Below are 41,873 nucleotides of genomic sequence, written 5' to 3' on the forward strand. Positions count from 1 at the left end.
GGATCGCCGAGCTGGTCGGTTTCCCGCACCCGGCCGGCGGCGGGCTGCTCACCTCCGGCACCTCGATGGCGACCATCGTCTGTCTGGCCGCCGCCCGCGACCGCGCCGCCCGGCAGGCCGGGTGGAACGTCCGGGAGGACGGCCTGGCGGGCCTGCCGTCGCTGGTCGGCTACGTCACCGGGGAGACCCACTCCTGTGTGCGCAAGGCCGCCGAGCTGCTGGGCCTGGGCAGCAGGCAGTTGCGCACCGTCGCCACCGACCCGGACGGGCGGCTCGACCTCGCCGATCTGCGGGCGGCGATCGAGCGGGACCGGGCCGCCGGGCTGCTGCCGTTCCTGGTGGTCGCCTCGGCCGGCACGGTCGGCACCGGCGCCGTGGACGCCTTCGGCCCGATCGCCGACCTCTGCGCCGAACAGCGCCTCTGGCTGCACGTGGACGGCGCGTACGGGGCGTTCGGCGTGCTGGACCCGGTGATCGCCCACCGCTACGCCGGGCTGGAGCGCGCCGACTCGCTCGCCCTCGACCCGCACAAGTGGCTGGGCGTGCCGGTGGACTGCGGTTGCGCGCTGGTCCGCGACACCGAGGAACTGCGTGGCACCTTCAGCCTGGTGCCGTCCTATCTGCGCGACGAGGCGGCCGGCGCGCTCGGCTGGTTCTCCGAGTACGGCACCGAGCAGACCCGCCCGTTCCGCGCGCTCAAGGTGTGGGCCACCATCGCGCACCGGGGCCGGGCAGGGCTCGCCCAGGACATCGCCCGGTGCACCGAACTGGCCCGCCACCTCGGTGAACTCATCGAGGCCGACGAGGAGTTGGAGCTGCTGGCACCGGTGCAGACCTCGATCACGGCGTTCCGCCACCGGGCCGCCGGACTGGACGAGGCCGCCCTGGACGCGCTCAACCGGGAGCTCCCGGTGGCGGTGCAGCGGCGCGGGCGGGTCTTTGTCACCGGCGCCCGGCTGGCCGACCGGGAGATGCTGCGCGCCTGCCTGCTCAACGCCGCGACCACCGAGGCGGATCTGGAGCTGCTGCTGGCCGAGGTGAAGGCGGCGGCGGCCGAACTCCTCGGGCGAACGGCCCGGTGACCGAGGCCCGGCCACCGAGGCCCGGAGACATTTACCGACAGGTCACGGGGGATTCGTGATCGCGAAACACCGAGGCGGCAGATTGATGCCATGGAGCACCCGGAGAAGCTGACGACGACCGAACAGACCGGACAGACCGGACAGGCAGGACAGGCCGGGCAGACCGGGCGGACCGGGCGGACCGGGACCCCGCCGCCGGCCCCCTCCCGTGCCCGGCGGCGCGGCGCCAGAGGCCACCGCTGGCGCCGCGACTCCGTGGAACTCGCCGCGGTCTTCCTCTCGGTGACCACCGCCGACCTGGTCGCCAAGATCGTCGTGGACGGTCCGGACGGCCCGGTGGTGCTCGCCGCCTCGGCCGCCGCCCTGCTCGCCACGGCGCTCTTCCACACCTGGTGGTCACAGCGCCACCAGCTGCACGGGCCACCGGGCCCGGACGATCCGGCGCCCTCCGCCACGCCCGGACCGCAGGGCCCCCTGGACGAGTTCGAGCCGACCGCGCTCTGGCGGGTGCGCACCACCGTGCCGGACTCCCCCGGCAGCCTGGCCCGGGTCTGCACGGCCTTCGCCGAGCGGCAGGTGAACATCGTCTCGATGCAGTCGCACCCGCTGCCCAGCGGCGCCGTGGACGAGTTCTTCGTCCGCGCGCCGCGCTCGCTCACCCGGGCCGGCCTGGCCGCACTGGTGGCGACCGCGGGCGGCCACGACATCTGGACCGACCCGGCCGACGCACACGATCTGGTGGACGTTCCCACGCATGTCCTGGCACTCGCCACCCGCACCGCGCTGGACGCCGCCGAGCTGCCGGTCGCGCTGCGGCAGCTGTTCGGGCAGTGCGCCATCCGGCAGTACCCGGGCGCGGGCGGGCGGTCCGGCGCCGGGGTGGACGGGCATGTGATGCGGCTGCCCGTGCCGTCCGGGGACCTGATCGAGCTCACCCGCCCGCACCTGCCGTTCACCCCGACCGAGTTCGCCCGCGCCCAGGCCCTGGTGGAGCTGGACACCCTGCTCGGCCCCCGGGTGCCGGACGTCCGGGCCCGGCTGACACTGCCGGCCGGGGCGGACCTGACCGTGCGGCGGGCGGACACCGGCGACAAGGAGGCGGCGCTGGCCATGCACCACCGCTGCTCCCCCGACACCCTGCGCAAGCGCTACCACGGCCCGGTCCGGGACGCCGACCGCTACCTGGACCACCTGCTGGACGCCCGGCACGGCCAGACGCTCGCGGTGGAGACCTCCGACGGGCGGATCGTCGCCCTCGGGCACCTGATGTGGGACGACGACGGCGCCGAGGTCGCGGTACTGGTCGAGGACGCCTGGCAGCGGCGCGGGCTCGGGCTCGACCTGATGCGGCGGATGGCGGCGCTGGCCCTGGAGGCCGGGGTGGAGACGGTGTACGCGGTCACCCAGTCCTCCAACACCGGTCTGATCACCACCATGCGCAAGCTCGCCGCGCCGCTGGACTACCAGGTCGAGGAGGGCACCCTGGTGATCACCGCGCACCTGGCGGAGGCCACCGAGGAGCTCCCCGTCCCCTGGCCCACCCGGCCGGGCGGGTAGCACCCGCCCCCGGATCTTCACCACACCCTCACCCGGGCCGGACGGCGACCTCGCCGCCCGGCCCGCGGCACTCCCCCGCCGGGAACCGGCCCGGCTCCGGGAGCGTCCCCACGGACGAACGGCCCGTTTGCCCACCACCCGTCCTGACGTGGCGTCAGGTGGCCCGCCGCCCGGCCGTCGCGGCCGTCGCAGCTGGCCGCACGGGGTCCGGAGGGCCGAGCCGGGCGGCGGAGTCGGTAGGCTGGCCCCGTCCCCGCCGTCCGACGGCCTGTTATCCGGTCCCGGGCGGTGCCGCAGCAAGGAGGAACCACTGAGCATGGCAGGCACCGAATCGGAGCCCACAGGCGCACGCGACGCCTCGCTGCCGGCCCGCGCCAAGATCGCGGTCACGGCCGGCCGGGTGGCCGCCGTCCTCTCGCAGAAGGCGGGCCGCGGCAGCGGCTCGGTGATCGGCGGCAAGATCGCCCTGAGGCTCGACCCCGATCTGCTCGCCACCCTCGCCGACCACCTGGACGTGGTGCTGGTCAGCGCCACCAACGGGAAGACGACGACGACCCGACTGATCGCCGAGGCGCTGCGCGCCGCCGGCCCGGTGGTCTCCAACGCCCTGGGCGCCAACATGCCGGCCGGCATCACCTCCGCCCTGGCCGGCGGCTCGGACGCCCGCTTCGGCGTCATCGAGGTGGACGAGAAGTACCTGGCCGGGGTCGCCCGCGACACCCGTCCCAAGGCGATCGCCCTGCTCAACCTCTCCCGCGACCAGCTCGACCGCGCCGCCGAGACCCGGATGATGGCCGAGAAGTGGCGCGAGGGCCTCCAGGACACCGAGGCCGTGGTGATCGCCAACGCGGACGACCCGCTGGTGACCTGGGCCGCCTCCTCCTGCAAGAAGGTGGTCTGGGTGGCCGCCGGGCAGGCGTGGAAGGAGGACGCCTGGTCCTGCCCCGCCTGCGGCGGTGTGATGCAGCGCCCCGGCGACGACTGGTTCTGCCAGGAGTGCGGCTTCCGGCGCCCCAACCCGCACTGGGCGCTCCAGGGCACCCACGTCATCGACCCCCAGCGCGGCGCCTGGCCGATCCAGCTCCAGCTGCCCGGCCGGGCCAACCTGGCCAACGCCACCAGCTCCGCCGCCGTCGCGGCCGTCTTCGGCGTCTCCCCGCAGGTGGCGCTGGAGCGCATGCGGTCGGTGACGGCCGTGGCCGGCCGCTACGACGTGGTCCAGTACCAGGGCCGCGACATCCGTCTGCTGCTGGCGAAGAACCCGGCCGGCTGGCTGGAGACCTTCTCGCTGATCGACGGCCCGCCGGCGCCGGTCATCCTCTCCGTCAACGCGCTCGACGCCGACGGCACCGACACCTCCTGGCTCTGGGACGTCGACTACGAGCGCCTCGCCGGGCACCCGGTGTTCGTGATGGGCCAGCGCAAGCTGGACCTCGCGGTCCGCCTGGAGGTCGCCGGGCTGCAGTTCCACGTGGTGGACTCGCTGGAGCAGGCCGTCCGGATGGCCCCGCCCGGCCGGATCGAGGCGATCGCCAACTACACCGCCTTCCAGCAGCTGCGGAAGGCCGTGGCCGGCTGATGCCGGCCCAGCAGCCCCATCGAGTGATCGTGACGGAAGGCCTTCGAGGATGAGTGAGAGCAGCCTGCGCGTGGTCTGGGTCTACCCGGACCTGCTCAGCACCTACGGCGACCGGGGCAACGCCCTGGTCGTGGAGCGCCGGGCCCGCCAGCGCCATCTCAATGTGACCAGGATCGACGTCCGCTCCGACCAGGCGGTGCCCACCAGCGGGGACATCTACCTGATCGGCGGCGGCGAGGACCGCCCGCAGCGACTGGCCGCCGAGCGGCTGCGCAACGACAGCGGGCTGGTCCGGGCGGCCGAGAACGGCGCGATCATCTTCGGCGTCTGCGCCGGCTTCCAGATCCTCGGCCACGAGTTCATCAACGACCTCGGCGCGCGCGAGCCGGGTCTCGGCCTGCTCGATGTCTGGACCACCCGCGGCGAGGGCGCCCGCTGCGTCGGCGACGTGCTCGCCGACGTCGACCCGCGCCTCGGTCTGCCGCAGCTGACCGGCTTCGAGAACCACCAGGGCATCACCCACCTCGGCCAGGGCGCCAAGCCGCTGGCCACCGTCACCGTCGGCCAGGGCAACGGCACCGGTGACGGCACCGAGGGCGCCTGGCGGGACACCGTGCTCGGCACCTACCTGCACGGCCCGGTGCTGGCCCGCAACCCCGCCCTGGCGGACCTGCTGCTCAAGCTGGCGCTGGACGTGAACGCCCTGCCGCCGGCCGACACCACCTGGTACGACGCGTTGCGCGCCGAGCGCATCGCGGCCACGTCGCGCCCCGCCTAGTCACTCCGTCCGCCCCGTCCCGGGTGCCCGCGATGCGGTCACCCGGTTCGCGGGCGGGTCCGGACGTACGACAATGGGGCTGCCAGCTGCACACCCTCCTCGGCAGCAGGCTGCACTTCCCCGCGGGGGCGCCGACGGCGCCGCTCCCGCGTCGGCTCCTGCCCGGCCGGACGCAGGGGCCGTATGCTCGACTTCACGGCCGTTTTCGGACGTTCTGTCCGGATCGACCGGTCCTTCACCCCTCGGTCATCTCCCCGCCATCTCGGCGTGGGGTCCGACCACTACGGTGACGGTCGTCGTCCCAGCCTGGTAGTCCGGCCGTTCCTCGGTTCTGCTCGGGAGTTGCAAAGCAATGCGTATTGGAGTGCTGACCAGCGGCGGTGACTGCCCCGGCCTGAACGCGGTGATCCGCTCCGTGGTTCACCGGGGGGTGGTCGACCACGGCGACGAGATCATCGGGTTCGAGGACGGCTGGCGCGGTTTCCTGGAGGGCGTCCACCGACCCCTGACCCTGGACTCGGTAAGCGGCATCCTGGCCCAGGGCGGCACCATCCTCGGCTCCTCCCGGGTGCAGCCGAGCCACCTGCGCGACGGCGTCGAACGGGCCAAGCGGTACTGCGCGGACCTCGGCCTCGACGCGGTGATCCCGATCGGCGGCGAGGGGACGCTCAAGGCCGCCAAGCTGATGAGCGACGCCGGCCTGCCGATCGTCGGCGTGCCGAAGACCATCGACAACGACATCGCCTGCACCGATGTCACCTTCGGCTTCGACACCGCCGTCTCGGTCGCCACCGAGGCCCTGGACCGGCTGAAGACCACCGCCGAGTCGCACCAGCGTGTGATGGTCGTCGAGGTCATGGGCCGGCACACCGGCTGGATCGCGCTCAACGCGGGCATGGCGGCCGGCGCCCACGCGATCGTCGTCCCGGAGCGCCCGTTCCACATCGACAAGCTCACCGCCGTCGTCCGCGAGCGCTTCGACCGGCAGAAGAAGTTCGCGATCGTGGTCTGCGCCGAGGGCGCCAAGCCCGAGCCCGGCACCATGCACTGGGAGGAGGGCACCAAGGACATCTACGGCCACGAGCGGTTCACCGGCATCGCCACCCAGCTCTCCCGCGAGCTGGAGCACCGGCTCGGCAAGGAGGCCCGCCCGGTGATCCTCGGCCACACCCAGCGCGGCGGCACCCCGACCGCGTACGACCGGGTGCTGGCCACCCGCTTCGGCTGGCACGCCATCGAGGCCGTCCACAAGGGCGCCTTCGGCCACATCACCGCTCTGCAGGGCACCAACATCAACCTGGTGCCGCTGGGCGAGGCCGTCGCCGAGCTGAAGACCGTCCCGCAGGAGCGTTACCTGGAGGCGGAGACGGTCATCTGACCGGCCCCCGACCTTCTTGCACCCGGCCCCCTGGCACCGCGCACCGTGCACCGCGCCAGGGGGCCGACGCGTACCGCCCGGGGCAGCGCGCCGCGCTGCCGGCCGACCTGCACGCCCGGTCAGCGTGACCGGGGTGCCCGCCGGCACCCCACTCACGACCGGAAGGGACCAACCGATGGAGATCCTCGCCTACGGTGTACAGGCCGACGAGCGGCCGCTGCTGGAGAAGGCCTTCTCCGGCCGCCACGGCCTCCGCTGCCTGGACGTCTTCCTCAACCGCGACACCGCCCCACTGGCCGCCGGCTACCCGGCCGTCAGCAGCAGCGTCAACGCCGTCCTGGACGCCGAGACGCTCACCGTCCTCGCCGCCGGCGGCACCCGGCTGATCGCCCAGCGCTCCACCGGCTTCAACAACATCGACCTGGACGCCGCCGCCGAACTGGGCCTCACCGTCGCCCGGGTCTCCTACTACAGCCCGTACGCGGTCGCCGAACACGCTTGGGCCCTCGCCCTGGCCGTCAACCGCCGACTCACCCGCGCCGCCAACCGCACCCGCGAGTTCGACTTCCGCCTCGACGGCCTGCTCGGCCGGGACATCCACGGCATGACCGTCGGTGTGATCGGCACCGGCAAGATCGGCGAATGCTTCACCCGGATCGCCGCCGGCTTCGGCACCGAACTCCTCGGCTGGGACATCGCCCCCAACCCCGCCTGCCTGGAACTCGGCATGACCTACACCGAACTGGACGACCTGCTCACCCGCGCCGACCTGATCAGCCTGCACGTCCCCCTGCTGCCCGCCACCCGCCACCTGATCGACGCCGCCGCCCTCACCCGGATGAAGGACGACGCCATCCTCGTCAACTCCAGCCGCGGCGGCCTCGTCGACAGCGCCGCCCTGGTCGAAACCCTCCGGGCCGGCCGCCTCTCCGGCGTCGGCCTCGACGTCTACGAGGAGGAGACCGGCGTCTTCTTCACCGACCGCTCCATCCACGGCATCACCGACGACGTCCTCGCCCGCCTCGTCACCTTCCCCCAAGTCCTCGTCACCAGCCACCAGGCCTACTTCACCCACACCGCCGTCGGCCAGATCATCGACGCCACCGCCCGCAACATCGACGACTACGAAGCCGGCCGCCGCAACGAGAACACCCTCGTCCCCACCGCGAACGCCTGACCCGCCAACAGTCAGACGCCGAGAACCCGGCACAGACAGCGCGCGTCGCCCCCGGAGTCCCGGCCCTGCCCTGCCCTGCCCTGCCCTGCCCTGCCCTGCCCTGCCCTGCCCACGACAAGATCATCAGGCTTCACCCCGCCGGACCGGAAGGTCCAGCGTGAACTGCGCGACCAGAAAGGTGCCGCCGATGCGCGTGGAGATGCTGCTCGTCCCGGACTGCCCGAACGGGCCGGTGCTCAAGGAACGGCTGGCGCTCGCCCTGGCCGGCCGCAGCGACGTGGAGGTTGCCGAGCGCGTCGTCGAGGACCAGGCGGAGGCCGAACGCCGGGGCATGCACGGCTCGCCGACGCTGCTGGTCGACGGCCGCGACCCGTTCGCCGCTCCCGGCACCGCGGCCAGTGTGTCCTGCCGGCTCTACCGCGGCGCGGACGGCCGGATCGGCGGAGCGCCGTCCGTCGAGGAACTGCGGCAGGTCCTCGGCACCACCGCCACCGCGGGCGCGGACCGGCCGCCAGGCCGGACCGGCGGGGATCCGCGACTTGTCGATTATCGATATGCCCCCTAGTCTGGGCATATCGATAATCGATGGGGAGGCATGCGGTGAACACGCGACTCACGAGGACCCTGGCCTCGGTGACTTTTGTGCTGGCGGTGTTCTGCGGACTCGCCTTCATCGGCAAGGGGGTCACGCACACGCTCGACAACGGGGCGGTCTGCGTACAGACGGACTTCTGGCGCAATGCCTCACTGGCACCGGACAGCCTGCCGACCGGCAAGGGCCTGGAGGCGTCCAGCAGTGCCACGCGCCTCTGCCAGGACAGTCCCTCCGTGGGTCAGCGCGCCGCCGACCTCGGGGGCGAACTGCCCTGGCTGCTGTTCGGCTCCCTCGCGCTGCTGCTCTTCTCCCGGCTGCTGAAGGCCGTCCTGCTGCAGGGACCGTTCACCGACGCGGTGTCGCAACGGCTCTCCGTTCTCGGCTGGTTCGTCGCCGTTGGTACGCCGCTGGCCGGCCTCGTCGTCGGCTGGTCGCAGTCCTGGCTCGTCGGGAGCATGGCGCCGGTCGTGGGTTCCGGGCCGACGGTCTCCGGGCCGCAGGTGCTCGTCGTCGCCGGCCTCGCCGCAGTGATCATGGGGAAGATCATGCGCGACGGCGTGCGCATGCGAGAGGACCTCGAAGGGACCATCTGATGCCCGAAGAGGAACTCCACACGATCCGGATCCACCTCGACCGGCTCCTCGCCGAGCGCGGCATGACGCTCACCGAACTGTCCGCGCAGGTGGGCATCACCGTCGTCAACCTGTCCGTGCTCAAGAACGGGCGGGCCAAGGCCATCCGTTTCTCGACCCTGTCGAGGATCTGCGACGTCCTCCGGTGTCAGCCAGGAGACCTGATCACCCATGATCCCGCCGAGTCGGCCTAGCCGGTCATCCCCGGCAGGGTCCACCGGGGAGTGGCCAGGCCGTTCCTCCGCGGCAACTCGTCGGCCTCGTCGGCCGAGGGAGTTGAAGCACACCCGCTCGAACTCCTCCGCATCGGCGAAACCCACTGCCGCCGGCTGGAAGCCTGAAACCCCACCGGCGAGGTCACCGGTCAGAAGTCGACCGGATCGCGGCTGATCGGGCAGGTCATGCAGTGGCCGCCGCCGCGGCCCCGGCCCAGTTCGGCGCCGACGATGGTGATGACCTCGACTCCCGCTCTGCGCAGGAGGGTGTTGGTCTGAGTGTTGCGGTCGTAGGTGACGACCACGCCCGGTTCCAGTGCGACGGCGTTGTTTCCGCTGTCCCACTGCTGACGCTCGGATGCGTAGACGTCGCCGCCGGTCTCGATCACCCGCAGCCCGGACAGCCCGAGTGCCCCGGCGACGACGTCGACGAAGGGGCGGGAGCCCTCGTCGGTGATCTCGACACCGGGGGCGGTGTCGCTGGGCCGCAGGGAGAACGTGTGGACGCCGTCCATGATGTTCGGGTAGAGCGTGACGATGTCGCGGTCGGCGAAGGTGAACACCGTGTCGAGGTGCATGGCGGCGCGGAGCTTGGGCATGCCGGCCACTACCACCTGCTCGGCCGCACCGTTGTTGAACAGTGCGGCCGCGACCTGGGTGATCGCCTGCCGCGAGGTGCGCTCGCTCATGCCCATCAGGACGACGCCGTTGCCGACCGGCATGATGTCGCCGCCTTCGAACGTCGCCTGCCGCCAGTCCTGTTCGGGGTCTCCCCACCACACCGTGGAGCCGGCGTAGTGCGGGTGGAACGTGTAGATGGCCTTCATCAGAAGGGTCTCGTCGTGTCTGGCCGGCCAGTACAGCGGGTTGAGGGTGACACCGCCGTAGATCCAGCAGGTTGTGTCGCGGGTGTAGAGGGTGTTCGGCAGGGGCGGCATGAGGTACTCGCGGATGCCCGTCGACTCACGGGCCAAGGCGATGTAACCGGGGCGGAAATCGCCGGGGAGGTCGGATACGGCCAGGCCGCCGATCAGGTACCGCGCGAGTTGGCGCGCTTCCAGGGACTCCAGGAAGGCCCGCGTGCCGTCGATGAGTCCGATGCCGACCTCGTTCGCGATGATCTTGCGGTCGAGCAGCCACGACTTCGCTTCGGGGATCGCCATCGTCTGGGCGAGCAGGTCGTGCAGTTCGACGACGTCGATGCCGCGCTCGCGGAGCTTGTTGACGAAGTCGGCGTGGTCGCGCTGGGCGTTCTCCACCCACAGCACGTCGTCGAAGAGCAGTTCGTCGGCGTTGCTCGGAGTGAGCCTGCGGTGCGCGAGTCCTGGCGCGCAGACCAGGACCTTGCGCAGCTTGCCGACCTCGGAGTGGACGCCGTGCGCCGACGTGGCCGTGCTGGTCGGGTGTTCCATGGAGAGGCCTTTCCGTCTGGGGTGTGTCTTGGCGTTCACAGGCTGATCCAGCCGACTGCCAGGGCGATCACGCCGATGACCGCACCGGCGATCGAGACCGCGAGGATGACGAGTTCCGCGGGCGAGAACAGGCTTCTGCCCTGCTCGCGCCGGGCCATCACGAACAGGATCGTGGCGGGTGCGTAGATGATGAAGGACACCAGGAGGAACTTCGGACCGGCCGCGTAGAGCAGGAACGCCGTGTAAATGGTGGCGAGCGCGCTGACCACCAGGTCGCGGGAGAACCCTTCGCGGCGTTCCGTGCGGGAGTCCGGCTTCAGCACGATCTTGAGCGCGTAGGCCGCCGCGAGCAGGAACGGGATCAGGGACAGCGCGCTGGTCAGATCGAGAGCGAGGTTGAACGCGTCGTCGGAGAACAGGGTGACGATCAGGAAGACCTGGGACAGGGCCGTCGTCATCACCAGCGCCGGAACCGGAACGTCGCCGGCGCTGGAGCCGCGCAGGAACCGTGGCATGTCGTCGTCCTTCGCGGCGACGAACAGGACCTCGGCGGCCATCAGTGTCCAGGCGAGGTAGGCCCCGAGCACGGAGACGATCAGGCCGACGCTGATGAACACCATGCCCCAGGTACCGACCGCCAGCTCCAGCACGCCCGCCATCGAGGGCTGGCGAAGCTGAGCGATCTCGCCCATCGGCGCGATGCCGTAGGACACGATGGTCACCGAGGCGAAGACGGCGAAGACGCTCAGGAAGCCCAGGACCGTGGCGCGCCCGACGTCCTCGCGCCGTTCCGCGTGCCGCGAATAGACGCTGGCACCCTCGACGCCCAGGAACACGAACACCGTGGCCAGCATGGTTCCCCGGACTTGGTGGAACAGGGAGCCCGCGTAGTCGGCGCCCGCGAAGTTCTCGGCGAACACGTGCGGTTTGAGATAGAACAGCGCCAGGACGATGAAGACCACGATCGGGACGACTTTGGCGACGGTCACGATCTTGTTGACCGCCGCCGCCTCCTTGACCCCGCGGCAGATGAGCAGGAAAAAAGCCCACAGGCCGACCGAGGACAGGGCCACGGCAAGCAGTGTGTCTCCGTCGCCGAGCGCCGGCGCGATCGCCCCGATGGTCGACATGATCAAAACCCAGTACGTCACGTTGCCGACGCACGCGCTGGCCCAGTACCCGAATGCTGCGAAGAAGCCGAGGTACTCGCCGAACCCGGCTTTGGCGTAGGCATAGACACCCGCGTCGAGATCGGGTTTGCGAACAGCGAGGGTCTGGAAGACGAAGGCGAGCATCAGCATGCCGGTACCGGCGACCGCCCAGGCGATCAGAGCACCTCCCATCCCGGTCTCCTGGGCGAAACGGCTCGGGAGCGAGAACACGCCGGCGCCCACCATCGAGCCGACGACCATCGCGGTCATGGTCGGCAACGAGAGTTTGGCAGCCGCCGGCGTCTCGGCAGGGGTGTCGGCGTTGGTCATCTCTTCTCTTCCCTACTCTGTGCGGCGTGGCGCAGGCACGGGCCGCCCTGCCGCTGAAGGTCGATCGGGGGCTCTGCCAGGGCCGGTTCGATCCTTCGCGGTCCTGAAACCGGTGATCGCGTCGGACACGCTCAGCACCGGGCCGGCGCGGCGGAAGACGCGGCACGGCGGCAACGACAGCACCGGCACGCCCGCAACGGCACCCGCGAAGGCGCCGCAGGAGCTCCACGGGACGGGCGGGGAGGTCGCCATGACCACGGGGATGACGGCATCCGCCAGGGCCGGCTCACGCTCAGGATGCCGCATCTCGGTCCCCGCATCTCCTGCCACGCCACCCGGCCCAGGCCCGTCCCGCGTGTCCCGGTCCCGGTCCCGGTCCCGGTCCCGCACGCTACCGACCGGCTGACCTGAATGCCCGCAATGACTGACGATGAGTCAATTGTGTCGGGTGAAAGGCATGCGCCCTCCAGGCGTGGCGAAGGGCGGACACGGCAGTCTCCTGCGGCAGCGGCCGGACCCCGGGCGGCCGCCCGTGCTCCCGGCTGCCGCCGCAGGCCTCCGCGGTCGGTGTGCCGGAGACCTGCCGGCCGAGGGCTCGGACGAACCCGCGCCGGGGGTGGGCACTATCGGCCACTCCTGGGGGCCCGCGTCCGGTTCCGGCCTAATGGGTCCGACCGGGGTTGACGGCCAAATTGGTCTATGCCACTTTCTGATCGCGCGGCCCGCCGCCTCACCCCCACTGCTCCGCCTGAGGTCGACCGGGCTCCCCTCCGTCGGTGCCGCGCACCGTCCCCCACCACAGGAGAGGAACCCCCATGAGCATCAGAACGACCGTCCGGCGCCCCCGGATCCGGGCGGCACTCGCCGCCGCCGTCACGACCGGGCTCGGCATCGGCGCGCTGACCGCCCTGCCGGCCGCCGCGGCGGGCGAAGCGGTCTCGGTGCAGTACCGCAACGGCGGCAGCGGCAGCTCACAGGCCTCGCCCTGGCTGAAGGTCGTCAACACCGGTGCCACGAACGTGGCGTTGAGCCAGGTGAAGGTGCGCTACTACTTCAAGGCCGACAGCGCCTCGGCCACCTACAGCTACTCCTGCGACTGGGCCGTGAAGGGCTGTGCCAACGTCACCGGTACGTTCGGCAGCATCGTCGAACCGGGCGCGGCCGCCGACCGCTACCTGGAGATCGGCTTCACCGCGGCCGCCGGCTCGCTGGCCCCCGGCACCGACACGGGAGACCTCCAGCTGCGCTTCAACCGCACCGGCTGGCTCCCCCTCGACCAGGGCGACGACTACTCCTTCGGGCCGGCCCAGAACACGTACACGGCCTGGTCCAAGGTCACGGCGAGTGTCGGCGGGGTCCCGGTCTGGGGCACGGCACCCAGCGGCAACACCCCGAACCCGACTCCCACGCCCTCCGGCCCGACCACGCCGCCTCCGGGCGCCGTGCTGTTCGACGACTTCGACTACACCGACCACACCGACCCGGCAATCGGCGCGCACGGCTGGAACGTTCGCTCCGGCGGCGGCGGCCCGGGCGTGTCCGGTGCCACCTGGGCGCCCGAGAACGTCTCCTTCACCAAGGAGGGCGCGAACTCGGTGATGACCCTGCGGAGCACCACCGCCGGAACGGGCGACTCCACCCGGCAGGCCGAACTCAACACCCGGGCCATGAAGTTCAAGAACGGGACCTACGCCGCCCGGGTCCGGTTCTCCGACGCCCCGGTGAGCGGCCCGGACGGCGACCACCTCGTGCAGAGCTTCTTCGCGATCAACGATCTCAAGGCCCCGATGGCCGACGACTACTCCGAGTACGACTTCGAGTACCTTCCCAACGGAGGCTGGGGCGAGCCCGCCAGCATCCTCTACAGCACCTCCTGGGAGACCTACGGCCCCGACGGCTCCGTCAACCAGCACACCGAGGCCCGGGCCGGGTACGCGGGCTGGCACGACCTCGTCATGACCATTGACGACACCGCCATCGTCTACTACGTCGACGGGGCCGAGTTCGCCCGCCACGACGCGCGCTTCCTGCCGGAGCGGCCCATGGAGATCCACTTCAACCAGTGGCTGATCGACTTCACCGGCCAGGCCTCCACGGCGCCGCGTACGTACGAGGAGAAGGTCGACTACGTCCTCCACGTCAAGGACCAGGTCCTGACCCCCGCCCAGGTCAACAGCGCCGTGGCTGCCTACCGCTCGGCGGGGACCACCTTCACCGACTCGGTCCCCGCCACCCCGTGACCGCGGCTCACGGCTGATCCGGCCGCCGACCGGAGGCGGGGCACCGCCGGGTGCCCCGCCCTCCGCCCCGGCCGCCGGTGCCCTCGGTGAGGTCGCCGGCCCGACTCCCAAGTGGAGCTCCGACGTCGCCGAGGGCCAGGTCATCGGATATGCGTTCTATGCTGCTGCCCAACCTGGAGCCCGAGGAGTCACGATGACGGGCAAGTACTTCTTGCTGATCTGCGACGACGTGCCCAATGCAGTGGTTCTGACCGACCCCGGGCCCCATCCCGTCGAGGTCGTGAAGCTGCTTCGCCGGAGGACCGGGCTGAGCCTGTGGCACAGCAAGTCCCTCATCAGCCGCCTGCCGGCCACCGGCCTCGAAGACGTACCGCAAGAGGTGGCTGAAGCCACGGTGCGCGAACTCCTCCTTCAGGGCGTCCTGCTGGTCGTTGAGGAGCCAGGTGGCGTCGGCGACCCCGGCGCGTGCGACGAACTTGCCGTACGGCGCGAAACCGTCGTGGTAGCCCGGGACGAACATCTCGTTCGACAGCCACTCTTCTTCTTCACACCGGCTGCCCGGCCGGCGGCCCCGTCGGGACGTGACCGAACGTCGAAGCCGGCAGCCGAAGCGACAAGGGAGCGGAGCGTTGTCAGACCGTTGCGCGATGCTGGGCGTGCAGGTGGTTCGAGGGGTCGCCCGCACCGGCGCTGAAGGGGGCATGGTGGCAGATCAGGATGACGGCTGGGCGGGCGTGGGCTGGGAGGGCTGGCAGGACTACGAGGGCATCCGGCGGCGTCTCGATCGGGGTGCCGATCCGGAGGTGTGGGGCGGGGGACGGCCTCTGCACCGGGCCTCGGTGTTCGGCTCGCCGGAGGTCGTCGCGGAACTGGCTCGGCGCGTGACGGATGTGGACGCGTTGGCGGGCGGGACGACCGCGTTGTGGGAGGCCGTCCTGTGCCGCAGGCCGGACAATGCGCGAGCCCTCGCCGCTGCGGGGGCCGATCCCTGGCGGCCCTTGGTCGGTGGCTGGTCGCCGGGGCGGCTCAGCCTGGCCGGACCGACGCCGGACCTGTTCGTCATGCCTGAGGAAGAACGCGGGCTGACCGAGGCGGAACGCACGGCGGCGCGGGAGGGCAGGCGGCTCGTCTCGGCGCTGGGAAAGCTGTACTACGACGGCACGGGGCTGGCGTGCGTAGCCGGGATCGACGCGGGGGACGCGATACGTCGCTTGGAGGCGACGCCGGCCGAAGGCGACGGCCTGGACGAACTACTGGAGGATCCCTATGCGTACGACATGGACGACAGCTTGAGAATTATCGGCGTGACGACTGTCCCGGGCGGCTGCGTCGTCACCCAGCCGTGGGGGTACGCACCGAAGGTGCCAGGCGTGCTGGCCCGGCTGTCCGTCGACACCGTCTGCTACGGCATGTACGCCAACCCCAAGAGCGGCAATCAGGGCAGCATCGCCCGCAACGGGACCATCGAAGCCTGGGACCTCCACCCGGGCGGCCCACCGCGCCCACAGGCCGGGTCCCAGGAAGTTCTGGCCTCCTACCTCTACCAATCCAGCGCGGTGGCCTACTCGTGCGCCTTCGCAGGACTGCGCCTGGCCGACGCGCGCGCCATCGTCGGGCCACCCGACATGTGGGTCGAACTGCCGCAGCGCGACTATTGGGAGCGCTGACACGAGGAGGCTGCCACGACCAGTGGAGTGGCCTCGCCGTGCGAAGGGCCGACGGGCGAGAGGAGCCCCCTCCCGGGCGGCCAGGGGCTGCTGCTCAGTGCCCGCGCCTACCAGACCTGTCACCTGGTGCAGGACGCCCCCGACCGATCGCACAGAGGAACGCCGCGAGGACGCACCCATCGCGGGTGACCCGCGCTTCGTGATGCCGGTCGCCACCGGCACGGATCGGCAGATGTGCTCGGCGGTCGAGGAACCTGTCCGACCTGGCCAAGCCCTCCTACCCCGCACATGCGGCCGGTCGCGATATCCGACTCCGGCGAAGATCTTGTGACGCCGCCTGTCGGCACCCGGTGGCGACCCGGCTGAAGAAAGGACTGGCCCGGTGGCCATGCCGGCCCGCGCACCAGTAACGTAGCGATCTTCGCTGGGCGCCGGCCCGTGGAGCCCTTGAAGGCGAACGCCCATGACCGACCTGCACGCACGACGCGCGGAGCTCCGCCTCAACGCTGCCCTGGAGGGCCTGGCTGTCGTCTTCCGCGGGGCGACCGCGCACCCCGAGGAGCGCAACTGCGAGTGCCACTGGGGCAGCGCCGAAGAGCTCACTCTTCTGAAGGTGCCGGGCGTGGAGCTCGACCCCGACCTCCTACGGCGGACCTGGCAGGCCCCCGACTGGAACGACCACGCCTCGGTGCTGCGCCGCGTCCTCCCCCAGCTCGCGGCCGCCGTAGCCGACAGCTCATCGGAGTCCTTCCGCTACCAGGACGAGATCGGTCTCTCGCTCGCCCGCGGCCGCTGGCAGGAATGGCCCCGGGAACAGGCCGCAGCGGTGCGGGAGTTCCTGCGCGCCTTCTGGGCACACAGCCTCGTCATCCCCGACCGCCTCGCGTACACCTGCCAGACCCTCGTCCTCTGCGCCGAGGCATCCGGTGAACTGAGCCCCTGGCTCGACGTGTGGGAGGCGTTGGAGCACCCTGTGGCCGACCAGAACCTCGCGGAAGCCGTTGACCTGTGGGACTACGACCTGCTCATGGATGAGCTTCCCTGGGACACCTGCCACAACAAGGACGACATGCTGGCCGTGCTCACTGGCTGGCTCACCCGCCACGCCCCCGCGCGGCTCAAAGCCCGCAACGCCCCGGACATGCTGCTCCAACGGCTGCGGCTGATCGGCCTCACCGGTCCCGCCCGCTGGGACGATCCGCACTGGCCTCGCTTCACCTCCTGACCAGGGGGCAGAAAATGTCCGGCCGAAGCGTTCCGCGCACAGAGCCGTCACACGGTCTGTGACAGAGCCCGTAATTCCCCAGGTCCTGGCCTCGGCGTCCGGCAAGGTTGGCCAGCATGAGCATGTGGGAGTGGAGCTATCGCTATGTCGGGCCCGCCGACCTGAAGGCTCTTGTGCGGCCAGGGCGCGAGGGGCGGAGCATGTGCTCGCCAGAGGACTTCCATGAATGGGTTTCGGCTCGGACGCCGGAGGAGCTGTCCGAGCCGTTCACCTTCGTTGTCGATACTGCCGGGGTCCTCCGGCTCGCGCCGCGCCGCAGTGAGCACGTGGTGTGTGCCGGAGGGGGGAAAGTACTGGGCGCCGGTGAGATCGGCTTCCGCGTGGAGTCCGGGCGGTGGGCGGTCGATGAGGTCAGCAACCAGTCGACCGGCTACTGCCCGGGCGTCAGCTCGTGGCCGGCTGTCGCGGCCGCCCCGGCGACCGCAGAGAGCGCCGGAGCCGCCGCGTTCAGCCGGCTGCGGCCAGGTGGCGGACGAGGTGGGCCGATACCTGCGGGATCTCGCCGTATTCGTGGTCGCCGTCGTCGGCCGGGAGCTGGTGGATCACGGCGGCCAGGCGCGGGGGAAGCCGTACGTCGAGGCCGAACCGGCAGCGGCTGATGATCTCGTCGCGCACCTGGGCGGGCAGCAGTTCGTACGGTGAGTCCAGGATCCGCTGGGAAGGGCGGGGCGCGGCGCCCAGCGATTCGGCCTCGCGGCGCCAGACCTCCGCGTCCAGGACCTCCCCGAGGCTGCGGTGCAGCATGCTGAGGCAGGAGGCGGAGGTGTAGTTGCCGCCGCCGGCCGCGAACTTCCACCAGAACTCGGCGCCGTCGCGGTGTCCGACGGTGTAGAGGAGCGCGCCGAGGACCAGCGCGCCTTCGGGGTGGATACGCCGGTCGTTGATGAGCAGGTCCAGCGAGGGCGCCGCCGTCGGCACGGCGAGGATCATGGCGGTGACCAGGTCGAGTTCGTGGCCGGCCTGCTCGTGGTCGGCGGACATCGGCGCGGGGGCGGCCGCCAGCCGCTCCCAGGCCGAGCCCGCATTCGCCGCGTACTCGCCGTACGGCGGGCCGGCCGCCGCGGGCTGCGCGGGGTCGCCCCGCAGCAGGCGGTCCTGTCCGGTGGTCACCGCTGCCCTCCCCGCCGGCCACCGAGTGCGACGGCGAGCCGGTCCAGGGCCTGTGTGGCGGTGGAGCGGACGTTCGCCTCCGTCATCCCGAGGTAGTCCGCGATCACGCTGTCCGGCAGGTCGACCAGGTACCGCAGCACCACCACGTCGTGCCGGCGCTCGGACAGTCGCCGGATCGCCGCGTACAGCTCCTCGTGACTCCCCTGGGCCTCCACGAGGTCCAGGGTGCGCGCCGCCGAGCGCCGCACCGCCACCACCCACCCTGGGACGGTGGCGGGTCGGGGCCGGTACTCGGCTCTGATCATCGCCTCCGCCAGGGCCGCGCCGATCTCCTCCTTCAGCAGCGTCCAGGCGTGGAAAGCCGGTACCTGCTGGCGCAGGATCCAGGCCCACCGCTGCCACATCCGGTCCTTGGCGCGCTCGACAACGCGCCGGGCCTCGTCTTCGTCACCCAGGCGGGCCCGGGCGATCCCGCTCCAGGCCCGCTCGTGCGTGTCGCAGAACGCGTCGAACGTCAGGAGGCGGCTGCTCCGCCGCACCGCCCAGTCGCTCTCGTTCACGTTCCATTCCTCCCTGACGGCCACCCCGTTGGGTACCCGACCGACTGTAGGCCACCCTCGACCGACCGGCCGGCCCGGGCGTCTGGCGCGCCTGCTCACGTCGAGAACTTCCGCCCCCGACAGGAACATTGGAGCGCACGGCGCGCCCCCATGTTCAGCGGGGCGAGAGAATTCACTATCAGACATAAGAAGTGATGAACAATCAAATGACCTGTCCCATAGAGAAACACGGCCAGTCGGAATATGATCCTTTGCGGTCACTCCCCGGTGCGCTCGATTCACCCACCGTTCCGACCCGCGATTGCCGGGACGCGGGCCCGGGCATAGTGGGAGGGGCCGCGCCAGGGCCCCGCGCCGTGGGTGGTGCGGGTCGTCGCTCCGCCCTGTCGTAGGAGCTGGACGCCTATGAACCAGGGGGAACAGATGGCCGACGAAAGCACAGACGCCCGATCCGGCACCGAACCCGACGTGGCGGTCGAACTCGACATCCACGTGGCGCACTCCGCCCGGATGTACGACTACTACCTGGGCGGCACCACCAACTTCCCCGCCGACCGGGAGGCCGCGGGCCGGGCCCTGGCCGTCTTCCCACAGGCACCGGCCGCCGCACGCGCCAACCGCGGCTTCATGCACCGCACCACCCGCCACCTCGCCCGGGCCGGCATCCGCCAGTTCCTCGACATCGGCACCGGCATCCCCACCTCGCCGAACCTGCACGAGGTCGCCCAGCAGATCACCCCCGAGGCACGGGTCGTCTTCGCCGACAACGATCCCATCGTCCTCATCCACGCCGTCGCACTGCTGCGCGGCACCTCCCAGGGACTGACGACCTACGTCCAGGCCGACGTGCACGAGCCCGACACCGTGATCAGCGCCGCCCGGAAGGTCCTCGACTTCACCCAGCCGATCGCGCTGAGCATGAACGCCCTGCTGCACTTCGTCCCGGACGAAGCACACCGGATCACCGAACAGCTCAAATCTCAACTTCCCTCCGGCAGCGCCCTGGTGATCAGCCACCTCACGGCCGACTTCGCGCCGCAGGAGACCGCGCGCCTCATTCAGGTCTACCGAACCGCCGGCACCCCGGTAGCGGCGCTGCGCCGCGAGGAGTTCGGGGAGTTGTTCACCGGCTGGACCGTGCTCGACCCCGGCATCGTCTCCACACCCCGCTGGCGCCCCGACCACACCCACGACTCCGCCACCGCCCACAACTCCGCCCCCGTCACCGATGCCGAGGCGTCCTGCTACGGTGCCGTCGCCATCCGGCCGTGAACCGGACCCTCACCGCCGCTCTGACAGCCCACCGCCCCCTGCGTTGAAGGCGCGTCCGACGACGCCGATGCCGATCGAGGCTTCAGACCAGAGCCCTGAAGCCTCGACCAGCGGCACCCGCCCCCTCCGGTCAGCGGGGGTCCAGGCCCTCCAGCATCTCCGGCAGCTCCCGGCTGTGGATGACCCCGAGGCTCTTCGTCGCGCGCGTGAGTGCGACATAGAGGTCGTTCACGCCGCGGGCGTGCGCCGCGAGTATCTCCGCGGGCTCCACCACGAGGACCGCGTCGAACTCGAGCCCCTTGGCCTGGGCCGCCGTCATCAGCACGACGGGCGAGTCCAGCGCCGAAGGACCGTCGATGACGGTGACGCCGTCCAACCCGGCCAGCCCGTTGATCAGTTCGGCCGGCCATGCCGGGGCGTGGATGATCGCCATCCGGCCGCCGTCCAGCGCCGCGATCTCCTTCTCGACGGCGGTGCGCAGCGCCCGTCCCCGGTCGGCTTCGGGGATCCGGAGGCTCCACGGACGGGTCCCGCCGCTGCGCACCGCGCTGGGGGCGGTGCGTGCCGGGTCGGCCGCCCGCAGGACGCCCTCGGTGACCCGCATGATCTCGGCCGGGGTCCGGTAGTTGATGGTGAGCTCCACCGTGCGCCAGCGTCCCGCCGTGTACTCGTCGAGCGCCTCACTCCAGGAGCTCAGCCCGGCCGGCGCGCCGGTCTGCGCCAGGTCGCCCACAATCGTCATGGAGCGGCCGGGGCAGCGGCGGGTCAGCAGCCGCCAGGCCATCGGGGAGAGTTCCTGCGCCTCGTCCACGATCACGTGCCCGAAGCCCCAGGTCCGGTCCTCGGCCGCGCGCTCGGCCAGGGGACGGAACTCCCCCTCGCCGCGGTACTGGCGCGTCAGCATCTCCGCGTCGATCTCGGCCAGCCCGGCGCCGAAGTCCTCGAGGACGACCTTGGCGAATTCCAGCTCCTCGGCCCCGGCGGCGGCATCGGCCCGGCGGGAGACGGCGCTGCCGGGCAGCGGGCCGAGCAGTTCGGCGGCCTCGTCGAGCAGCGGCACGTCGTCGGTGGTCCAGGGGGCGGCCTCCTGGTCCGGGCCCGGGTGTTCACGCAGCAGTGCGGCGCGTTCGGCCTCGGAGAAGTCCGGCATGGCCCTCGCCAGCAGCTCCGGGGAGCCGAACAGCGCGGTGAGCAACCGCTCCGGGGAGAGCAGCGGCCACAGCTTCTCGGCCAGGTCCTGGAAGTCACGCTCGACGACGAGCGCGTCGGCGAGGTCCACCACGTCGTCCAGGTCCATGGACCCGCCCCGGTCCCTGGCGATCCGCAGGGCCAGCTCCGAGGAGAGCCGCTCGACCAGGGCCGCTCGGGCCGCGTTGTGGGGTTCGCCGGTCCTGTGCGCGGCGGCGTGGGCCCGCTCGCAGAGGGCCCGACCGATCACGAGCTCCTCCTGGTGGGGCGAGCTTCGGCCCACGGTGATGGTCCATGACTCCTCGGGCAGCTGCCGGAAGCCGTCCAGCGCGGCGGCGAGTACCCCGGCCATCCGTGCGTCGCCCTTGACGGCGGCCGCCTCGGGCGTCTCCGTGTCGGTCCCGGTCACGCCCGGGTAGAGCGCGCCGATGCTGCTCAGTACGACCTCGCTCTCGCCGAGCGCGGGGAGTACCTGGTCGATGTAGCGCAGGAACGTCGTGTTCGGCCCGATGACCAGCACACCGCGCCTGGCCAGCCGGTCGCGGTGGGTGTAGAGCAGGTACGCGGCGCGGTGCAGGGCGACCACGGTCTTGCCGGTCCCCGGACCGCCCTGCACCACCAGGACGCCGCCGAGCTCGGAGCGGATGACCCGGTCCTGTTCGGCCTGGATGGTGGAGACGATGTCGCCCATCCGCCCGGTCCTGGCCGCCGTCAGTGAGGCGAGCAGGGCGGTCTCCCCGCTGAGCTCGGCGCTGTCCCGGTCCTCCAGGGCACTCACGCCGAAGGCGTCGTCGTCGAAGCCGACGACCGTCCGGCCCTTGCTCCGCAGGTGCCGTCGCCCCACCACACCGCCGGGCACGGCTGGCGTCGCCCGGTAGAACGGCTCCGCGGCCGACGCCCGCCAGTCGGTCAGGAGCGGCTCGTGGTCGTCGTCCGCCAGGGCGATCCGGCCGATGTACCGCCGCTCGCCGTCGGCGCTTTCGATCCGGCCGAAGCAGAGCCCGCACTCGGCGGCGTACAGTTCCGACAGCCGGCGGGTGTGGTGGATCTCCAGCGTGTCCCGCTCCATCCGGGACTGGAAGGTTCCGCCCTTGTCCTGGAGATGGATCTCGCGCAGCCGAGCCGTCGCGAGTTCGCGCTGGGCTTCGAGGCGGTCGTACAGCTCACCGACGTATTCGTTCTCCGCTCGCAGCTCTCCGGTCCGCCGGTCGTCGGAGGGCTGAGCGCCGTCACCGCCCGGATTCGTCCCGTTTCCGGCTCCGGCGCTGACCACTGAATTGAGTTCGGACGAGGACGAGGACGATGCCGATGACGCGGGGACCAAGGCTTGCTCCATTGACTCAGGACCCTCAATTGATCGAGCAATTGAGAGTGGCGGCGGAATCTCCGCTATTCACAGCACAAAAAACTGGGTCCAGGACCTGCGCGCACGCGACAGACCGGACCGGGCCCGCTCAGAACTCCTCACAGAATGGCCCTGGAAGCCAGGGCCGTTGCTCGCCAGTGAGTACGGCGCCGGAAACCTTCCGTAGCTCGACGATTCTGCAGCACGACCCGGGCCTTGCCGCAAGCCCCCCGGTGCGCTATAAGTTGGGAGTGGAAAGGAGTGGGTACTCCCCTTTCCCATTCATCGTCCGATATGAACGGACAAGCCCTCCGCCGACCAGATCCTTCCATGCCGGGGCCTCCGCTGCGAGCCCGTTCGACGGCCGCCGATTCGGCGGCCCCGACGGCCTGTCCCACTTCCCGGCCGTCCGGGCGGGGGGCGGGGCGCGGGCCGGGGTAAGGCCCGCCTAGGCTGTGTCCCGAAGCAAAACGGGCGAACCGGACCCCTCCGGGGGACCGCGAGGACGGAAAGCAGGACCCGCCGATGGGCGACGGAATGTCAGGCATGCACCACCACGGCGGGATGACACAGCTGGGCCCGTTCTCCCTCTCCAACGTCTGGACCTGGTCCCCCGACTGGGTGTTCCTGATCGGCAGCCTGGTCGCGCTGGCGCTGTACGCGACCGGCGTGGTGCGGCTGTACCGGCGCGGCGACCGCTGGCCGATCGGCCGGAGCATCGGCTGGGCGGCGGGCGTCGGCACGGTGATCCTGGTCACCTGTACCGGGCTGAACGACTACGGCATGGCGCTGTTCAGCGCGCACATGATGCAGCACATGGTGCTCTCCATGCTGTCGCCGATCCTGTTGCTGCTCGGCGCGCCGATCACACTGGCGCTGCGCGCGCTGCGCCCGGCCGGCAAGGGCCGGCCACGCGGGCCGCGCGAGCTGCTGGTGGCGCTGCTGCACAGCACCTACGTCCGGGTGATCTCGCACCCGGCGTTCACCATCCCGCTGTTCATCGCGAGCCTGTACGGGGTCTACTTCACCCCGTTGTTCGACTTCCTGATGCAGTACCGGCTCGGGCACATCTTCATGATGGTGCACTTCCTGGCCACCGGACTGGCGTTCTTCTGGCCGATCATGGGCGTGGACCCGGGCCCGCACCGGCCCGGCCATGTGATGCGGATCATCGAACTGTTCATGGGCATGCCGTTCCACGCCTTCTTCGGCGTGGCGGTGATGATGGCCAGCCACCCGCTGGTGACCACCTTCACCGAGGCGGGCGCACCACCCGGCACCGACCTGCTGGAGGACCAGAAGCTGGCCGGCGGTATCACCTGGGCGTTCGGCGAGATCCCGACCGCGATCGTGCTGATCGCGCTGGTCTACCAGTGGATGGGCTCCGAGCAGCGCCAGGCCCGGCGCCGGGACCGTGCCGAGGACCGCAACGGCGACGCCGAGCTGACGGCGTACAACGCCTACCTGGCCTCGCTGGACAAGCGGAGCCAGCGCCCGGCCCCGGCGGCCGACGCCGGCTGACCGGCCCTCCCCGCCGCAGGCACCGCGGAACCCCCGCCCGATCCGGGCGGGGGTTCCGTCGTTTCCGGGGCCCGGCCCCTCCCGCGGCTGCCTGCGGGCTCAGACCGGGCCGCCTCCGGCGGCTTCCTGCTCCCCCGCCGGACCCGCCAGACCCGCCGGACCCGCCGGACCCGTCGGACCCGTCCTAGGATCCGGAACATGCAAGCGCTTCTCATGGCCGCCCTGCTCGCCGTGGTCCTGCTGTCCCGGATCCACGAGCCGAGACGGTTCGGCAACGGGGTGCTGATCGGGCTGATCGGGGTGTGCGTCGCGCTGGGGACGGTGAGCCTGGTCGGGCACGTATCCGCCCCGGCGGGGCGCGCCGTCACGGCCGGGGCGGCCTCCGCGGTCTGGCTGAGCGGGCTGGTGACGGCCGGGCTGCTGGTGGCCAACGGGGTCACCATGGTCCGCCGCGAGGGCACCCGTCCGGCGAGCCTGCTGGCGCTGCTCACCGGCGCGGCCGTGCTCGCGCTGCTGGGGCTGCTGCTCTCCGCCACCTACCTCGACGTCCGCGCGCTGCGGGCGGCGGCCGGGGCCGCCCTGCTGATCGGCGGGTACGCGGCGTTCCTGCTGCTCTGCTTCCTCGGCTACACGCTGCTGTACCGGCGGGTGGTGGTCCGCCCCGGCTACGACTACCTGGTCGTCCTGGGCGCCGGGCTGGACGGCTGCGAGGTGCCGCCGCTGCTGGCGGCCCGCCTGGACCGCGCTCTGGAGCTCTACCGCGCCGCGGAGGCGGCCGGGCGGCCGCCCCTGGTGCTCGTCACCGGCGGCAAGGGCCCGGACGAGGGCTGCACCGAGGCCTCGGCGATGGCCGACTACCTGGTGGCCCGCGGCTGCCCGGCCGAACGGATCCGGCGGGAGGACCGGGCGACCAGCACCACCGAGAACTTCGCGTTCGGCCGGGAGCTCATGGAGCGCGAGCACCCCGGCTACCGCTGCACCGTCGTCACCAGCAGCTTCCATGTGCTGCGCTCGGCCGTCACGGCCCACCGGGCCGCCGTCCCGGGCCATGTCGTCGGCGCGCCGACCGCCGGGTACTACTGGCCCAGTGCCGCGCTGCGCGAGGCGGTCGCGACGGCCGCGCTGTATCCGCGGGTCAACGCCGCGGTCTGCCTGGTGCTCGCCGCGGCCGGAGCGGTGACCGGCTGGCGGTGGTGACCGGCCCGCCGCTGACGCGGAGAGGTCCCCGGGTCGTGGACCCGGGGACCTCCCTGTTCAGCTCGTCGACGGTCAGCCGAGGTTGGCCAGCGCCTCGTTGAAGGTCTTCGACGGACGCATCACGGCCGCGGCCTTGGCGGCGTCGGGCTGGTAGTAACCGCCGATGTCGACCGGCGAACCCTGGACGGCGATCAGCTCCTCGACGATGACCGCCTCCTGGTCGGCCAGCGTCTTGGCGAGACCGGCGAACGCCTCGGCCAGCGCGGCGTCGGCGGTCTGCTGCGCCAGCTCCTGGGCCCAGTACAGGGCCAGGTAGAAGTGGCTGCCGCGGTTGTCGATGCCACCGAGGCGGCGGCTCGGCGACTTGTCCTCGTTGAGGAAGGTGCCGGTGGCGCGGTCCAGGGTGTCGGCCAGCACCTTGGCGCGGGGGTTGTCGGTGGTCTGGGCCAGGTGCTCGAAGCTGACCGCGAGGGCGAGGAACTCGCCCAGGCTGTCCCAGCGCAGGTAGTTCTCCTTGACCAGCTGCTGGACGTGCTTCGGGGCGGAGCCGCCGGCACCGGTCTCGAACAGGCCGCCGCCGTTCATCAGCGGGACGACCGAAAGCATCTTGGCGCTGGTGCCCAGCTCCAGGATCGGGAACAGGTCGGTCAGGTAGTCACGCAGCACGTTGCCGGTGACCGAGATGGTGTCCTCACCGCGGCGGATGCGCTCCAGCGAGAACTTGGTGGCCTCGACCGGGGACTTGATCTCGATCTGCAGGCCGGCGGTGTCGTGCTCCGGCAGGTAGGTCTTGACCTTCTCGATCAGGACGGCGTCGTGCGCGCGGGTCTCGTCCAGCCAGAAGACGGCCGGGTTGCCGGTGGCGCGGGCGCGGGAGACCGCCAGCTTGACCCAGTCCTGGATCGGCAGGTCCTTGGTCTGGCAGGCACGGAAGATGTCGCCGGGCCGGACGGCCTGCTCCAGCACCACGTTGCCCTCGGTGTCGACCAGCCGGACGGTGCCGGCGGTGGCGATCTCGAAGGTCTTGTCGTGGCTGCCGTACTCCTCGGCCTTCTGCGCCATCAGGCCGACGTTCGGCACCGAGCCGATGGTCGCCGGGTCCAGGGCGCCGTGGGCGCGGCAGTCGTCGATGACGGCCTGGTACACGCCGGAGTAGCTGCTGTCCGGCAGGACGGCCAGGGTGTCGGCCTCCTTGCCGTCCGGGCCCCACATGTGGCCGGAGGTGCGGATCATGGCCGGCATCGAGGCGTCGACGATGACGTCGGACGGCACGTGCAGGTTGGTGATGCCACGGTCCGAGTCGACCATGGCCAGGGCCGGGCCCTCGGCCAGCTCGGCGTCGAACGAGGCCTTGATCTCGGCGCCGTTCGGGAGCGCGTCCAGGCCCTTGAGGATGGCGCCGAGGCCGTCGTTCGGGCTCAGGCCGGCGGCGGCGAGCGCCTCGCCGTACTGGGCGAAGGTCTTCGGGAAGAAGACGCGGACCACGTGGCCGAAGACGATCGGGTCGGAGACCTTCATCATGGTGGCCTTGAGGTGCACCGAGAACAGCACGCCCTCGGCCTTGGCCCGGGCGATCTGGGCGGCCAGGAACTCGTTCAGGGCGGCGGCGCGCAGCACCGAGGCGTCCACGACCTCGCCCGCGAGCACCGGCACCGACGGGCGCAGCACGGTGGTGGCGCCGTCCTCGGCCACCAGCTCGATGCGCAGCGAGCCGTCCGCGGCGATCACGGCGGACTTCTCGGTGGAGCGGAAGTCGTCGGCGCCCATGGTGGCGACGTTGGTCTTGGAGTCGGCCGTCCAGGCGCCCATGCGGTGCGGGTGCGCCTTGGCGTAGTTCTTGACCGAGGCGGGGGCGCGGCGGTCGGAGTTGCCCTCACGCAGGACGGGGTTGACGGCGCTGCCCTTGACCTTGTCGTAACGGGCGCGGACGTCCTTGTCCTCGTCGGTCTGCGGGTCGTCCGGGTAGTCCGGCAGCGCGTAGCCCTGCTGCTGCAGCTCGGCGACGGCCGCCTTCAGCTGCGGGATGGAAGCCGAGATGTTCGGCAGCTTGATGATGTTGGCGCCCGGGGTCTTGGCGAGTTCGCCCAGCTCGGCGAGGGCGTCCTCGATCCGCTGGCCCTCCTCGAGACGCTCCGGGAAGCTCGCGATGATCCGCCCGGCCAGGGAGATGTCGCGAGTCTCCACCTGTACGCCGGCCGTCGAGGCGTAGGCCTGGACCACGGGCAGGAACGAATACGTTGCCAGGGCAGGCGCCTCGTCGGTGTGCGTATAGATGATGGTCGAGTCAGTCATCGGTACTCCGCTTCACGTCTCCAACGTCTTGATGTCAAGATATCTCGTGATTGCCCCTTCGCTCCACCTCCCCCCGCTCCGGAGCGCACGCCGGGCGCCCGGCGGGCTCGTCGAGAGTCAGCTCCACCGTCGTCCCCGGGCGGGCCCGGGGCAAACGGAGCACCGCCGGAACCGGCCCAAGACCTAGGACTGTCCGGCCAGGCGCCGGTCGAACTCGGCGGTGTCGGACACGAACCAGAGCTGGCGGCCGCCGTTGCTCTCGCGGACGAAGTCCCGCAGGGCGCCGCTGGCGGCGGTGTGCCGGGAGATGTCGCCGACGACGGCCAGGCCCAGGCGGTAGTTGGCGAACTTCTGGACGATCCCGCCGGCGATCCGGGTGCTCAGCCGGAAGAAGTCGTCCTCGAGGCGGGCCACCGGGACGACGACCCAGGTGGCGCCCTGCCCGAAGGCGTCGCCGATCACGTCGGTCGCGTCGTGCTCGTCGCGCAGCGGCGGGCCGTCGGCGGGCAGCCACAGGACGGTGGCGGTGGGCTCAGACATGGCGGTTCTCCCCGATCAGCGCGTTGACGATGGCGAGCAGCTCCGCGGTGTCGGCGAGCCCGCCCAGAATGATCACCTTGAGCGCCGACCGCTCCTCGTGGTGGACGGTCTCGACGAACAGCCGGCCGCCGGCCGCCCGGGGGCCGGCGATCGCGGCCATGACCGTGTTGCTCAGGCGCGCGGCCTCCTCGACGCCGACGCCGTCGATCCGGACGACCGTGGACGCCTCGGCGTGCCGCCGCTCCGGCTCGGGGGCCGGGGCCGGGGTGCCGGTGAACGCCTCCAGGTCGGAGCGGGTGATCCGGTACTGCTTGCCGATCCGCGTCGCCTTCAGCCGACCGTCCCGGACGTAGCCGCGGACGGTGCGGACGTGCAGGCCCAGCAGTTCGGCCACCTGTTCCACCGAGTAGTACTGCGACACCGACCGCCACTCCCTTCCCATTTCCCTATGCTTACGCAAACTACCATTCGGATGGTCCTTATAGGTAACGATAGTGACGGTTCACGGGCAGGCCGCCGGGCCGAACGTCAAGAGTCCGTCAACGCCGCGTCAGGACGGGCGCCGCCGGGCGGAACGCGGCCTAGCGTCGAGGAAGCAGTTCCGGCAGGCCCCTCCACCACTCGGGAGCACCCGCATGGCCCGCGTCGTCTGGCACGTCCCGGTCACCGTCACCGGACGCACCACCGTCCTCCGCCTCTTCCGCCTGCGCGACGGCCGCCGCCGCGCGGTCGGCTTCAGCTCCGCCGAGGCGCCGGCCGCCCTCCTCTGGCCGGCCCGGTCCGCCACCGAACCCGGTGAACCGGCCCTGCGCGGGCTGACCACCCCGCTCGGCGTCGACACGCTGGTGCTCGACCCCCGACTGGTGGCGCCGCCGGTCGCCGGCACCGCCGCCCGTCCGACACCCGCCGCGGCCGCACAGCTCCAGCACCGGTGACGGCTCTCCAGCTGCTCCCCGGAGACCGGCAGCCCGAACGGGCCAGGACACTGCATGCCCTGGCCCGGATCCGCTTCGGCCCGGTGCCGCTCGACTTCGACCGGCTCGCCGCCGAGTTCCCCGCCGTCCAGAGCGGTCTCGCCCTCGCCGGCGAGGCCGACCTGGAGCTCCGTCTCGCCTGCACCGGCCCCGAGGAGTTACGCGCCATCTCCACCGCGCTGCTCCGCGCGGGCGCCGCACGCGTCAGGATCGACCTCGTCCTGCGCGCGCTGGCGCCCGCCGCGCCCGCGCTGCGGTCACTGCCCGCGCCCGCCCGGAGCCGCTGACCGGGGAACCCGGTCCGCCCGCCGCCCCCGAGGGTGCGACGGGCGGACCGGCCCGGGGCCGCTCAGCCGGACTCGCGGGCGAGGGCGGCGACGGCGGTGAGCAGCAGGGCGGAGCCGGCCAGGAGCGCGGGGGTCACCTCCTCGTCGAAGAGGGCGGTCGCGATCAGCGCCGCCGTGGCGGGTTCGAGCAGGACGAGGACCGAGGCGGTGGCGCCGGGGACGACGGTGAGACCGGCGAAGTACCAGCGGTAGGCGAGCAGGGTCGGCACCGTGCCGAGGAAGAGCAGGGCGCCGGCCGTCAGGGCGAGGTCGCCCGCGGTGGGCAGGACACCGGCGGCCGCGGCCGCCGGCAGCAGGCAGAGCGTGCCGGTCGCGAACGCGCCCGCCGTGGCCCCCGTCGAGCCGCCGCCGCGCGCCCAGAGGGTCAGTCCGCTCTGCACCGCGCCCGCCAGCACGGCAAGCGCGACACCGAGCACCGGGCGCGGGCCGGCCGCCGGGGCGGCGACCAGCAGCGCCAGCCCGGCCAGTGCCAGGGCGATCGCGGACACCGCCCGCACGGTGAGGCGCTCGCCGAGCAGCAGATGGGCGCCCAGGCTGGTCAGGACGGGCCCCGCGCCGATGGTGATCAGGGTGCCCAGCCCGAGGCCCGCGTACTGCACCGAGCCGAAGTAGGCGGCCTGGCTGACGGCCAGCCCGAGCCCGGTGAGGACGGCGACCCCGCGCCGGCCGGGCGTGGCGCGGCGCCGGCCGGACGGCAGGAGGGTCAGACAGGCGGCGGCAACGGCCAGGCGCCAGAAGCAGACGGACACCGGGCCCAGTCCGCTGGTGCGCAGCAGCAGCGCCGCCACCGCTCCGCCCACGCCCCAGGCGACCGCGGCGGCCGAGATGGACAACAGGCCGCGCCGGAACGGCACGGCGGTGTGCGAGGTCATGCGTCGGTTCTCCACGATGAGATGCCGGATGAGGTCCGCGGGTGGTGCGGGCGGCAGCTATCGACCCGGTGGCGGCAGGGCCGCCGGGCAGGGAGTCGTGGAGTGTGCCGCCCGCTATCGGACGGGCGGCGGCAGGATCACAGGACGCATACGGGTCAGGGTACGCGGCCGGGCCGTCGACGACGGCCCGGGCCCGGGCCGCCCGCGGCCTTCTCATCGTTCGCTTGCGCAACGTACGGTCGGGCCGGGACATGGTGGAGGTCGGCCTCCGCCCCCGGGCGGAGGAGAGCAGCGGCGTGGACCACCTGACATACGACGAGGTCAAGGCGGCCGGGGAGCGGATCGCGGGCCGGGTACGGCCGGTGGCGGTGGCGCCGGGGGACGACGGCGGACGGGTCTGGCTGGCGCTGGAGTTCCTGCAGCACACCGGGAGCTTCAAGGCGCGCGGGGCGCAGAACTTCCTGCTGGCGCACGCCGAGGCGGGCGGCCTGCCGGCGGCCGGGGTGACCATCGCGTCGGGCGGGAACGCGGGGCTGGCCTGCGCCTGGGCGGCGCGTGAACTCGGCGTGCGGGCCACGGTGTTCCTGCCGGAGACGGCACCGGCGGTGAAGCTGGCCCGGCTGCGCTCGTACGGTGCCGAGGTGCGGCTCGCGGGCTCCGAGTACGCGGAGGCGCTGGCCGCCTGCGCGGAGTTCGCGGCGGAGAGCGGCGCGCTGGCCTCGCACGCGTACGACCACCCGCTGATCGCGGCCGGGGCGGGCACCGTCCTGGAGGAGATCCGGGCCCAACTGCCGGGCCTGGACACGGTGGTGGTGTCGGTGGGTGGCGGCGGGCTGTTCGCGGGCGTGGCGGCCGCCGCCCGGGAGCACGGCGTCCGGGTGGTGGCGGTGGAGCCGGAGCGCAGCCGGGCGTTGAACGCGGCGCTGGCGGCGGGTCACCCGGTGGACGTCACGGTGGATTCGGTCGCCGCCGACGCGCTGGGGGCCCGCCGGGCCACCGCGCTCGCCGTGCACGCCGCCCAGCACGACGGTGTGCGTTCGGTGCTGGTCCCGGACACCGCCATCGTCCGGGCCCGGCAGGAGCTGTGGGACGAGCGCCGGATCGCGGTGGAGTACGCGGCCGCCACCGCCCTCGCCGCCGTGGAGGCGGGGGAGGCCGCGGAGGGCGAGCGGGTCGCCGTGCTGCTCTGCGGCGCCAACACCGACCCGTCGGACCTGGCGGCAACCCGCTAGCGGGCGGAGGAAGTTCGTACCCGCCCGCCCCTGGAAGGCGCCGCATCACCATGCGGCGCCTTCCATTTCCATAAGCGCGTCGGCCGTTCACAATGCCACCCTCGGGGGCATTCTCAATTCCCGCTCAAATCCCCGGACCTACTGATCGGTCACGTAACGAGTCCGCGACCGCACCACCCCCTACCAGCGCGTATATCCAGAAAAGTACGTAAACATTCAGTAACGGAATCTGTGCAGGCGCCTCTGCATGCGCCTACTGTGTGGCAACTCTCCTTGCTCCGACCACCGGGGCCCCCACACACAGAGAGACGACGAATGGTTTCCCTCAACCAGCTGTCCTCACCGGGCACGGGCACCGGCTCCGATTCCCCCACCGGAGCCCCCAGTCCCTCCCACCGCTCGTTGCGCCGCGAGGTCGGCCTGATCGGCCTGCTATGGGCTTCGGTCGGCTCCATCATCGGCTCCGGCTGGCTGTTCGGCGCCAAGAACGCCGTCGTGGTGGCGGGCCCGGCGGCTGTCGTCTCCTGGGGCATCGGCGCGGTCGCGATCGTCCTGCTCGCGCTGGTGCACGCCGAGCTCGGCGGGCTCTTCCCGGTCTCCGGCGGCACCGCGCGCTACCCGCACTACGCCTTCGGCGGCCTGGCCGGCATGTCGTTCGGCTGGTTCACCTGGCTGCAGGCCGCGACGGTGGCGCCGATCGAGGTCGAGGCGATGATCGGCTACGCCGGGCACTGGGAGATCGCGCGGAGCCTGCTCAACGACAACGGCACGCTCACCGCGAGCGGTTTCGTGGTGGCGACCTTCCTGATGGCGATCTTCGTCGCCGTCAACTTCCTCGGTGTGCGGGTGCTGGCCCACACCAACAGCGTCGCGACCTGGCTGAAGATCTTCGTCCCGCTGTTCGCCATCTTCGTGCTCGCCGTGACCAACTTCCACGGCTCCAACTTCACCTCGCACGGCTTCGCGCCGTTCGGCGTCAAGGGCGTGCTGGCCGCGATCAGCTCCAGCGGTGTGATCTTCGCCCTGCTCGGCTTCGAGCAGGCGATCCAGATCTCCGGTGAGAGCCGCAACCCCAAGCGCGACATCCCCCGCGCGGTGCTCGGCTCGGTGGCCGTCGGCACCCTGATCTACACCCTGCTCCAGGTCGTCTTCATCGGCGCGCTGCCCGCCACCTCCTTCGCGGGCGGCTGGGGCAACCTCGACTTCCCCGGCATCGAGGGCCCGTTCGCCGGCCTCGCCACCCTGATCGGCCTCGGCTGGCTCGCCTGGGTGCTCTACTTCGACGCCATCGTCTCCCCCGGCGGCACCGGCCTGATCTACACCACCTCGACCTCCCGGATCTCGCTCGGCCTGAGCAAGAACGGCTACGCGCCGCAGCTCTTCGAGCGGCTGGACAAGCGCGGGGTGCCGTGGTTCGGGCTGATCACCTCCTTCGTCACCGGGGTGATCTGCTTCCTGCCCTTCCCCAGCTGGCAGGAGCTGGTCGGCTTCATCACCTCCGCCAGCGTGCTGATGTACGCCGGTGCCCCGCTGGCCTTCGGCGCGCTGCGGCGCCGGCTGCCCGAGCGTGAGCGCTCCTACCGGCTGCCGCTGGGCGGGCTGATCTCCCCGGCCGCGTTCGTGGTCTCCAGCCTGATCATCTACTGGTCCGGCTGGCACACCCTGTCCCGCCTGGGCGTCGCGATCCTGATCGGCTACGCCCTGCTCGGCGGCTACGCCGCGTACGCGATCCGCAAGGGCCTGCCGAACGCGCCCAGGCTGGAGTGGCGCGCCGCCCAGTGGCTGCCGGTCTACCTGGTCGGCCTCGGGATCATCTCCTGGCAGGGCGGCTTCGGCGACGGCCTGGGCAACCTGCCGATGTGGTGGGACATCGCCGTGGTCGCCGTCTTCTCGCTCGTGGTCTACTTCTGGGCGATCCGGGTCGCCCTGCCCACCGACGCGATCGAGCGCAACATCGAGGACGTCGAGGTGGTCGACGAGGGCGGCCACTGACCCTCCGCGCCACCCGCGTGTGGGCCCGCCGATCCGGCGGGCCCACACGTCGTCCGAGGCACGTCCGACGGCTCCCGCCCTACAGCTTCAGCACCGCCCGCAGCGCCGCCGCCACGGCCGCCTCCGGATCGTCCACGGCCCCCTCCGAGCGCCAGGCGACGAAGCCGTCCGGGCGGACCAGCACCGCGCCGTCCCGCCGGACACCGTGCAGCTCGGCGAAGTCCGCGCCCGGCTCGGGCGCCAGGTCGTCCTCCGCGCCGGTGCCGATCCGGTAGCCGTCCAGCGGCACGGCCAGCCGGTCGGCGGCCCGCCGGGCGCCCTCCTGCCAGGCCGTCCCCTCGGGGCCGGTGAGCAGCACCATCGTCTGCTCGTACAGGTCCAGGGTGGAGAGCCGGACCCCGGCCCGCAGCAGCCACTGGTGCGGCGCCCGGCTGCCGGGCTCGCCCGCCGACTCGAACCGCTCCGGCACCACCGCACCGGCCGGGTCCGCCCCCGCCACCGCGCCCACCGGGTAGCGGTAGCCGAGCGCCACCGCCAGCACCCCGGCCTGCCGGCCGGCCCCCGGGACCACCGAGTACCCGGGGTGGCTGTGCTCGGCGGACCGGGCCGAGGCCCGCGCGCTGGTGACCTCGGCGACCGGGCGGCGCTCCTGACCGTACGTCTCCAGCAGCTCCGGGCCGGCCCAGCCGCAGAGCACCGCGGCCAGCTTCCAGGCCAGGTTGTGCGCGTCCTGGATGCCGGTGTTGGAGCCGAACGCGCCGGTCGGCGACATCTCGTGCGCCGAGTCCCCGGCCAGGAAGACCCGCCCGCCGGAGTAGCGCTCCGCCACCCGCTCCGCCGCGTGCCAGGGCGCCCGGCCGGTCACCTCCACGTCCAGGTCCGGCATACCGATGGCGGCCCGGATGTGCCGCACGCACCGCTCGTCGGTGAACGCCTCCAGCGGCTCGCCGTCCTCGGGGTGCCAGGGCGCGTGGAAGACCCACTCCTCCTGGTTGTCCACCGGCAGCAGCGCGCCGTCGGCCGTCGGGTTGGTCAGGTAGCAGGCGATGAAGTGGCGGTCGCCCACCACCTCGGCCAGCCGCTTGGCCCGGAAGGTGATGCTGACGTTGTGGAACAGCTCGCCCTTGCCGGTCTGGCCGATGCCCAGCCGCTCCCGGACCGGGCTGCGCGGACCGTCCGCCGCCAGCAGGTACCGCGCCAGCACCCGCCGCTCCTCGCCGGTCTCCCGGCTGCGCAGCAGCGCCGTCACCCCGTCGGCGTCCTGTTCGAAGGAGACCAGCTCGGTGCTGAAGCGGACGTCCCCGCCCAGCTCGCGGGCCGACCGCAGCAGCACCGGCTCCAGGTCGTTCTGGCTGCACAGGCACCACGAGCTGGGGCTGAACCGGGCCAGCCGGCCGCCGGGGTCGATCTCCCGGAACAGCCACTCCTGCTCCTCACCGGTCAGCGAGGGGGCCTGCAGGATGCCGTGGTTCGCGGCGAGCACCGAGGCCGCCTCACGGATCGCCGGCTCGATGCCGGCCACCCGGTAGAGCTCCATCGTGCGGACGTTGTTGCCTCGGCCACGCGGGTGATGCGAGGTGTCCGCGTGCTTCTCGACCAACAGGTGTCTGACACCCAGTCGGCCCAGGAAGAGGGAGGCCGACAGCCCGACCAGCGAGCCGCCGACGATCAGGACCGGCACCCGGTCGTCAACTTTCGGATTCATCAGTTGCTCCAGCCTGTAAGGGGATCCGCGGCACCGCCGCGGTGGCCCATGCCGCCCTCCGCGGGGCCGGCGTGGACGGCCCCCGTCCTTCCATCCCCCGCGCCGACGGCCTTCTGCCGCCCCTTCGCCCGGATGGCCCGCATATCTCGCGCCGTCCGTGGGCTCCGCGCACGATCGACCTCAGGCCTGGCGCCGACCGCCCGGGCCGAACGCCTCCGCCCGCCGCACCGCCCGCCGTCCCACCCGAGATCCCCGCCGGACGCCGCCCACCGCGGCCCGCGGCGAGCGGCCCAGAGCAGAAAGTGGATCATGACGACTCTGTCAGAACCTCAGGCGCGGCAGCACGCCGACTCCGACACCCGGCTCCGGGTGGTGCTGATGCTGGAGATCCAGGACGGCGCCCAGCAACGCTTCCTCGACGTCTACGAGAACCTCCGCCACCAGGTGGCCTCGGTCCCCGGCCACGTCAGCGACCAGCTCTGCCAGTCGATCAACGACCCGCGGCAGTGGCTCATCACCAGCGAGTGGCGGGACCAGGAGACCTTCCTGAAGTGGGTGGAAAGCCCGGCGCACCGCGAGATGGTCAAGCCGATGCACGGCTGCGTCAGCGACACCTTCCGCTCGATGCGCTACACCATCCTCCGGGAGACCTCCGTGGCCGGGGCCACCGGCACCGCCCGCCCCGTCGAGGTGCCGCCCGGCCTGCCGCGCACCACGCCCGCCGGACACGTCGGCCCGCCGAAGGCCGACCCCGGCCCGGACGGCGTCGTCCGGCACGCCCTCACCTTCACCGTCAAGCCCGGCAGCGAACACGAGGTGGCCCGGATCCTGTCCGGCTACACCTCGCCCAAGGCCGAGGTGGACGAGACCACCCGGCTGCGCCGCACCTCGCTGTTCATGCACGGCAACCGGGTGGTCCGGGCCGTCGAGGTGATCGGCAACCTCGGCGACGCGCTGCGCCATGTCGCGATGCAGCCCGAGGTGCGGAGCGTCGAGGCGGAGCTCAACCCCCATCTGGAGGAGGCCCGCCAGCTCGGTGACCCGCAGTCCGCGCGCGCCTTCTTCGCCCGCGCCGCGCTGCCCGCCGGACACCAGGCGGTCGCCGGCTCCCCCACCGCCGGCCGGCTGCACCGGCACGCCGTGCTCTACCCGGTGAAGCCCGGCAGCGGGCAGGAGGTCGCCGACCTGCTCTCGGCGTACGACGACGAGGCCACCGCCGACCCGACCGGGCCGGTCGTGACCGGCACCGTCTTCCACCGGGACGACACCGTGGTCCGCCTGGTGGACCTCCGGGTGCCCGCCGAGGCCGACCCGGCGGCGGCGCTCGGCGTGGCGGGCGAGCGCGAGGCCGCCGCCCTCGGCCGGCTGCTCGACCTCGGCCCCGGGGGCGACCTGCGCACCGTCGCCGGGCTCAGCCGCTTCCTCGCCGCCCGGGCCATGAGCCCGGTCACCGACCGCAGCTCGCAGGACAGCTGACCAACCACCCGATCCCAGCCCAGCCCCGGAGGAAGAAACCATGTCCACGCAGTACCCACGGATCGTGCACGTCGACGAGGCGCCGGAGAACCGTCGGCGCGGAGGCGATCTGCGCGCCATGCTCACCCCGACCACCTGCGGCGCCACCAGCGGGTTCATGGGCCTGGCCATCGTGCAGCCCGGCGAGCGGATCGGCGAGCACTACCACCCGTACTCCGAGGAGTTCGTGTTCGTGGTCTCCGGCGACCTGGAGGTGGACCTGGACGGCGTCACCCGCACGCTCAAGCCCGACCACGGCCTGATGATCCCGCTCAACATGCGCCACCGCTTCCGCAACGTCGGCGACACCGAGGCCCGGATGGTCTTCCACCTCGGCCCGCTGGCACCGCGCCCGGAACTCGGCCACGTCGACACCGAGGAGACCGCGACGTCCGGCCCGCCGGAACACGCCAAGGCGGCTTCGTGACCAGGCGTGTCGCCGTCACCGGAATCGGCGTGGTCGCACCCGGAGGCGTGGGCGTGCCGGCCTTCTGGCGGCTGCTCACCTCCGGCCGGACGGCGACCCGGGGCATCACGCTCTTCGACCCCGCCGGATTCCGTTCCCGGATCGCCGCCGAGTGCGACTTCGACCCGGCGGCCCACAGGCTGAGCCAACATGACGTCCAACGAGCCGACCGCTACGTGCAGTTCGCGATGGTGGCGGCGGACGAGGCGATCGCCGACGCGGGCCTGGACCTGGCCGCCGAGGACCCGTGGCGGATCGGCGTCTCGCTCGGCACCGCCGTCGGCGGCACCACCCGGCTGGAGCACGACTACGCCCTGGTCAGCGCCGGCGGCGCGCGCTGGGACGTCGACCACCTGCGGGCCGAGCCCCAGCTGCACCGGGCCTTCGCGCCCAGCACCCTCGCCTCGACCGTCGCCGAACGGGTCGGCGCCCACGGCCCGGTGCAGACGGTCTCCACCGGCTGCACCTCGGGGCTGGACGCGATCGGCTACGCCTTCCAGGCGGTCGAGGAGGGGCGCACCGACATCTGCGTCGCCGGCGCCTCCGACTCGCCGATCTCCCCGATCACCGTCGCCTGTTTCGACGCCATCAAGGCCACCAGCGAGCGCAACGACGACCCGGAGCACGCCTCCCGCCCCTTCGACGCCCACCGGGACGGCTTCGTGCTCGGCGAGGGCGGCGCCGTCCTGGTGCTGGAGGAGCTGGAGCACGCCCGCCGTCGCGGCGCCCGGATCTACGGCGAGATCGGCGGCTTCGCCACCTTCGGCAACGCCTACCACATGACCGGCCTCACCCAGGAGGGGCTGGAGATGTCCCGGGCGATCGACGACGCCCTCGACCACGCCCGGGTGGACCGCACCGGCGTCGACTACGTCAACGCGCACGGCTCGGGCACCAAGCAGAACGACCGGCACGAGACGGCGGCCGTCAAACGTTCCCTCGGCGGGCACGCGTACAAGACGCCGATGAGCTCGATCAAGTCGATGGTCGGGCACTCGCTCGGCGCGATCGGCGCGATCGAGCTGGTCGCCTGCACCCTCGCGCTGGCCCACGGCGTGGTACCGCCGACCGCCAACTACGAGACTCCGGACCCGGAGTGCGACCTCGACTACGTACCGCGCACGGCGCGGGAGCTGCCACTCCGTCACATCCTGTCGGTCGGCAGCGGATTCGGCGGATTCCAGTCCGCCGTTGTGCTCAACAGAACGGGGTGAGATCCATGACGTCACGTCAACAGGGCCGCCGGTCAGCGGTCACCGGCCTGGGCGTGGTGGCGCCGAACGGCGTGGGGGCCGACGCCTTCTGGAAGGCCACCAGGCAGGGCGTGAGCGTCCTCGACCGGATTTCCCGCGAGGGCTGCGCGGATCTTCCGCTGCGCGTCGCGGGCCAGGTGCGGGACTTCGACCCGCAGGCCGTGATCGACGGCCGCTACCTCGTACAGACCGACCGCTTCACGCACTACGCGATGGCGGCCGCCGACCTCGCTGTGGCGGACGCCGGGTTCAGCCCCGACCCCAAGGATCCGTTCACGGTCGGCGTGGTGACCGCGGCCGGCTCGGGCGGCGGCGAGTTCGGCCAGCGCGAACTCCAGCAACTCTGGGGTCAGGGGCCGAAGTTCGTCGGCCCCTACCAGTCCATCGCCTGGTTCTACGCGGCCAGCACCGGCCAGATCTCGATCCGCGGCGGCTACAAGGGCCCCTGCGGGGTGGTCGCCAGCGACGAGGCCGGCGGCCTGGACGCGCTCGCGCACGCCGCCCGCGCGATCGAGCGCGGCACCGACGCGGTGGTGGTCGGCGCCGCCGAGGCCCCGCTGGCGCCGTACTCGATGGTCTGCCAGCTCGGCTACCCCGAACTCAGCCTCGCCGAGCACCCGGACCGGGCCTATCTGCCGTTCTCCCCCGCCGCCAACGGCTTCGCCCCCGCCGAGGGCGGCGCGATGCTGCTGCTGGAGGACGAGGAGGCCGCCCGCCGGCGCGGCGCCACCGTCCGTGCCCTGCTGGTGGGACACGGCGCCACGTTCACCGGCGCCTCCCGCTGGGAGGATTCCCGCGAGGGTCTGGCCAACGCCATCCGGATAGCGATGAACGACGCGCGGATCGCCGCGGAGGAGATCGACGTGGTCTTCGCCGACGCCCTCGGTGTCCCGGCCGCCGACCGAGCCGAGGCCCTCGCCCTGGCCGACGCCCTCGGCCCGTACGCCGAACGCGTCCCGGTGACAGCACCCAAGACCGGCACCGGACGCGCCTACTGCGGCGCGCCGATGCTGGACACGGCCGCCGCCGTCCTCGCGATGGAGGACGGCGTCCTGCCGCCCACCCCCAACGTCACCGAGGTCTGCCATGAGCTCGCCCTGGTGACCGGCCATGCCCGACCGGCCGAACTGCGCACCGCGCTGGTGCTCAGCCGCGGGCTGATGGGCTCCAACGCCGCGCTGGTGCTCCGGCGCGGCCGGCTGGACTGACCGGGCCCGACCGTTCCCCCGGTCCGGCTCGGCTCGGCTCCCGATCGCCTGTCGGCCCGCCTGTTGATCCGTCTGTTGATCCGCTCTTGTTTTGAAGGGACATCCCGTGAACAACACCCTCAGCTATCCCGAACTGGCCGCCCTGATCCAGGCCCGGGCCGGCGTCGTGGTCAACCCGCTCGACCTGGAGCGCCCGGGCGCGAGCTTCGACCAGTTCGGCGTGGACTCCCTCGGTCTGCTCGGCGTGGTCGGCGAGCTGGAGAACCGGCACGGACTCAAGGTCGCGTCCGGCGCGGAGTCGTCCAAGACCCCGGCCGAGTTCGTGGAACTGGTCAACGCCTCGCTCTCCACCACGGCAGGTGCCTGAGATGCCCGGACACACGGACAACGAGATCGTCATCGCCGCGCCGCTCGACCTGGTCTGGGAGATCACCAACGACCTGGAGAACTGGCCGCAGCTGTTCAGCGAGTACGCCTCGGTCGAGGTGCTGGAGCGGGAGGGCGACAGCGTGCGCTTCCGGCTCACCATGCACCCCGACGAGAACGGCCAGGTCTGGAGCTGGGTCTCCGAGCGCACCACCGACCGGGCCTCGCTCGCGGTGCGCGCCCGCCGGGTCGAGCCCGGGCCGTTCGAGTTCATGGACATCCGCTGGGAGTACGCGGAGGTCCCGGCCGGCACCCGGATGCGCTGGATCCAGGACTTCGCGATGAAGCCCACCGCGCCGGTCGACGACAAGGGCATGGTCAACCACATCAACCGCAACTCGCGGGTCCAGATGCAGCTGATCCGCGAGAAGGTCGAGAAGCAGGCCGGGGAGGTGTGAACGGGATGCACCGCGCACTGATCGTCGCCCGGATGAAGCCGGACGCGGCCCAGGGCATCGCCGACGTGTTCGCCGAGTCGGACCGGGGCGAACTGCCGCACCTGATCGGCGTCACCGGCCGCAGCCTGTTCCAGTTCGGCGACGTCTACCTGCACCTGATCGAGGCCGACCGCCCGCCCGGCCCGGCCGTCGCCAAGGTGATCGGCCACCCGGAGTTCCGGCAGGTCAGCGACCGTCTCACGGCCTACGTGCAGGCGTACGACCCGGCCACCTGGCGGGAGCCCAAGGACGCCATGGCGCGTGAGTTCTACCGCTGGGAGCGCGGCGGGCCCAACTGACCTGCCCCGCCCTCCGTGGAACCGCCCCCGGCCCGCGCCGGGGGCGGTCCACAAGACCGAGGAGAAGACGCCGCACAGCGGCGCGCACACCGGCGGTGGCGACCTGGCGCTGCCCGGCGGCGGGCTCGCCTCCCCGCCACGGCCACCGCCTCCCGCACCGGCCCCGGCGACGGCACCCGGAGCGGCGCACCCGACATTGATGCCGAAGGAGTGGAGTGATGGCCGGTCCCGTCCCTGGTACGTCCCGGCTGCTGCGCACGGGTATGGGCGCGATGGCGGCCGGTCTGCTGCTGATCTACAACTCGGTCGGCGCGAAGCCCTCGTCCGGACCGGTGCTGGGCCTGGCCGCTCCCCCGGCCGCCATCGGGGCCGCCGGGGCCGGTCCGGGTTCGGCCGCCGCACCGGGGGCGCCGGCGCTGAAGCCGGCCATTCCGACCCGGCTGCGGATCCCGCAGATCGCCGTGGACGCGCCGTTCACCGAGCTCACCCTGGACGCGGCCGGCCAGCTCAACGCGCCGCCCCTGGACGACAAGAACCTGGTCGGCTGGTACCGGGACGGCGCCACCCCCGGCGAGCGCGGCAGCGCGGTGGTGGCCGGGCACGTGGACACCGCCAAGGGTCCGTCGGTGTTCCTGCTGCTCAGCCTGCTGCTGCCGGGCAACAGGGTCGAGGTGACGCGCGCGGACGGCACGGTCGCCGTCTTCTCGGTGGACTCCGTGGAGACCTTCGCCAAGAACGCCTTCCCCGACCAGAAGGTGTACGGGAACACGCCGGACGCGCAGCTGCGGCTGATCACCTGCGGCGGTACGTACGACCGCACGCGCCACGACTACCTGGACAACGTGGTGGTCTTCGCGCACCTGGAGTCCTCGCACAGGGCCTGACGGGCGCGCTGACACGGGGCTCGGCTCCTGGTCCGGTGTACGGCTGGACGCGCGGCCCGGGCTGCGGGACCCGGCCATGGCGGCGGGGGGGGGCGGCCCCCCCCCCCCGCGGCGGGGCCCCCCCGGGGGCGGGCCCGGCGGCGCCCCCCCCCCGCCCCCG

The 41,873-nt window shown here is 72.1% G+C and carries 38 protein-coding genes (1 of these 38 only partly in view); 28 read left to right on the plus strand and 10 right to left on the minus strand.

Translation table 11 applies throughout. The annotated features are described in order from the left end of the window. From ACIQIB_RS05035 to ACIQIB_RS05075, 9 genes are all read left to right on the plus strand, one after another. Nucleotides 1-1,082 carry the 3' portion of a pyridoxal phosphate-dependent decarboxylase family protein gene (locus tag ACIQIB_RS05035; protein ID WP_400756739.1) on the plus strand. Its footprint begins 358 nt before the window's first position, so 1,082 of the gene's 1,440 nt are visible here — the last part of the coding sequence; its start codon lies beyond the left edge, outside the window; its stop codon occupies nucleotides 1,080-1,082. A 90-nt stretch (nucleotides 1,083-1,172) separates the two neighbouring features. Then, on the plus strand, nucleotides 1,173-2,639 hold the full coding sequence (locus tag ACIQIB_RS05040; protein WP_400756741.1) for a GNAT family N-acetyltransferase: 1,467 nt from the start codon (nucleotides 1,173-1,175) through the stop codon (nucleotides 2,637-2,639). Between the two features lie 316 nt (nucleotides 2,640-2,955). Beyond that, nucleotides 2,956-4,218 carry a MurT ligase domain-containing protein gene (locus ACIQIB_RS05045; RefSeq protein ID WP_363608174.1) on the plus strand — a complete coding sequence of 421 codons (1,263 nt, stop codon included), beginning with the start codon at nucleotides 2,956-2,958 and terminating at the stop codon, nucleotides 4,216-4,218. A 49-nt stretch (nucleotides 4,219-4,267) separates the two neighbouring features. Beyond that, a complete protein-coding gene (locus tag ACIQIB_RS05050) occupies nucleotides 4,268-4,996 on the plus strand; it encodes a glutamine amidotransferase (protein ID WP_363608175.1) in 729 nt (242 codons plus the stop codon). Between the two features lie 352 nt (nucleotides 4,997-5,348). Beyond that, on the plus strand, nucleotides 5,349-6,374 hold the full coding sequence (locus ACIQIB_RS05055; RefSeq protein ID WP_363608176.1) for a 6-phosphofructokinase: 1,026 nt from the start codon (nucleotides 5,349-5,351) through the stop codon (nucleotides 6,372-6,374). A gap of 175 nt (nucleotides 6,375-6,549) precedes the next feature. Next, a complete protein-coding gene (locus tag ACIQIB_RS05060) occupies nucleotides 6,550-7,551 on the plus strand; it encodes a 2-hydroxyacid dehydrogenase (RefSeq protein ID WP_400756743.1) in 1,002 nt (333 codons plus the stop codon). Nucleotides 7,552-7,738: 187 nt separating this feature from the next. Then, complete coding sequence (locus ACIQIB_RS05065; RefSeq protein WP_400756745.1) at nucleotides 7,739-8,116, plus strand: alkylmercury lyase; 378 nt, start codon at nucleotides 7,739-7,741, stop codon at nucleotides 8,114-8,116. Nucleotides 8,117-8,151: 35 nt separating this feature from the next. Further along, the gene (locus ACIQIB_RS05070) at nucleotides 8,152-8,739 is read left to right on the plus strand and encodes a DUF2975 domain-containing protein (protein ID WP_363608179.1); all 588 of its coding nucleotides are present in this window, start codon (nucleotides 8,152-8,154) and stop codon (nucleotides 8,737-8,739) included. Next, nucleotides 8,739-8,972 carry a helix-turn-helix transcriptional regulator gene (locus tag ACIQIB_RS05075; protein WP_363608180.1) on the plus strand — a complete coding sequence of 78 codons (234 nt, stop codon included), beginning with the start codon at nucleotides 8,739-8,741 and terminating at the stop codon, nucleotides 8,970-8,972. The genes ACIQIB_RS05070 and ACIQIB_RS05075 overlap by 1 nt, the downstream gene beginning before the upstream one ends. A gap of 170 nt (nucleotides 8,973-9,142) precedes the next feature. On the opposite strand, the gene ACIQIB_RS05080 is transcribed toward ACIQIB_RS05075, so the two are convergent. Beyond that, the gene (locus tag ACIQIB_RS05080; protein WP_400756748.1) at nucleotides 9,143-10,405 is read right to left on the minus strand and encodes an arginine deiminase; all 1,263 of its coding nucleotides are present in this window, start codon (nucleotides 10,403-10,405) and stop codon (nucleotides 9,143-9,145) included. A gap of 35 nt (nucleotides 10,406-10,440) precedes the next feature. Next, nucleotides 10,441-11,886 carry a basic amino acid/polyamine antiporter gene (locus tag ACIQIB_RS05085; protein WP_400756749.1) on the minus strand — a complete coding sequence of 482 codons (1,446 nt, stop codon included), beginning with the start codon at nucleotides 11,884-11,886 and terminating at the stop codon, nucleotides 10,441-10,443. A gap of 815 nt (nucleotides 11,887-12,701) precedes the next feature. Between ACIQIB_RS05085 and ACIQIB_RS05090 the strand changes: the two genes are divergently transcribed. The 4 genes from ACIQIB_RS05090 (at nucleotide 12,702) to ACIQIB_RS05105 (ending at nucleotide 17,018) form a co-directional block, all read left to right on the plus strand. Next, the gene (locus ACIQIB_RS05090) at nucleotides 12,702-14,126 is read left to right on the plus strand and encodes a cellulose binding domain-containing protein (RefSeq protein ID WP_400756751.1); all 1,425 of its coding nucleotides are present in this window, start codon (nucleotides 12,702-12,704) and stop codon (nucleotides 14,124-14,126) included. Between the two features lie 193 nt (nucleotides 14,127-14,319). Continuing rightward, nucleotides 14,320-14,820 (plus strand): ribosomal protein L7/L12, encoded by a 501-nt coding sequence (locus ACIQIB_RS05095; RefSeq protein WP_400756754.1) that lies wholly within the window; start codon nucleotides 14,320-14,322, stop codon nucleotides 14,818-14,820. Next, the gene (locus ACIQIB_RS05100) at nucleotides 14,774-15,793 is read left to right on the plus strand and encodes an ankyrin repeat domain-containing protein (RefSeq protein WP_400756757.1); all 1,020 of its coding nucleotides are present in this window, start codon (nucleotides 14,774-14,776) and stop codon (nucleotides 15,791-15,793) included. The genes ACIQIB_RS05095 and ACIQIB_RS05100 overlap by 47 nt, the downstream gene beginning before the upstream one ends. 463 nt (nucleotides 15,794-16,256) lie before the next feature. Beyond that, complete coding sequence (locus ACIQIB_RS05105) at nucleotides 16,257-17,018, plus strand: hypothetical protein (protein ID WP_400756760.1); 762 nt, start codon at nucleotides 16,257-16,259, stop codon at nucleotides 17,016-17,018. A gap of 507 nt (nucleotides 17,019-17,525) precedes the next feature. Here the strand turns inward: ACIQIB_RS05105 and ACIQIB_RS05110 are convergent. After that, entirely contained in the window at nucleotides 17,526-18,188 is a 663-nt protein-coding gene (locus ACIQIB_RS05110) for a hypothetical protein (RefSeq protein ID WP_363614558.1), read from the minus strand. Further along, nucleotides 18,185-18,748: a sigma factor-like helix-turn-helix DNA-binding protein gene (locus ACIQIB_RS05115; protein WP_363614556.1), complete on the minus strand. Its 564-nt coding sequence runs from the start codon at nucleotides 18,746-18,748 to the stop codon at nucleotides 18,185-18,187. The genes ACIQIB_RS05110 and ACIQIB_RS05115 overlap by 4 nt, the downstream gene beginning before the upstream one ends. A gap of 423 nt (nucleotides 18,749-19,171) precedes the next feature. Here ACIQIB_RS05115 and ACIQIB_RS05120 point away from each other — a divergent pair, with 423 nt between their 5' ends. Next, nucleotides 19,172-20,020 carry an SAM-dependent methyltransferase gene (locus ACIQIB_RS05120; RefSeq protein WP_363614554.1) on the plus strand — a complete coding sequence of 283 codons (849 nt, stop codon included), beginning with the start codon at nucleotides 19,172-19,174 and terminating at the stop codon, nucleotides 20,018-20,020. Between the two features lie 130 nt (nucleotides 20,021-20,150). On the opposite strand, the gene ACIQIB_RS05125 is transcribed toward ACIQIB_RS05120, so the two are convergent. Then, the gene (locus tag ACIQIB_RS05125) at nucleotides 20,151-22,481 is read right to left on the minus strand and encodes a HelD family protein (protein WP_400756762.1); all 2,331 of its coding nucleotides are present in this window, start codon (nucleotides 22,479-22,481) and stop codon (nucleotides 20,151-20,153) included. A 618-nt stretch (nucleotides 22,482-23,099) separates the two neighbouring features. Here ACIQIB_RS05125 and ACIQIB_RS05130 point away from each other — a divergent pair. Together ACIQIB_RS05130 and ACIQIB_RS05135 are read left to right on the plus strand one after the other, a co-directional pair. Beyond that, nucleotides 23,100-24,074: a cytochrome c oxidase assembly protein gene (locus ACIQIB_RS05130; protein ID WP_363614570.1), complete on the plus strand. Its 975-nt coding sequence runs from the start codon at nucleotides 23,100-23,102 to the stop codon at nucleotides 24,072-24,074. A 198-nt stretch (nucleotides 24,075-24,272) separates the two neighbouring features. Further along, entirely contained in the window at nucleotides 24,273-25,271 is a 999-nt protein-coding gene (locus ACIQIB_RS05135) for a YdcF family protein (RefSeq protein WP_363614550.1), read from the plus strand. A 72-nt stretch (nucleotides 25,272-25,343) separates the two neighbouring features. On the opposite strand, the gene ACIQIB_RS05140 is transcribed toward ACIQIB_RS05135, so the two are convergent. From ACIQIB_RS05140 to ACIQIB_RS05150, 3 genes are all read right to left on the minus strand, one after another. Beyond that, entirely contained in the window at nucleotides 25,344-27,563 is a 2,220-nt protein-coding gene (locus ACIQIB_RS05140) for an NADP-dependent isocitrate dehydrogenase (RefSeq protein ID WP_363614548.1), read from the minus strand. A gap of 183 nt (nucleotides 27,564-27,746) precedes the next feature. Beyond that, the gene (locus ACIQIB_RS05145; protein ID WP_400756765.1) at nucleotides 27,747-28,103 is read right to left on the minus strand and encodes a DUF4180 domain-containing protein; all 357 of its coding nucleotides are present in this window, start codon (nucleotides 28,101-28,103) and stop codon (nucleotides 27,747-27,749) included. Then, nucleotides 28,096-28,524, minus strand: coding sequence for a helix-turn-helix domain-containing protein (locus tag ACIQIB_RS05150; protein ID WP_363614544.1), 429 nt, complete (start codon nucleotides 28,522-28,524; stop codon nucleotides 28,096-28,098). The genes ACIQIB_RS05145 and ACIQIB_RS05150 overlap by 8 nt, the downstream gene beginning before the upstream one ends. A 214-nt stretch (nucleotides 28,525-28,738) precedes the next feature. On the opposite strand from ACIQIB_RS05150, the gene ACIQIB_RS05155 reads away from it, so the two are divergent. Both ACIQIB_RS05155 and ACIQIB_RS05160 read left to right on the plus strand, forming a co-directional pair. Further along, nucleotides 28,739-29,038 carry a hypothetical protein gene (locus ACIQIB_RS05155; protein ID WP_400756768.1) on the plus strand — a complete coding sequence of 100 codons (300 nt, stop codon included), beginning with the start codon at nucleotides 28,739-28,741 and terminating at the stop codon, nucleotides 29,036-29,038. Further along, a complete protein-coding gene (locus ACIQIB_RS05160) occupies nucleotides 29,035-29,364 on the plus strand; it encodes a hypothetical protein (RefSeq protein ID WP_363614540.1) in 330 nt (109 codons plus the stop codon). Before ACIQIB_RS05155 ends, ACIQIB_RS05160 begins: the two co-directional genes overlap by 4 nt. Before the next feature lie 62 nt (nucleotides 29,365-29,426). Here ACIQIB_RS05160 and ACIQIB_RS05165 read toward each other — a convergent pair whose 3' ends face one another. Continuing rightward, nucleotides 29,427-30,296, minus strand: a complete 870-nt coding sequence (locus tag ACIQIB_RS05165; RefSeq protein WP_400756770.1) for an EamA family transporter — start codon at nucleotides 30,294-30,296, stop codon at nucleotides 29,427-29,429. 251 nt (nucleotides 30,297-30,547) lie between these two features. Here ACIQIB_RS05165 and ACIQIB_RS05170 point away from each other — a divergent pair, with 251 nt between their 5' ends. Then, nucleotides 30,548-31,528 (plus strand): serine/threonine dehydratase, encoded by a 981-nt coding sequence (locus ACIQIB_RS05170; RefSeq protein WP_400756898.1) that lies wholly within the window; start codon nucleotides 30,548-30,550, stop codon nucleotides 31,526-31,528. Nucleotides 31,529-31,843: 315 nt separating this feature from the next. Further along, nucleotides 31,844-33,520, plus strand: coding sequence for an APC family permease (locus tag ACIQIB_RS05175; protein WP_400651382.1), 1,677 nt, complete (start codon nucleotides 31,844-31,846; stop codon nucleotides 33,518-33,520). Between the two features lie 79 nt (nucleotides 33,521-33,599). Here ACIQIB_RS05175 and ACIQIB_RS05180 read toward each other — a convergent pair whose 3' ends face one another. Further along, nucleotides 33,600-35,225 (minus strand): FAD-dependent monooxygenase, encoded by a 1,626-nt coding sequence (locus tag ACIQIB_RS05180; protein WP_363614534.1) that lies wholly within the window; start codon nucleotides 35,223-35,225, stop codon nucleotides 33,600-33,602. 309 nt (nucleotides 35,226-35,534) lie between these two features. Here ACIQIB_RS05180 and ACIQIB_RS05185 point away from each other — a divergent pair, with 309 nt between their 5' ends. The 8 genes from ACIQIB_RS05185 (at nucleotide 35,535) to ACIQIB_RS05220 (ending at nucleotide 41,713) form a co-directional block, all read left to right on the plus strand. Continuing rightward, nucleotides 35,535-36,701 carry a SchA/CurD-like domain-containing protein gene (locus ACIQIB_RS05185; protein WP_400651378.1) on the plus strand — a complete coding sequence of 389 codons (1,167 nt, stop codon included), beginning with the start codon at nucleotides 35,535-35,537 and terminating at the stop codon, nucleotides 36,699-36,701. A 40-nt stretch (nucleotides 36,702-36,741) separates the two neighbouring features. Further along, nucleotides 36,742-37,167, plus strand: coding sequence for a cupin domain-containing protein (locus ACIQIB_RS05190; RefSeq protein WP_363614530.1), 426 nt, complete (start codon nucleotides 36,742-36,744; stop codon nucleotides 37,165-37,167). Further along, on the plus strand, nucleotides 37,164-38,420 hold the full coding sequence (locus ACIQIB_RS05195; RefSeq protein WP_400756773.1) for a beta-ketoacyl-[acyl-carrier-protein] synthase family protein: 1,257 nt from the start codon (nucleotides 37,164-37,166) through the stop codon (nucleotides 38,418-38,420). The genes ACIQIB_RS05190 and ACIQIB_RS05195 overlap by 4 nt, the downstream gene beginning before the upstream one ends. A 5-nt stretch (nucleotides 38,421-38,425) precedes the next feature. Continuing rightward, nucleotides 38,426-39,667, plus strand: coding sequence for a beta-ketoacyl synthase N-terminal-like domain-containing protein (locus ACIQIB_RS05200; protein ID WP_363614526.1), 1,242 nt, complete (start codon nucleotides 38,426-38,428; stop codon nucleotides 39,665-39,667). 106 nt (nucleotides 39,668-39,773) lie between these two features. Continuing rightward, nucleotides 39,774-40,034, plus strand: a complete 261-nt coding sequence (locus ACIQIB_RS05205; protein WP_363614524.1) for an acyl carrier protein — start codon at nucleotides 39,774-39,776, stop codon at nucleotides 40,032-40,034. 1 nt (nucleotide 40,035) lies between these two features. Further along, entirely contained in the window at nucleotides 40,036-40,491 is a 456-nt protein-coding gene (locus ACIQIB_RS05210) for an SRPBCC family protein (protein WP_363614522.1), read from the plus strand. Nucleotides 40,492-40,496: 5 nt separating this feature from the next. Beyond that, nucleotides 40,497-40,829, plus strand: a complete 333-nt coding sequence (locus tag ACIQIB_RS05215; RefSeq protein WP_363614520.1) for a TcmI family type II polyketide cyclase — start codon at nucleotides 40,497-40,499, stop codon at nucleotides 40,827-40,829. Between the two features lie 218 nt (nucleotides 40,830-41,047). Continuing rightward, nucleotides 41,048-41,713 (plus strand): class F sortase, encoded by a 666-nt coding sequence (locus ACIQIB_RS05220; protein WP_400756776.1) that lies wholly within the window; start codon nucleotides 41,048-41,050, stop codon nucleotides 41,711-41,713. Nucleotides 41,714-41,873 lie beyond the last annotated feature (160 nt).

This window comes from Kitasatospora sp. NPDC092286 (genome assembly GCF_044755565.1).
Lineage (GTDB): Bacteria > Actinomycetota > Actinomycetes > Streptomycetales > Streptomycetaceae > Kitasatospora.

What these genes read in the sequence shown, in the direction of transcription:
- ACIQIB_RS05105 (WP_400756760.1), top strand. Translation starts at nt 16,257, where the DNA reads ATGACCGACCTGCACGCACGACGCGCGGAGCTCCGCCTCAACGCTGCC.
- ACIQIB_RS05220 (WP_400756776.1), top strand. Translation starts at nt 41,048, where the DNA reads ATGGCCGGTCCCGTCCCTGGTACGTCCCGGCTGCTGCGCACGGGTATG.
- ACIQIB_RS05155 (WP_400756768.1), top strand. Translation starts at nt 28,739, where the DNA reads ATGGCCCGCGTCGTCTGGCACGTCCCGGTCACCGTCACCGGACGCACC.
- ACIQIB_RS05080 (WP_400756748.1), bottom strand. Translation starts at nt 10,405, where the DNA reads ATGGAACACCCGACCAGCACGGCCACGTCGGCGCACGGCGTCCACTCC.
- ACIQIB_RS05190 (WP_363614530.1), top strand. Translation starts at nt 36,742, where the DNA reads ATGTCCACGCAGTACCCACGGATCGTGCACGTCGACGAGGCGCCGGAG.
- ACIQIB_RS05075 (WP_363608180.1), top strand. Translation starts at nt 8,739, where the DNA reads ATGCCCGAAGAGGAACTCCACACGATCCGGATCCACCTCGACCGGCTC.
- ACIQIB_RS05065 (WP_400756745.1), top strand. Translation starts at nt 7,739, where the DNA reads ATGCGCGTGGAGATGCTGCTCGTCCCGGACTGCCCGAACGGGCCGGTG.
- ACIQIB_RS05165 (WP_400756770.1), bottom strand. Translation starts at nt 30,296, where the DNA reads ATGACCTCGCACACCGCCGTGCCGTTCCGGCGCGGCCTGTTGTCCATC.
- ACIQIB_RS05200 (WP_363614526.1), top strand. Translation starts at nt 38,426, where the DNA reads ATGACGTCACGTCAACAGGGCCGCCGGTCAGCGGTCACCGGCCTGGGC.
- ACIQIB_RS05215 (WP_363614520.1), top strand. Translation starts at nt 40,497, where the DNA reads ATGCACCGCGCACTGATCGTCGCCCGGATGAAGCCGGACGCGGCCCAG.
- ACIQIB_RS05050 (WP_363608175.1), top strand. Translation starts at nt 4,268, where the DNA reads ATGAGTGAGAGCAGCCTGCGCGTGGTCTGGGTCTACCCGGACCTGCTC.
- ACIQIB_RS05210 (WP_363614522.1), top strand. Translation starts at nt 40,036, where the DNA reads ATGCCCGGACACACGGACAACGAGATCGTCATCGCCGCGCCGCTCGAC.
- ACIQIB_RS05040 (WP_400756741.1), top strand. Translation starts at nt 1,173, where the DNA reads ATGGAGCACCCGGAGAAGCTGACGACGACCGAACAGACCGGACAGACC.
- ACIQIB_RS05135 (WP_363614550.1), top strand. Translation starts at nt 24,273, where the DNA reads ATGCAAGCGCTTCTCATGGCCGCCCTGCTCGCCGTGGTCCTGCTGTCC.
- ACIQIB_RS05100 (WP_400756757.1), top strand. Translation starts at nt 14,774, where the DNA reads ATGCTGGGCGTGCAGGTGGTTCGAGGGGTCGCCCGCACCGGCGCTGAA.
- ACIQIB_RS05175 (WP_400651382.1), top strand. Translation starts at nt 31,844, where the DNA reads ATGGTTTCCCTCAACCAGCTGTCCTCACCGGGCACGGGCACCGGCTCC.
- ACIQIB_RS05145 (WP_400756765.1), bottom strand. Translation starts at nt 28,103, where the DNA reads ATGTCTGAGCCCACCGCCACCGTCCTGTGGCTGCCCGCCGACGGCCCG.
- ACIQIB_RS05055 (WP_363608176.1), top strand. Translation starts at nt 5,349, where the DNA reads ATGCGTATTGGAGTGCTGACCAGCGGCGGTGACTGCCCCGGCCTGAAC.
- ACIQIB_RS05090 (WP_400756751.1), top strand. Translation starts at nt 12,702, where the DNA reads ATGAGCATCAGAACGACCGTCCGGCGCCCCCGGATCCGGGCGGCACTC.
- ACIQIB_RS05120 (WP_363614554.1), top strand. Translation starts at nt 19,172, where the DNA reads ATGGCCGACGAAAGCACAGACGCCCGATCCGGCACCGAACCCGACGTG.
- ACIQIB_RS05045 (WP_363608174.1), top strand. Translation starts at nt 2,956, where the DNA reads ATGGCAGGCACCGAATCGGAGCCCACAGGCGCACGCGACGCCTCGCTG.
- ACIQIB_RS05170 (WP_400756898.1), top strand. Translation starts at nt 30,548, where the DNA reads ATGGTGGAGGTCGGCCTCCGCCCCCGGGCGGAGGAGAGCAGCGGCGTG.
- ACIQIB_RS05180 (WP_363614534.1), bottom strand. Translation starts at nt 35,225, where the DNA reads ATGAATCCGAAAGTTGACGACCGGGTGCCGGTCCTGATCGTCGGCGGC.
- ACIQIB_RS05140 (WP_363614548.1), bottom strand. Translation starts at nt 27,563, where the DNA reads ATGACTGACTCGACCATCATCTATACGCACACCGACGAGGCGCCTGCC.
- ACIQIB_RS05185 (WP_400651378.1), top strand. Translation starts at nt 35,535, where the DNA reads ATGACGACTCTGTCAGAACCTCAGGCGCGGCAGCACGCCGACTCCGAC.
- ACIQIB_RS05060 (WP_400756743.1), top strand. Translation starts at nt 6,550, where the DNA reads ATGGAGATCCTCGCCTACGGTGTACAGGCCGACGAGCGGCCGCTGCTG.
- ACIQIB_RS05085 (WP_400756749.1), bottom strand. Translation starts at nt 11,886, where the DNA reads ATGACCAACGCCGACACCCCTGCCGAGACGCCGGCGGCTGCCAAACTC.
- ACIQIB_RS05095 (WP_400756754.1), top strand. Translation starts at nt 14,320, where the DNA reads ATGACGGGCAAGTACTTCTTGCTGATCTGCGACGACGTGCCCAATGCA.
- ACIQIB_RS05130 (WP_363614570.1), top strand. Translation starts at nt 23,100, where the DNA reads ATGCACCACCACGGCGGGATGACACAGCTGGGCCCGTTCTCCCTCTCC.